Source organism: Luteimonas salinilitoris (genome assembly GCF_041300785.1).
GTDB lineage: Bacteria > Pseudomonadota > Gammaproteobacteria > Xanthomonadales > Xanthomonadaceae > Luteimonas > Luteimonas salinilitoris.
On record NZ_JBFWIB010000005.1, the window covers coordinates 169,636 to 227,306 of the forward strand.

Below are 57,671 nucleotides of genomic sequence, written 5' to 3' on the forward strand. Positions count from 1 at the left end.
ACCGGACCCGGTGTTGCTGCCGACGCAACATCTGCGGGAAACCCAATACGGCCGCCTGCAGTAATTGGTTCCGGCAAAGCCGGGGCTTTAGGAGGCGAGTCGCTCAAAGGGACGTCAAGGCGAGGCCTCTCCTTACTCCCGCTTGCGGGGTGAGCGCGTGCGGCTTACGAGCCATTGGCCCGTGCATGACCGAACGCCCACGCGCTGCGCGCGTGGGTCGGGGCGCGGAGCGAGGGCCCCAAAGGGGCGGATGAGGACACGGCGAAGCCGCGAAAAAACACAGCCGCGGCCTCGCCGCGCCCTCACCCCAACCCCTCTACCGCACGCGGGAGAAAGGCTTCAAGGCCGACTGCCGGAACGTCGAACTTTGACAGTCCCCGGCAAAGCTCGGGGCTTGCTTATTGGAATCAGTCAGGCAGACGGCGACTCCGGCCAGTGGACCCGCCGCAGGCTGCTGTCGAGCCGCTCCGCCAGTTCCTGAAAACAGTGCGCCAGCGCGGCGGGTGCGAGCGACAACTCGGCCTCCGGCAGGTCGTCGTGCGGCGAACGCGGCGCGGCCAGGCGGGCCAGCAGGCGCAGGCGGTCGCGGGTCTGCTCGAGCGTCAGGTGCGCGTCTTCGGGCAGTTGGTAGCAGCCGGGGGCGGCATCGGGCGAGCGGCGTCCTTTGCTCATGGGTGTCTTCCTTTGCGTGATCGGGATCATCGCCACGTCGGTGCGTCAGGGGCGCTTGCGAGGCAGGGCAGCGCCGGGTGCGGCATCGCCCGCCGCACCCGGTCCAGTCATGCGGGAGTGGTCAGGGTTTTTCCTTCTCCAGCCTCGAAAGCAACGGCCACTGCTCCTTGACGTACTGCTCCGTCGCCTCGCGGACGACCCAGGCGACCGACACCTTCTTCCCGCGGGCGATCTGCTCGACCGTTTCGTAGATGTCCTGCGGAAAACTGACGGAGGCCCGGGTGATCCTGGCCTCCGGCGCCTCGCGTGGCGGGCGCCCCCTGCGGTTCGCTGACATGACCCCTCCAGATGGGCAACTCAGGCGTTGCACCACTTTACACCATATTGGTGCAATAGCAAATTGCCTGGCACACCCTATCCATCGCCGGCGCCAACCGGGCAGGCAGGAGCGAAGCGCGCCTCCTCCAGCCGCGCGTGAACTGTATTCGGCCACCACATCGTCCACGAGCGTTGGCCTTCGCCATCCCGTTGACGAAGACGGTTGGAATCCCGCCCTTGAGGTCGCGGTGGCGTGGTGCATGACCGCGATCTGCTCGCGGCCGGGGCCGATGCGCTCGGCCGAGTCACTGTTGCTGCGAACATCGGAAGCCCCTGCCGCGTGAACGCCGCCATCGGCGCATCGGCACGCTGCGCAGCGTCCGACGGACGGTCGACGGGAGCGAGGTCGACACCGAAACGAAGCCGGAAGAACTGCGTTCGGCATTCGCCAACGCGCCGCCCCAAGGCGAACAACAACTCACTCCGGGCACGGCTTGAGGAAGTTCACCATCCACGGCTTGCCGAAGCGGTCGGTCAGCACGCCCCAGCGATGCGCCCAGAAGGTTTCTTCGATCGGCATCTGCACCTGCCCGCCATCGGCCAGCGCCGAGAAGATGCGCTCGGCGTCCTCGACGCTGTCGACATCGACGTTGATGCAGGTGGTCGAGCCGCCATGCGGCGGCGGGCCGTCCGCTCCCATCAGGGTGGTCCCGGCGGCTTCCAACTGGCAATGCATGATCCGGTCCTGGCTGTCCGCCGGCATCTCGTCGCAGATGGGCGATTCGCCGTAGGTCATCCTGGCGACGATGGTGCCGCCCAGGGCGGCGGCGTAGAAATCGAACGCCTCGCCGCACTTGCCGTCGAAGTTGAGGTAGGGAATCAATCGCATGACGCATGCTCTCCGTGAAAGGGCCGATGAGTGGTCCGGCGTACCGTGGACCACGGGTCCGGGGCATGCCTTCCTCCCAACGACGAACCGGCCGCGGCGGAATCGACAAGCTCCCGGCCTGTGAACGCAGCGCGACCGGAATGCCTGTCGCTTCCTCTCGCGGATCGTTCCCGGATTCCCGCCTTTGCGGGAATGACGATGCTAGAGCAAGCGCCATTCGTCCCCGGCGCCATTCTCCGTCGACACCGCTTCTCCGGCAGCCGCCGTCGGGGCCGGCCGACGCGCTTCAGGCCACCGCCGCAGCGATCGCGTCCCGGCGTGGCGGCGCGCCGAACATGCGCCGGTACTCGCGGGTGAATTGCGGGACGCTGACGTAGCCGACCTCGGCCGCGGCGCGGCTGGCGGTCCAGCCTTGCGTCATCATCAGCCGGCGCGCCTCGATCAGGCGCAGCTGCTTCTGCAACTGCAGCGGCGCCAGCGACGTGGTCGCCTTGAAGTGACGACGGAACGCGGACGGGCTCATGCTGGCGACGGCCGCCAGCCGCTCGACCGGGAGCGGTTGCCGGAACTCCTGGCGGACGAGCTCGACCGCGGCCGCGATCCGCCGGGCCTGCCCGTTCGGCAGAGAGAGCCGGCGCAGCTCGTGGCCATGACGGCTGGCCAGCAGCCAGTAGTGCAGCTCCTGCAGGACGGCGGGACGCACGATGGGCTCGGCGCCGGGATGTTCGAGCAGGCGCATCAGCCGCGCCGCGCAACTCACGATCGTATCGTCCAGGTCATCGGCGAACACGCGTGCAGTCCCCGCATGCCCCGGCGGCGGCCCGGCCGACGTGCGCAATGCCACGTCATGCAGGATCGCCATGTCGAGCTCGATCGCGACGGCAAGGTAGGGCGCGTCCCGGCCGGCCTCGACGATCTGGCCGATCACCGGCACGTCGACACCGACCATGGCCGACTGCCCGGCCCGGAACAGCCGCCGCTCGCCGCCGACCGTCATCTGCTTGGCCCCCTGCAGGATCAGGCAGACCAGCGGCCGGTACACCGACCGCATCGGGCCGGTCGGCGCACGCACGCGCATCATCCGCAGCCCCGGGACGGGCGTGCGGGCGATGCCATCGGCGTCCGCGTGCGCATCGGCATAGCGGAGCACGGCCTGCTTGAGCGCTTCCACGTTGGCTGCCTCCTGTCTGGACGCAGTCTAAGCGCCGATCCGGCCGCATCGGGGCGCTGCGGTCGGATCAGGCAAGGTTCGAAGCGGAACGGACAAGTCCACGCGGAGCGGTTCGCGTTTACTGAACTCCCCCCAGTCGACACCCACCGACATGAACCCGTCCAACAACACCATCCTCGTCACCGGCGGCGGATCCGGCATCGGCCGGCGCCTGGCCGAAGCGTTCCGGCAGCGCGGCAACACCGTCGTCATCGCCGGGCGCGACACCGCGAAACTGCAGGACACCGTGGCCGCCAACCCGGGCATGGCCTCGATCGCACTCGACGTGGCCGATCCCGAATCGATCCGCCACTGCGCCGCCGCGCTGCGCGAGCGCCACCCCGACCTCAACGTGCTGGTCAACAACGCCGGCGTCATGCTCTCCGAAGACCTGGCGGCCGACGCCGTCGACACCGCAGCCGCCGAAGCGACGGTGACGACGAACCTGCTCGGACCGATCCGCCTCACCGCCGCACTGCTGCCGCAGCTGCGCACGCAGCCAACGGCGACCGTCGTCAACGTGACATCGGGCCTGGCCTTCGTCCCGCTGGTCGGCACGCCGACCTACGGCGCCACCAAGGCGGCGCTGCATTCGTGGACCATCTCCCTGCGGCGGCAGTTGGAAGGCACCGGCGTCGAGGTCCTCGAGCTGATCCCGCCCTCCGTGCAGACCGACCTGATGCCGGGCCACGCCACCGACCCGCGTGCGATGCCGCTGGAGGACTACATCGCCGAGACCATGGCCCTGCTCGAGTCGCGCCCCACGCCCGCCGAGATCCGCGTGCAGCGCGTGGAGCCGCTGCGGCGCGCCGAGGCGGAAGGCCGCTTCGAGCAGGTGCTCGACATGCTCAACCCGCGCGCCGGCGCCTGAGCGGCAGCGGCCGCGTTTCCCCCGCAACTCCCTTCCAGATACCGGAGCTTTCGCCATGTCCAGGAACCAGGACGACCATCGTCCACGCCTCTCGCGCCGCGACCTGCTCGTGACCGCGTCTACGCTCGTCCCCGCCGTCATCGCCGGCGGCGCACTCGCACAATCCAACGGCGCGGCACCGGCCGTCCCCGCCCGCGGCGCCAACGACAAGGTGGCGCTGGTGACCGGATCGTCGCGCGGCATCGGCGCCGCCATCGCCGGGCGCCTGGCACGCGACGGCTTCCGCGTCACCGTCAACTACCTGCGCAACCGGGACCTGGCCGAGCACATGGTGCGACAGATCGAGGCCGACGGCGGACAGGCGATCGCGGTGCAGGCCGACGTGAGCGACCCGACCGCCGTGCAGCGGCTGTTCGACGCCAACGACGCCGCCTTCGGCGGGATCGACGTGGTGGTCGCCAACGCCGGCATCATGCGGCTGGCCCCCTTCGGCGAGATGGCCGACGAGGACTTCGACCGCATGCTGGCCGTCAACGCGAAAGGCGGCTTCAACACCCTGCGCGAGGCCGCGCGGCGGGTGCGCGACGGCGGCCGCATCGTCACCCTCTCGTCCAGCATCACCCGCCTGCGCACCCCCACCTACGGCCCGTACGCAGCCACCAAGGCCGCGCAGGACATCTACGCCAGCGTGCTGGCGAAGGAACTCGCGGGCCGGATGATCTCGGTCAACGCGGTGGCGCCCGGCGTGGTGAACACCCCGCTGTTCACCGACGGCAAGACGCCGCAGGTGATCGAAGGCTTCGTGCAGCGCACCCCGCACCGGCGGCTGGGCGAGCCAGAGGACATCGCCAATGTCGTCTCGGCCCTGTGCGGCCCGGACGGCGACTGGGTCAACGGCGAGGTGGTGTACGCCAACGGCGGCATAGTCTAGTCGGCGGCGGACTGCAACCGACTGTCCCGATGTGGGAGTGGTGGCGGCATGCCGCCACCGGGAAGTCGCGACGCGTGCGGCGCATCCGTGTCACGCAACGTGGCGACGAAGCCTGTCCTGCGTTGGCCACTCTCCCCCTTTGAAAAAAGGGGGGTTGGGGGGGATTTGTTGGGCACCCAACAGAGCCACGGCCAAAGCCAATCGCTGCGCGATTCCCGGCCCGCGCCAGCGGTGCGGGCGTTCAACGGCACGCGCGCCAGTGGCGCGCAAGCCGTGCCGCTTCGCCCCCCCTCAATCCCCCTTTTTCAAAGGGGAAAGACAAGCAGAGAAAGTAGGAAACCTCGGTCCCTGGCACCATTTGCCGGCAGCCATGGTCCGGGGGCGGCATCGCACCGGCCCACCGGTGTAATGGGGGACGCGCGGCCGCATGCTAGTTTTTCACCGTAACGGGCGACGACCGGAGACCATGGCTGCCAGGATCCAACTCCTCTTTCCCGCCCTCCTGCTGCTCGCCGCCTGCGGCGCACCGGAGGAGGCCAGCGAAGACACAGAAGCGGTGCGGGTCGCCGTGGCCGTGGCCGTGGCGGAGGAGGCCACGTTCGGCGAACGGTTCTCGCTGACCGGCACGCTGACGGCCGAACGCGACGCGCAGCTGTCGCCGCGCGTCGACGGCCTGGTCGCGCGCGTGCACGTGGACGCCGGCGATCGGGTCGAGGCCGGCCAGGTGCTGGTCGAGCTCGACCCCGCCGTGGGCCGGCAGGCGCTGTCGCGCGTGCGCGCGCAGGTGGCGGAAGCGGAAGCCGCGGCGCGCGAGGCCGAACGCCTGTTCGCCGAGGCGCGGCGCCTGGGCGAAGACCAGTACATCGCCGCCAGCCAGGTCGACGCGCGCGAGTCCGAGCTGCGCCTGGCGCAGGCCGCGCTGGAATCCGCCCGCGCCAGCGCGCGCGAGCAGGCCGAACTGGTCGAGCGCCACGTGCTGCCGGCGCCGTTCGACGGCGTGGTGGCCGAGAAGCTCACCGAGGCCGGCGAATGGGTGCAGCGCGGCACGCCGGTGCTGTCGCTGGTCGCCACCGACCGCGTGCGCCTGGACCTGCGCGCGCCGCAGGAACGCTTCGGCCAGCTCGACGACGACGCCGAGGTGCGCGTGTTCGCCGACGCGCTCGGCGGCGCGCCGCTGCCGGCGCGGATCGGCGCGCGCGTCCCGGTCACCGACCCCGGCGCACGCACCTTCCTGCTGCGCCTGCTGATCGACGATCCCGAAGAGCGTCTGCTGCCGGGCACCTCGGCGCGCGCCGAGATCGACCTGCCGGCGGAGGCGCCGGCGCTCGCGGTCAGCCGCGACGCACTGCTGCGCCAGCCCGACGGCGGCCATAGCCTGTTCGTGATCGAGGATGTCGTGGTCGAGGACGGCGAAGCCGGCGCGGTGGCGCGCCAGCGCAGCGTGCGGGTGCTGCGCGAGCGCGACGATCGGGTCGCGGTGTCGGGCGACCTGCAGCCCGGCCAGCGGGTAGTGGTGCGCGGCAACGAGGCGCTGACGGACGGCCAGCCGGTGGACGTGGCGGAGCGCTGACCGATGGGTTTCGAGCGGATCCTCCGCCACGGCACCCTGATCGCGGTCGCGGTGCTGATCCTGTGCGTGCTGGGGATCGCCGCCGCGCTGCGGGTGCCGGTGCAGATGATCCCCGACCTGGAGGTGCGCACCATCAGCGTCGACACGCGCTGGCCCGGCGCCACCCCGCAGGACGTCGAGAAGGAGATCCTGATCGAGCAGGAGCAGTACCTGCGTACCCTGCCCGACCTGCGCCGGATGGTCTCGACCGCCAGCACCGGGCGCGCCAGCATCGAGCTCGAGTTCCCGTTCGGCGTCGACATCAACGAGGCGCTGATCCGTACCAACAACGCGCTCAGCCAGGTCTCCGACTACCCGGAGAACGTCGACGAACCGGCGCTGACCACCAACTCGTTCTCCGAAAACGCGTTCATGTACTTCCGGATCGGCGCACGCGAGGACAGCGCGCTCGACCTCGACCTGGACATGATGCGCGACTACGTCGAGGACCAGGTGCGCCCGCGGCTGGAACGCGTGACCGGCGTGTCGCTGGTACAGGTGGGCGGCGCTGCCCAGCGCCAGGTCCGCATCGAGGTGGACCCGGACCGCCTGGCCGAACGCGGGCTGGACATGCGCGACGTGCGCGACGCGTTGCGGGCGCGCAACGTCGACAGCTCCGGCGGCGACCTCGACAGCGGCAAGCGGCGCTTCCTGGTGCGCACGGTGGGCCGCTTCCGCGAGGCCGGGGACATCGGCGGGCTGATCGTCGCCGAACGCGAGGGCGCGCTGGTGCGGCTGTCCGACCTGGCGGAGATCCGCCTCGACCACTTCGAGCGCCGCGACCTGTCATTCAACAACGGCAAGCCCACGCTCAGCCTGTCGCTGCGGCGCGAGCCGGGTTCCAACGTCATCCAGATCAAGTACGCGGTGCTGCCCGAGATCGAGGCGATCAACGCCGAGCTGCTGGCGCCGCTCGGGCTGGAGATGACGCTCACCACCGACGATGTGCGCTACGTGGAGGAATCGATCGCCAACGTCTGGCGCAACCTCATCCTGGGCGCGCTGCTCGCCACGCTGGTGATGCTCGCGTTCCTGCGCTCGGTGCGCACCACCCTGACCGGCGTGGTCGCGATCCCGATCTGCACCATCGCCGCCTTCGTCGGGCTGCTGCTGGCCGGACGCACGCTCAACGTGATCTCGATGGCCGGGGTGGCGTTCGCGATCGGCATGACGGTCGACAACACCATCGTGGTGCTGGAAAGCATCGACCAGGCGCGCCGACGCGGACTGGAGCGGTTCGAGGCGGCAGTGGCGGGCGTGGCCCGGGTGTGGCCCGCCGTGCTGGCCTCCACCCTGACCACGGTGCTGGTGTTCGCGCCGATCCTGTTCGTGCAGGAAGAAGCCGGGCAGCTGTACTCGGACATCGCGATCGCCATTTCCGCCTCGATCCTCGCCTCGATGGCGGTGGCGGTGACGGTGGTGCCCGCCCTGAGCGCACGCCTGGCGCCCGCATACGACAGCCGGCAGCACACGCCCGGCGAGGACGCATTCGGCCGCATCGGCGACCGCATCGGCTGGCTCAGCCGCGGGCCGCGGCGCCGGGCGCTGGTGCTGGGCGGCACGGTGACGGCCGCGGTGCTCGCGCTGGCGCTGCTCACGCCGCCGGCCGAGTACCTGCCCGAAGGCGAGGAGCCGAAGACGTTCTCGCGCATGATCGCGCCGCCCGGCTACAACCTCACCGAGATGGCGTCGATCGCGCGCGAGCTGACACAGGGCCTGCTTCCGCACCTGGACGACCCGCCCGAGCGCTTCGCCGACGGCGATACCGACATGCCGGCGCTGGCCTACTTCAACCTCTCGGTGGATCCGCAGGGGCTGCGGATCATCGCCGAGCCGAAGGCGCCGGGGGACATCGGCGCGCTGATGGACGCACTGGACGCGCGCTTCCTCGCCTACCCCGGCATGCGTGCGTTCTCCTCGCGCGGCTCGATCATCTCCAGCAACGACGGCGGCACCCGCAGCATCAACCTCGACATCTCCGGCGTCGAACTCGCCGAGATCTACCGGGTGGCCGAGCGCGCCTTCGCGCGGGCCGAGGCGCTCTTCGATGGCGCCCGCATCGGCTCCGACCCCACCACGCTCAGCCTCGACCAACCGCTGCTGGAACTGCAGCCGCGCTGGGAGCGCCTGGCCGAGGTGGGACTGGACGCGGAAGGGTTCGGCTATTCGGTGGCGGCGCTCAGCGACGGCGCGTTCGCCGACGAGATGATCCTCGGCGACCGCAAGGTCGACATCTTCCTGTTCAGCAGCGCCGGCAGCGAGCAGCGCCTCGACCGGCTGCGCGATCTGCCGGTCGCCACGCCCTCCGGCGCGGTGCTGCCGGTCTCGGCGCTGGCCGAACTGCGCGAATCCGCCGGCACCGACAGCATCCGCCGGCTCGACGGCCGCCGCACCGTCACCCTCAACATCATCCCGCCGCGCTCGGTCGCACTGGAAACCGGCGTGGCGCGCGTGCGCGAGGAACTGATCGCGGCGATGCGCGCCGACGGCGAGATCCCGGCGGACGTCTCGATCGACATCTCCGGCGCCAGCGACCAGCTCGACGCCACCCGCGAGGCGGTGGCGGGCAACTTCGCGATCGCGCTGCTGCTGTCGTACCTGCTGCTGGTGGCGATCTTCCGCCACTGGGGCCGGCCGCTGTTCGTCATGGCGACGGTGCCGCTGGGCATCGCCGGCGGCATCGTCGGGCTGGCGCTGCTCAACGGGCTGGGCGCGTTACTCGGCGCGTTCGGCCTGGGACGGATCGAGCAGTCGTTCGACATGATCACCCTGCTGGGCTTCCTGGTGCTGCTCGGCACCGTGGTCAACAACCCGATCCTGATCGTGCTCGAGACCTACAAGCGGCTCGAGGAAGGCGCCGCATCGACCGTGGCGGCCGTGAACGACGCCGTGCGCACCCGGCTGCGGCCGATCCTGATGTCCACCTGCACCACCATCTTCGGCCTCGCGCCGCTGGTGGTGATCCCGGGTGCCGGCACCGAGCTGTACCGCGGCCTCGGCGCGATCGTGCTGTTCGGCATCGCCACCTCCGCGGTGGTCACGCTCACCTTCCTGCCCTGCCTGCTGGTCGCCGGACTCGCGCTGCGGGACCGCGCCGGCGAACTGCTGCGCAGGCGCACCTGAGCAGCCAATGCGCGGGCCCGGCACGCTGGCTACAGCATGGCCCTTTTGGGGCAGCATTTTGCATCCAGGCAACTCTAGCCGAGCAATGGCGGGTCAAGACCCGCCCTACGTATCTTCGTAGGGCGGGTTTCAACCCGCCTTGCGCGTTGGCCGACAATCCCGCGCGGCGGAATCGACGCCGGATCCCGTCCCGCTCAGGCTTCGGGCGGATCGGCGTTGACGACCTGCAGGTCGACGCCGGTGCTGTGCTCCAGTATCGGTGCATCCGTGACCAGCAGCGTCGTCCCCGGCGCGAGCAGCGGCGTCACCGCCGCGACGAAGGCCGGCGGCACCACCACGCGATCGGCCGCCGCGGGGTCCAGCGGCGCGCCGGCGTCGACCATGTGGCCGGGGATGCCGACGGCCAGCCAGGTCGGCGCGCTGCGAGCGGCGACGGGCTGCTTGACAATGAAGGCGTGCGTGCCGAGCGGCCGCGCCGGATCGCGGATGTCGATGCGGGCACTGCCGATTTCCACGCCGTTGCGGTAGACGACAAGCCTGCGGTCGGCGGCGCTGAGCACGATCGACAGCGGACCGCTTTCGGCAAGCTCGGGCTGCCAGCGGAACGGCAGATCGGCCGTCAACCGCGGCTGGTCGCGCGCCGCGCCGCCTGCGTCGACCGGCGTTAGCAGCGCCGGATGCGCGACCGCGGCAGGCGCTTCGCCGTCACGCGCGATCACTACGGTCATGCCCATCGGCGTGACGTCGAACAGTTCGCGGGCGAATTCCGAAGGCAGATGCACGCAGCCGTGCGATTCGGGATAGCCCGGCAGTCCGCCCGCGTGCAGCGCGATGCCACCCCAGGTCAGGCGCTCCATGTAGGGCATGGGGGCGCTGTTGTAAATCGTGGAACGGTGGTCCTTGTCCTTCTGCAGGATGGTGAACACGCCGGTCGGCGTCTCGTGGCCGCGGCGGCCGGTACTGACCGTGCTCAGACCGATCAGCACGCCGTTGCGGTAGACGTAGGCGCGCTGCTCGTCGAGGCTGACCACCATGACCATCGGCCCCTGCGGCGCGGCGGCTGCATCCCAGACGAACTCGCCGGGCTTGAGCGACTCGGGAGCAGCGTCCGCGGGACTGGACTCCTTCGCACCCCAGAACGGCACATTCGCATGCGCGGCGAATGCCGTCGGCAGCAGGCCGCACAACAACACGATCAGACGGAACATGCACACCTCCGCGCCGGTTACGGTGCCGAGTATAGGGAACTTCATGAACAAGTTCAGAGGTTCCCTAGCGGGGAGCCGCGAGAAGCGGACGTCCTTCCGTGGTTTCCGAAACCGCCCGCCGTCCGGCTGCTGTCTGTGTGCCGACAGCGCCGCAATGCAGGAAGGACGACCGCCGCAGCCAATCCTCGTCCGGATAGTAGGCGAACACGAACTGGCCGCCCTTCAGCGTGTCGATCATCGGCTGCGCCACGATGTTGCGTACCGCCGGACAGCCCCAGCTGCGGCCGAGGCGGCCCATCGCGTGGCCGGCGTGCGGGTCGACATAGGACGCACCGTGCATGACGATGGCGCGCGCCTGCGCCTGGTCGTTCACGCCGGCCTCCAGCCCCTGCATGCGCAGCGAGTAACCGTTGCGTCCGGTGTAGGTGCCGCCGGTGACGAACAGGCCGAGGCTGGATTCGTGGCTGCCGCTCCGATTGGAGAAACGCCGGGCGAAATTGTGGCCGCTTCCCTGGCCGTGGGCGACGTGCTCTTCGTACAGCAGTTTGCGCTCGGTCAGATCGAAGACCCACAGGCGCGGCTCGAGCGAAGGGCGGCGATAGTCGATCACCGCCAGGCGTTCGGCGTCCATGGCGATGCCGTGATTCTGCGCACAGCGCATGGCGCCCAGCGCGAGCGCAAGCACGCCCCGGTCGGCATCGGGTGCGAGCCGTGCCAGCGTGGCTGCGTGGAGCGGCGCGCCGGCATGGCCGGCCGGCGCAAGCACGGTGAACAGCGCGGCGGCCAGGGCGGCGTGGGTCAAGGGACGCAACATCGCGCGCATGTTGGAACGTGGGTCCTGAACGACGGCTTGCGCAGCTAACGTTCGATGATGGCGCCGATCGATTCGTCGATGCGGCCATCCAGCTTTCGCCGTAATCTGCGAATGTCGGCGGCCAGGGCCTTCGAACCGGTCTTGATCGCGGTATCGAAGGCCAGCCCGACCCGTTCCATATCCTCCGCACCGAGGATATAGGTGAAGACGCGGTCGGTGGTCGTGGCACCGCGCAGAATCGGACGCAGTGCGCCGACCGCCGAGCGACGCACGTCGCCATGGGTCAACAGCATCGACAGCAGTTCGGCGCGGTGCCGATCGACGAACGCGACGATCTGACACCCGGTCTCGCTGTCACGCAGCCGTCGCTGCACGTCCCGCGCCAGGCCCCGGTGCAGGCGCAACGTGCGCCGCTTCGATTGCGGTGGTCTGGGCTCGAACAGCGAGGCGGCGAGCGCCGCCTCGAAGTCTCTGCCGTCGTCCGCCAGCGCATCGAGGAACGCGGCGAAGCCGCCGGCGCACAGGACATCCACGCCAAGCTCCGCGAAAACGTTCTGGATCTTGCACGCCACGCCGTAGCTGCCGTTGTCGGCTCCGGCGAAGTGCAGACCGACTGCGGGGTTGATCACCGAGTCCGGGTCGGGCGTGAACAGCAACGCCCCGGAATCGCCGTCCATCGACACCATCGTTCCGGGCTGGCTGGGCACGAACCGGATCAGATCGCAGTAGGCCACGGTCTGCCAGTTCCCCGGAGCGAGCGGTGTCGCAAAGGCTGCAGCGTAATCGACGTCGTCCACGACGCCCTGGACATGGCCGGTGGTCTGCCCCGATTTTTCAACCGCCATACCGCCGGTCGCGATTGCGGTCGCATAGACCGCGGGGCCGATCTCCAAAACCGTGAGATCGATCAGCGCACTGGACGTGACCGACCCGATCGCGGCGTCGACGAAATTGCACTGGTCCAGTGGCCACGGCGAAGGACCCTCGACCGGGTCGACGTCGACGGCGCGCTTGACCTCACCGATCCGGTCGGTGGCGAGCTGGCCACCGTCGGTCTTGGCCGGCTGCAGGATCGGTTCGCCAGCCGCATAGCCGAAGACGTGGGCGTTGCTCAAGATGACGATTGAGTCGTCGAGCGTGTCCCAGACCCAGCCACCGAGGGTCCCGCTGCCCATGGCCGATCCGCTGACGCCCCCGGGCACCGGCCGAATGCGGCTCTCCGGGTCGGGCATCTGCACGTGGCCCGGAAGGGACTCGATGACGTCGGTGATGATGGCGACCTGCTCTTGGCGCCCCGGCGGCGACCAGCGGAACCGGGCCGGCACCCGTCGCTCCGCCGGCAGTTCGGCCTCGGGGACCTTGCGCGCGGTGTAGACGCGCAGGGCGATCCGTCGGCTGGCTTTGCCGCCCGTGAGCTTGCGGCCGACGCCGACGGCGTGGGCCCCGTAGCGCCGGAAGGGATCGGTACGCAGGAACTCACGCAGGAACGCCCGGGTCGCCGTCAACTGTCGCTGTGTCGCGTCCGTCATCTCAACCTCCGCTTTACGCGCATTCGTCTCCCTCGATAATGCTCAACGCATTCCCGACCTCCGGGCGGTCACGTTGCCGGCATCGCGCAGCACCTCGATCAGCGCGGCCAGGCATGGATTTCTCATGGCGAACGAAGCGATTGATTATCCTCCGCTCCGATGTTACTGATACGGTCTGCATTGCCTTGGACGAAGCGCGCCTCACCGTCGAGGGCCAGCGCCAAGGCAAGTGATCCGTCCACATGCAGGAACCGCCTCCTGACGATCAGTTTTCGCTACTCCAGCAATTGAATCTGGAACCGTTCTTCTACAGCCGGGGACTGCGGTGGTCGAGCGGGATCCGTTGCTCATCGTCCTTCCTCTGCATGCTGGGGGTCGCCGCGCCGGTGGGTCACGGCACCTGCGCGGCGGGCGCGACGGTCGACGGCGCGCGAAGCATGGCCGGGACGGCCGGAAACGTCGGCGCCATCACGACGATGCGGCGTCCTACATGAGAGATCAGCCCTTGAGGCCGAGAAAGGCGCACATCCGCGCGAGTTCGACCGCCAGGCCGTTGCGGAACGCCGCATCGCGCGGCGCGTGGCCGTCGACGTAGCGGATCTCACTCCTCAGCGCACCCCCCGCGACGGCCAGGTTGCCCCAGCCGATGACCCGGTCCTGCCAGAGCAGCGGCAGCGCGTAGTAGCCCAGCTTGCGCTTCGGCGCGGGCGTGTAGGCCTCGAAGCGATAGCCCCAGCCCCAGAACAATTCGAAGCGGCGGCGGTCCCAGACGATCGGGTCGAAGGGCGTGAACAGGCGCACCGAGGCATCGGGTTTCCAGCGCCGGCCGGCGGGGCTTTCGTCGGCCGGCCAGAACCAGTCGACGCCGGCCACGCGCGCCTGCGCAAGACGCTGCCTGGCGCGCGCCAGCGCCGGTGCGCGCGCGTCGTTCCACTGCGGCGCGGCGTGGCGCAAGAGCCCCATCAGCTGCCGCAGGCTGGCGAGCGGCAGCGGTGCGTACTTGCGCACCACCAGCTCCACCAGCGCATCCATGCGCGCGTCGATGGCGGCGGCGTCCACCGGCGCGGAGTCGCCCTCGCGCACCACGTAGACCCGCGTGCCGCCGTCGCGGCGCGCAACCCGCAGCAGGCCGCGGTAGTGCATGCCGTCGAGCAGCTGCGTGCTGGCGTTGGACGAGCCGCCGAACCAGTTGGTGATCTTGCCGTGCGCGAAGTGCGCATCGACCTCGCGCGGATGCACCGCGCCGCGCGCGGCGATGAACGCGCGCACCGCATGCGCCTGTTTCCAGCGCGCCGCCGTCCACGCCTGGCGCGCGGTGCGCGGATGCATCAGCGCCTGGCGGGCACGCGGCAGGAAGCCGTAGTTGACGAAGAAGTCCTCTTCCAGCGCCAGCCGCGGATAGCGCCGCTCGAGGTCGCCGGCGCGATAGTCGCGGACGCGATGGCGCAGGGTGAGGTCCTGCGCGCGCGCCGGCGCGCGGATCGGATCGGCCTGCACGAAGCCCAGCCGCTCGATCGCGCGCATGAGCGTCGTCGGCCGGAACAGCGTGCGCGCGACGGCGTAGCGGCGCAGGTGATCGAGGGTGATGGGCATGGTGCGATGATGCCAGCCCGGCGCCCGCCGGGACCAGGTGGCACCGGCATTCCGCATCGCGGCGGTCTCGGCAGGGGACGGATTACCCGCCTATCTTCCTCGAGGTCACGTCGAAACCACCCCCAGGCCACTGCCATCGGCCCGCGAGCGTCTTGCCGTCTTCACTCAGCTTCCCCTTGAAGAAATTGGCTGCACCTTTTTCGCCGAACCATCTCCAGTGCGTGCCGTCATCATCGACCTGGTACGTGTAGGTGAAGTTGGTGCCGTCATCGGCCATCAGGTGGGAACGCAAGCTCTGCGTGTCTTCGTCCCAGGTGACGTACTCGATGCCGCTCAGCGTTCGGCCTCTCGGCGTGGTGGTCTCGAATTCCTGGATCAGGTAGTGCCCGCCAAGCCCGATCCTGTACGTCGACGTGCCCGGGGCGGCCCCTTCATTCTTCCACGTGCCGAGAAGCGGCTCGAGTCGTTCCAACTCGGGATGCGGCGTCAAGGGAAGCTCAGCCACCCGACCATTGTTGTTGTCTGCCATACCTCCTCCTTTCAATCGCCATCCGCCGCGAGCCGGGCTTCGATGGCCTCGCGCAAGGCCGGACCGGACGGCAGGCGCAGGTCGAACTCGTCGCACAGCACGTCGAGCACGGCGCCGGCGTCCGGCAGCTCGCGGCGTTCGCTGGGGGCGCCGAGGCGGTGGATGGCGAAGCTGCCGTTGCCCAGGGTCTTGCGGAACCCCGGCCCGGTGCGGGCGACGCGCAGCTGCCCGGAGAACGGCGAGTCGGGATGGGTGGAGACGTACCAGTTGCCGACCTCGAAATCGATCTCCGCCTGCGGCTGCAGGTCGAACACGTACAGGCCGCGCCACTCGCCCGCCACCTGTGCGCGCAGCAGGTACTGCCCGTCGCGTTCGATCAAGCGGTAGGACTCGTGCGGGGTGGCCTGCGGCGCGTCGGTGTCCAGCCGCAGCGGCCCGGTCGACACCATGCCGCCGAAGCCGACGTCGGCGGCGTAGCGGACGCCGTCGATCGTCACCAGCACCAGCATATGGGTGCGCGCGGTCGGCGCGTCCTCCGGGCCGCCCATCATCACCCGCGCGGTCAGCCCGCGCGCGTCGAACCCGAGCTGCTGCAGCAACGCCAGGAACAGGAGGTTGAGCTCGAAGCAGTAACCACCGCGCCCGTCGTGCAGCAGCTTGCGCTCCAGCGACGGCAGGTCGATCGGCACCGGCGCGTGCATCAGCGCGGCAATCGTCTCGAAGGTGAAGGCCGCGCTGTGCCGGCGCTGCAGCTCGCACAGCGTCTCCAGCGTCGGCGGCGGCTGTGCCCGGTAGCCCAGGCGGCTTAGATAGAGATTGATGTCCTTGAGCGGCGTCGACATCGCGGCATCCCCGGTCGTGTGGCGTTGGGGTCAAACACTACGACCTCAAGCATGATCGAGGTCAAGGGTGCGAAGGCGTTTCGGGTGGAACGCTGTGGCGCGCCGGGAGATCGGGAACCCGGCCTCAGGTCGTCTTCGGCACTTTGGGCGATGTACCCACCGGTCGGATCACCAGGACGTCGAACCCCCACCGCCGACGCCCGAACCGCTACCCGGCGATGCATCCGGGATCCGCACGTCCACCACGACGGCCGCATGGTCGGATGGGCCGGCTTCCATGACGTAGGACTGCACCACGTCGACGCCCTCGGTGAACACGTAATCGATACGCCGACCCTCGCCCTGGTCGGACGTCGGTCCGGCATCCGCGGCGGCATCGGTGTAGCCGAAGTCGTCGAAGGTGTTGATGACCGCGGCCGAGGGACGCGATGCGTCCGGTGCGACGTTGAAGTCGCCGCCGAGGATCATCGGACCGTCGCCGTCCGCGGTGGCGAAGACTTCGCCGATCTGCGCAACCTGCGGATCGTGGATCGTCGGTGCGGGCTCGGGCGGCGGCGTGTCGCCGGGCAGCGTGGTCGTGGTGGTGCCGGTCGGCGGGCCTGATTCGGGCATCACTTCCTGCGTGCCCTGGCTGGTGACGTGCGTGGTGTAGAGACGCACCGGCTGGCCGCCCACGTCGATCTCCACGCCGAGCACCGTGCGTCCTTCGTCGCCGTCGTGGGTGAGGTGCCGGTCGACGATCTCCTCCTGCGGCGCGAAGCTGATCACGGCATTGCCGAAGTCCTCGCCGACCGCGGCACGGAAGATGCTCAAGGGATTGCGCTCGTCGATGCGGTGCTTGGTGCTGGCGTCGCTGAAGGTGACATACACCTCCCGGCCGGTCGCGGCCTCGAGCTCGCGTTCGAGCGTGGTCAGGTCGTTGCGGTAGATCTCCTGCACCATCACCACGTCCGCGCCGCTGTCGGCGATGTCGCGCGCGACGGTGTCGAGCTGGTGGTGATCGACGCCGCCGCCATTGGTGAAACTGGCACCCTGGCCCAGATTCCAGGTCATCACCCGCACGTTGCCCGCACCCGGCGCCGGCAGGTCGCGCGGCGAGAGCGGCCCGTCCCGGCCGCTCCGCTCCGCGGCATCGGCCGACCCGAACTGGCGGGCGGCCTGGGCCAAGGTGGCGCCGATGCTGGAAAAGCTGGACATGGGCTCCGCCTCCTCGATGGACGCGACCAAGGCTACGCAGCACGCCTGCCGATGCCAGCTAGGGACGCCCCTACGCTACGGCGACGTACGGAGGCGCGTTCAGTCAAGGATGCGGAGGGGTTGTGGGCGGAACGCTGTGGTGCTTGGAGATGGCCACCCACCAGCGGGCTCGAACACGGCCTCCGCAATCGGCGCGGCTCCGCCACTGCGGAACCGCGCCGGGCGTGTTTCATCCGACCGGCAGGCCGATAGCCGTCAGCGAATGCCGCCGCCGGCGAACAGCTGCTCGCCGGTCAGCCAGTACGAGTCGTTCGAGGCCAGGAACACCGCGATCGAGGCGATGTCGTCGGGCTGGCCGACGCGGCCGAGCGGTGTGTGGGCCACCACGTCGGCTTCCATGTCCGAACCGACGATGCCGGCCGCCTGCGTGCCTTCGGTGACGATCATGCCCGGGTTCAGCGCGTTGACGCGGATCCTGCGCGGGCCCAGCTCCTGCGCGAGCACGCCGGTGATCGCGTCCACCGCGCCCTTGGTGCCGCTGTAGACCGCGCTGCCCGGCGGCACGATGCGGGTGACCACCGAGCCGATGTTGATGATGCTGGCGCCCTCGCCCATGTGCTTGGCCGCCGCCTGGGTGGTCAGCAGCAGGCCGAGCACGTTGATGTCGAATTGGCGGCGGAAGTCGTCCTCCGTAATCTCCTCGAGCGGCGCGAAGCCGTACACGCCCGAGTTGTTGACGAGCACGTCGAGCCGGCCGAACCGCTCGATCGCCGCGTCGACGATCGCCTGCGCATCGGCCTGCTTCGACACGTCGCCGCGCACCGCGATCGCCTGCCCGCCGGCCGCGGCGATCCGGTCGACGACCGTATCGGCGCCGTCCTTGCTCGACGCGTAGTTGACGACCACCGACGCGCCTTCCGCGGCCAGGGCCTGGGCGATGGCAGCGCCGATGCCCTTGGAGGCACCGGTGACGATGGCGACCTTGTTCTGCAGCTTGCTCATTTCGATTTCCTGGTTCGTGAGGGGGTTGGCTGCGATGCCGACGCACATGCGCGCCGTCGCCATCGACACCCACGAAGTGCGAACGCCGCGGGACCGGGAAAAGACACGATCGGGGGAATGAGCGTCCCACGGGCGGGAGGACCGCCTGCGGATGCCTGTGTTACCCGGGCGAGTCGGCGGAAACCGATCCGCTGCGCGCGACAGGGCCAAGCGTCAGCCACCCGGCGACACCGGCCAGCGCTGCGCAAGCCGCGGTCGTCAGCATCACCGCGCGGTATGCGCCAAGGAACGCCGCGCGCGCCGCGGGCTCGTCGCTGCCCTCGCCCGCCAGCATCGCCGCCAGCAGCTCCCGCCCATCATCGGCCGGAGTGGCGCCGTAGCCGGCCAGGAACACCTGTGCGAACAACAGCAACATCGCCGCCACCGCCAGCAGTCCGGCCACGCGTGCCACGGCATTGTTGATGCCCGACGCGGTGCCGGTGCGTTCGTTGCTCACCGAATCCAGCACGGTCGTGGTCAATGGCGCGACGCTGAGGGTCATGCCGATGGCCAGCACCGTGACCGCGACCAGTACGCCGGACCAGTGCGCGGTCAGCGCGGGCGGCACCGCCATCAGCACGAAGCCCGCCGCCGCCAGCAGCGGGCCGAACGTCAGCGGCAGGCGCGCGCCGTAACGGCTGGACAACCGCCCGGCAACGCCCGAGAACAGCCCCAGCACGATCGAGAACGGCAGCAGCACGGCACCCGCCGCCGTTGCCGTGTAGCCGTGGATCAGGATCAGGTAGAACGGCAGGAAGAACAGTGCGCCGCTGAGCGCGAAATACAGCAGCAGCGTGATCAGGTTGGCGCCGGAAAAGACACGCGAGCGGTACAGCGACAGCGGCATCATCGGTGCACGTCCGCGCATCTCGGCCACCAGGAACCCGGCAAGCGCGGCGACGCCTGCAAGGGCGGCCAGACCCACGGCAGGATCGGCCAGCCCGCGTTCGGCCGCAGCCGACAGGCTCCAGCACAGTGCGCCCAGGCCGAGCGCCGCCAACACCGCGCCCGCGAGATCCAGCGGTTCGGCATCGTTCCTGCGGCTTTCCGGTATCGCCTTCAGCGCCAGCACCACCGTGACCAGCGCCAACGGCAAATTGAGCAGGAAGATCGCGCGCCACGACAGCACGTCCACCAGCCAGCCGCCCAGCACCGGGCCGGCCGCGGCCGTCAGCGCGCCAAAGCCCGCCCAGGCGCCGACCGCACGCCCGCGCTCGTGTTCGGCGAACATGCTGCCGAGCAGAGCCAGGCTGTTGGGCACCAGCAAAGCGCCGCCGAGTCCCTGCAGCGCGCGTGCGGCGATCAACATGCGCGCATCCGGCGCCAATGCGCACAACAGCGAGGCGACGGTGAACACGGCCACCCCGACCAGGAACACCCTGCGCCGCCCGTAACGGTCGCCCGCGGCCCCGCCGACCAGCACCAGCGCACCGAGCAACAGCAGGTAGGCGTTGACGATCCAGCCCAGTTGCGCGGCGCTGCCGGCCAGGTCCTGCTGGATGGCGGGCAGGGCAACATTGACCGCCGAGCCGTCGATGAACGTCATGCTGGAACCGCACACCGTCGCCGCCAGCGCCAATCGCTTCCGGCGCGGCGACAGCGCCTCGCGCCCGGGACAGGCCGTGGCCGCGTGCGCGACGCCCTTGTCGCAGGGCAGCCGGTGAGTGCCGATCATGTCGCAGCCTCCGTCCGTGACCGTCGCGGGTCATGATGCCCGATCGGCTAGGGTGGAACGGTTTGGTGCCGATCTGCGGAAATCCACGGGCTCGTCGCCTTATCGGCGGCGGGCCCTTACTCGAGACAGCAAAGATGGATCGCTTGGCCCCATCGGACAATGTGGTTCTTCGTGAGGCGCTCGCCGCGCAGCTGTTGGGGCGGTCGGCAAAAGTTTTCCCTCAAGGCTCTATTGCCATCGGCACGGTCGTAAGGCCTGTCGACGAGGTCGTCCTTCCAGAACGGGGACTCGGCCACGGCGCTGCGGAAGAACGCGTGCGCCTTTTCGATGGCGGCGGGCATCGCGTGCGATTTCCCGGCGCAGGAGAACTCCCATTTCGCGTCCATGAACCCCACCAATTCTTCGCTTTACCCCCAATGGTCGCGCATGCCAAGAGCGATCGCCGGATGAACCGCTGCCGGCTCAAGGGCGCCAGTGGCGATGTCCTGCACGCGGCGCTGTGCGCGGCCGGGTACAACCTGCGCTGGTTGCTGCGCGCATCGTCCGGCGGGGCGAGGTCGTGTCACTCAGGTACCGGAAACTTGGTGCCGGGCCGAACGCTCCCCAGACAACGGAGTTTGCGTAACGCGACGGCCCCGGCTTTGCCGGAGGGTGCTTACTACAGTCCCTCGGCACAGCTCTTGCGGATGTTCAGAAGCGATCCAGTCATTCCCTCGCGTTTGCCAGTCGTCTCAGCGCCTCGCGTGCCGCAGTATTTTCCCCACATCCCAGATGGTCGAATATTTTGTGTACCCCTCGGACACACCCCCTGCACCGCTACGACGATGCGCTTCCGAATTAAAGAGCCACTTGACCACAAGCAGCCAACGTTCGAAATCATTGCTGTTATACGCATCGTCCAGCGTATCTCGTGCGAGTTGCACAGTTTCCTGTTTGTCAAGCTCGCCCGCCAACTTTGTCAACTCTTGTCTGACGTTCCCAGACGTCTGCATTTTCCTCAAGTCCGCCTCGTGCTTTCTCTCCCAGGCGTCCCAGTCGTTCTTTCGCTGCGCCCCCTCCTCCGCCCAGGGACGCCGCTGATGCCCTTTCATGCCCATGTAAAGCGCCTGCACGTAGGCGATCGAGTGATGTCCCAGCGTCTCCTTTCGGGCCCTCCTGACATCCCCCCCACCGCCGAGGCCCGCCGCAAGGCCTCCATACAGCGGAATCCCGCTGGCTCCCAGATTGGCGCCAATCTCGTCGGTGGTGCGCACGTACAGCAAGTGAAAACGCTGATTCTTCTGCGGGAGGAGCACACTTCCGTGCTTGAACTCTTCCACTTTCCCGGGTTGGTACCATACCAGCGTCACGTCGGTGCTGGCGTGGGCACCCAGGCTCGCACTCCCGATGGGCAGGTTCATCTTGCTAATGGTCCCGGACAAGGTTCCGCCGAGCGCCTCCATCATATTGCCGGCGGAGAACGTGATGTCGGACAGGGCCTCCGGCGCCGCCTGCGCAAGGGACAGAGCGGCACTAGCGGTGCCGCTCAAGGTTGCAGTGATATAGATCCCATCATTGTCCGGGTTGGCATCGTTGTGAATGACCGACAGTGTCACGCCACCTCCGATCGGCCCGGCATCGACTTTGGCTGAGGCCTCCACCACGTAGCCGTGCCTATACTCGTGCCGTTTACTGCCGAAACCTCCATGTATGTACTCCGCAGGGAGGTTTCTCTTTCTCGTAGCCCGCGTTGCGGCGAACGACGCTTCCACCCCTGCGCCAAATAGAGTCAGCGCTTTGGCCTCCACCTCGCCGCTGAGCTTCGCACCCACAACACGCGTCCGCCGCTTCTTGCCCAGCTCACGAAGCCTTCGATACGCCTCGAGATCCCACTCCTTATCCCGCTTCTTGTACTCCCTCCCGGCAAAAGGTTTGAGCCAATTGGTAACTTTGCGAAGGTAGTGAGCGACGAAATGTTCGAGACTGCTGAAGAGACCTTTGACCGACAGGCTCTGGCCTGCGCCCGCCTTGGCGCTGGCAGCAACGCCAGAGGCGACGTCAGCGCTGACGCTTTCGGTCAGCTTCAGCGTCACCGCTGCCGCGACCCCGGCTGTGTCAGTAGCATTGACCGTGCCGCTGACCTGCAGCTGGAGTCCAGGTGTCAGGCTGGCAAGCAGGCTGCTCGGCACCGGAATACCATGTGCAGCAGCGGTAAGCGCTGTCGAGATGACATCGACACCGACGTCGACGGACCCGGTGAAGGTGTACGAACTACCCGGCCTGCGCAGGACTGCCAGGGGTGAGTTCTTCCCCGTGAGCCTCTTGAACGTTGTAACGTAACGCTCCTGCCTCTTATACGCCTCGGGCCGATCCAGCTGATGCACAGCCGGGTATACGTCCACCGGACCGTGTACTTCATCCTGCACCCAATCTGGGTTCGACCCCTCCTGTTCGAATGATTCATCGAACTGTTGCTCACCTCGCCGGATGACATCTGAAGTGCCAGACAATTGAATTGGTGATCTAATCGGCATGTTGACGTGCCTCCGGAGCAGTTGCTCCCGTATCACGGAAAATCGATTCCAGCTCGTCGGCCTCGAATACACGCCCGATCTTGGTGTATTCGCGTTGGGTGGCGGCCGAGAGGTGGCGCATGCCGACGGCCGCGTCCTCGGCGGCTGCGAGGTAGGCGGCGGACAAGGCGATGTTGCGCAGGTAGCCGCCGGACAGGTCGATCCCGTCGGCCAGGCGCTCGAGGTCGATGTCGTCCGTGCGCGGGGTCTGCGGCGGCAGCAGGCGCTGCCAGATGGCCAGGCGCTGGGTGCGATCGGGCACGGTGAAGGGCACGATGAAGCGCAGGCGGCGGACGAAGGCGTCGTCCATGTTCTTGGACAGGTTGGTGGCGAGGATCACCAGGCCCTCGTACTCGTCGACGCGCTGCAGCAGGTAGCTGGTTTCCAGGTTGGCATAGCGATCGTGTGAGTCGCGGACCTCGGTGCGCTTGCCGAACAGGGCGTCGGCCTCGTCGAAGAACAGGATGGCGCTGTTGGCCTCGGCCTCGTCGAACAGGCAGCCCAGGTGCTTCTCGGTCTCGCCGATGTACTTGCTGACCACCTGCGACAGATCGACGTGGTAGAGATCCAGCCCCAACTCGGTGGCCAGGACGGCGGCGGCCATGGTCTTGCCGGTGCCGGGCGGTCCGGAGAACAGCGCGCTGACGCCGCGACCCAACAGAAGTTTGTCGCCGAAGCCCCACTGCGCCATGACCTTGTGCCGGTAGCGGACGTGATGGCCGAGGTCGCGCAGGGTCTCCTTGCGCATCTCGGGCAACACCAGATCGTCCCAGGTCGGCCGCGCCCGGATGCGCCGCGCCAGGGCGGACAGCCCGCCGCTGTGGAGCTGGCGACCGGCGGCCAGCAGCATGCGCTGGGAGACGAACGCTTCCTCGGGCTCGAACAGCTGCGACATGGCCGCGGCTGTCGCGCCAGCCGCCTCGATGGCGCCCGGCGCCAGCCGCACCGTGGCCGTGAACGCGTCCAGATCGAGGTCCGGATCGATCGGCTTGAGCGCGGCCGTGGCCTCCCGCCAGCAATGCGCCAACTGTTCGGCGCGCGGGACCGGCAGGGCGAGTTCAACGATGGGCCGGCGGCCGAGCGAACAATGGTGTTGCCAGTCGTCGCGGCCGGCCGAAAACAGCCAGCGGGCATCATTCGACAGCGCGCGTTTCATCGCCTGCTGCAGGGCCGGGGCGCGCCCGGAGAGCCAGCCGTGCAGGCCCTCCCAGTACACCACTGCCCGCTGCATCATCGCCTCCCGGAATACGATCGACGGCAGCGCCGGCGTGGCCTGCTCCAACAGGCCACGCTCGACCACCAGCAGCGGGCGATCCAGTTGCGCCGCCAAGGTCGCCGCCAGCGTTTCCTTTCCGACACCGGTGGGCCCTGTCAGATGGACGATGGCGCCCGGACCCTGCCCCGACTGCGTGCGCACGAAATCGCGCAGCGCGGCAAAGCGCTCCGGCGGAAAGAACAGCGCGCCCGGATCGCGCGCGGCGTCCGACAGCCGCACGAACGGTGCGATGCGCTCGTCCGGGGCGTCGTCGTCGAGCAGGAACGCAACGACGCGTGGATCTGGCTGCAGTTGCAGCCGCGGCGCCGGGCGCTGATCACCCGGACGCCCGGCCCACACCCGGAGCAGATCATGGCGCCGCAATGGCGCGTTCGCCGCCAGGCGCCGTCGCACGCACCAGCGTGACTCATCGCCCGGGTCCAGCAACCGCTCGGCCAGATCGAGCGTCAGCCACGCGCCGCGATAGTGGGGCTCCAGGTAGCCGAGGATGTCGATGAACCGACGATCGACGACGGGCAGCAGCGAGAGCAGCAACAGGTCGACATCGAGCGGGCCGAGCCCGCAGTACCGGCTCAGCCCGGCCAGGCGCAGGAACGCGCCGCGCGCCTCGCTCGCACGCGCCGCCGCTTCATTGTCTTCCCGCATTGCCGCCACGCGCTCGCGCATCTGCCGCAGTTCCGGCGGGTCGTCGCGCCGCAGCAGGGTCTCGGTAAGCAGCGTGTCGACGAGGTCGTCGGAGGCCGTTGCCGCACCCTGAAGGTGCAGTTGCCGCATGCGCTCGGGATCCGGCATGGCCTCCACCTCGCGAGCCGCCGCCGCCGCGCGAACGAGCTGTTCCACCCGCCACAGCTCGGCGAACAGATGGACCTCGGAGGAGGCGAAGACGGCATCGGCGATGGACGCGACGGACATGATGGCGTGCAGTCAGGGCGACACTTGCCGGAGGAGTTCCCGGCGGGCGGTGTCGTTGCCGGGCTCATCATTTCGCTCGCTCGATTCGTTGGCGAGCATTTCGCGTAGAACTGCCATCGCGCCTTCTATGCGCAACAGGGTTTCGGTGAGGCGCGCGCGTTGATTATCGAGCTCGGCGAGTGCTTCTCGGCCCTTTTGTTGTTCGGACGCGAGCGTTTCCAGACGTTGTTCCAAGATGTTTTTCATAGGGCCCTCCACAGGAAACAACTAATTATTGCCAAATGGGATCCAATACACGCTGACCACGACATCGTGTTGTGTGCAAGAGCCTTTAACGTACCACCCATCGCCCTTCCGGATAGGTGCTGTCACCGAATTGTCTTGGATTACGCACTTGTCGCTATTCTGGTGGTTGGAACACCTTCCTAACCGTATATCACCACCCGAGCCTTGGGGGCTTGTCCAAAGCTCGACCCATCCTCGAGCATCATCACCATCACCGTTCATGGATAAACGGACTACGGCAAAACCATCGCTTTCTGCTGCCGTGGTGTTGCAAATTGTAGGAGTTGTATCTTCGGAAATGGTGTAGGGACTGCCGTTTACCTCCACCCAAGAGCCCAACATCTGCACCGTGCCGGTGACTTTAAGGCCGTCGTTTGCGGTCAGCAACCCGGTAACATTCAAACTGCTTTGAGCCGTCAACGTGTCCGACACAGTCGCCGTACCGGTGACTGCGAGCCCTGCCTTTGCATTCAATGGAACCGAAGTGTTTATTACGTCGTTATGAACTTCAAGCATGGCGCTGCAGGTACTATCTGTACTGCTCGGATCCCAGACTTCCAGCCAATTACTGGCATTATTGGGGTAGTAGCTCTTGCCAATCGATACCCTGCCATTGGGATCGATGTAAAGCCGGTCATTGCATCCAGCATCATTATCAATGCCCTCGACAGAGGCATCGTTGTACGTCTGCAGACGCAAGGCAGGAGCGCGCAAGGTGATTGCATCGGGACCATACTGGTCCGTGATGTCGTTTCCAGCGAAGAGAATCAACTCGGAGCGCTCGATATCGTCACCGGTGTCATTTCCCTGGCCAGATGGCACCCTGCGAGCCTTGATCATCGGTGGCGTATCGCCCAGCGTTGCAGAATCAGGAAAGGTATATTCCGACGCCGTCAACGTATCCGACACAGTCGCCGTGCCGGTGACTGCGAGCCCTGCCTGTGCATTTAATTCTATTTTCGCGTTTATCCCGGTACTCGTAACGGCCAGAAGGTTGTTACCAGAACTATCCCAAACCTCCAAGAGGTGCGAAGAATCACTGCTGGCATGCCCGATCGACATCGTGCCGTTTTCATATATTTGCGTACTCGATACCTCGAACCCGCCGTTTGCGGTCAGTAACCCGGTCACGTTCAAACTGCTTTTGGCCGTCAACGTGTCCGACACAGTCGCCGTACCGGTGACTGCGAGCCCTGCCTGTGCATTTAATTCTATTTTCGCGTTTATCCCGGTACTCGTAACGACCAGAAGGTTGTTACCAGAGCTATCCCAAACTTCCAAGGGGTGTGAAGAATCACTGCTGGCATGCCCGATCGACATCGTGCCGTTTTCATATATTTTCGTACTCGATACCCCAAACCCGCCGTTTGCGGTCAGCAACCCGGTCACGTTCAAACTGCTATCGGCCGTCAACGTCTCCGACACAGTCGCCGTGCCGGTGACCGTAAGCCCGCCTTTCGCATTCAACGGGATTGAAGCATCTATTTTGCTCCTCCCTACAGTGAACAGCAGTGCAGTCTCGTCTTGCGTGTCGTGAACCTCCAAGATGTCAGAGGGGCCGTCCATGTTTTCCCCCTGACCAATCGTGAGCATTTTGGGTATGAGTACGTTGCCGCCGTTGCCTATCGCCAACACATGCTTGCCGCCCGTCCCAGGGGCTTGTTTATCGTTGTTGTGCGTTCCACCTTGGTAGAACGCAAACCCGTAGTTGCTGCGAAAATAGACTGTGTCAGTCTGCGTTCCGATCCCGCTGCTGGAACCATCATTAAGGCTGATCATCTGGCGGGTCGCGTTATTGAACTTCAAAACACCATTGTCGTTAACCTCGAGCCCACCGCTCGCTGTCAACAACCCGGTCACGTCCAGCGTATTCTGTATCATCAACGTGTCCGACACAGTCATCGGACCGTCGACCTCGAGCCCGCCGCTCGCCGATAGCAGCACCTTGTAGTCCGGGAGATTGAAGCCACTATCGTCCGGGTAGCCATTCGGATCGTCGGAGACGTTCTCGACCCGGAGTGTGGCCTCCTTGCCGGACGGGCCCGGCAGCTTCACGCCGGCGTACTTCTGTGTCGGCCCACTGCTTGAAAAGTAATCCGTGTCGATCGCGTCGATCACCTCACCCGTCACGCGCACCCTTGCCAGCGGCACCGCGCCGGGACGCGGCGATGTCCCGATGGCGAGCATCTCACCGGGCTCCTGAGTGAAGCGCGTGGCTCCCTCGCTTCCGGGTTGGGGATCGGTCGTCATCTCGTCGAACTTGATATCGACGATGTAATCGCCGTCCCCCGCAACCGGATCCAGGACCACCTCGGTCGGCCTGTTGATCAGTATCTGGTTCCCCTCGGTGTCGAGCGCGCTGCCGATGCCGACGGTCACCGACAAGGAACTCATCTGGTCGGCTGTTTGCCACACCCTGAGCCCTTCGAGGACGCCCGGCGCGTGGAGACGCGCCTCGTGTCGCGTCTGGCGATCGACGTGGTAGTTCTGTTCGTCGACGAAGTCCTCGGTCTTCAGGAACTCCCCATCGAAGTAACGGAGCCGGGAGGTAACGTAAACAGGACGCCGCTTGTCAGCGGGCGGCTTGCCGTCAGGTTTGTTGGTCATGGCAATCTTCCTGTCGATATATGGGAACCAGGGTCTCGTTGAAGGTCGGCGGCGCTGGGTCACCCGTTGGCGGAGCTCCTACCGGTCGTGACAGTGCCCCGGTCATGAATCCGGAACCTGGAGTTTTTCGCCGGTCTCCATATCCGCGGGAGCACTGCCCAGCACGGTGTTCATCGCCACATAGATGCCTTTGGTTGCCTGCCTCATCTCACGCCTGGTCGGATTGCTGAGATCAGGCTGGTCCAGCAGCACCAGCGACGGATACCGCAACACCAGGCTGTAGTACGTGTGCGCGGGCTTTTGCAGCTCGATGGCGCCCTCCACCTTGCGGTAGAGCTGCTGCAGCGTCGACGGATACTGGTTCTCGTCGATGGTGAGGGTGACCTCGAAGTGGTAGGGATACGTCGCGGAATCACTGTCGTCGACGCGGACGTCCGCCGTCTCGCTGACGCACAGCCTGATCGCCTGTTCGATTCCCTTGCGCGTCCCGCGCCGCATGTACAACGGCACGATGGACGCCACGACGTTGCGACGCGTCAACTCCGACCAGTCCTCGCGCAGATCGACCGCGACCCAGCGGGCCAGCCAGGGCAGGAAATCTGGCGGCGTCTCCTGCGGCTGAAAGTACGCAGTGATTTCGTCCAGGGTCCCGCCCAGGCCCTGCAGGCGTTCCAGCGTAGCGTTCTCTTGCCGTGACGCCGATCCGCCTTCGGAACGCACCACCACACCGCCCGACAGGATGGCCTCGAACGCCAGCAGGAAGCGCCCGATGAAGCGCCCGTCCTGCAGCGGCGCGGGCAGATACTGCAAATAGCGGCTGGCTGTCTCCGTATCGCGTAGATCCGTCATCATCCGTTCTCCTCCGGATTCCAGTCGACCCAATCGCTGTCCTGCTGGCCCAACGAACCCTTCAGCACCTTCGCGCTCAAGTCGATGTCGCCCATCGCCAACTGCGGCAGCTGATCGTCTTCGAGGGCGACCGAGTCGCCATCGCCGGAAGGGCTCGTCTTCACGGTCACGTCCTCCACGAAGGAGACGCCCGCAACGTTGGCGAGCCGCGCCATCAGATCGGCGCTGCGAACCGCCCGGCCGAAGGGCCAGCCGCCATGGTCGTTGCCGCCGCGGGCGGGATGCAGGTACTCGAACAGCGCACGACGCGCATCCAGCAAAACCCCCGGCGGGCGGGCGTCGCCGTCGATGTACAGGGTCGCCTTGACCTTACGTAGCGAAACGAAACGGGGACCGGCCACGCACACCGTCGTGGTGATCAGCCGGCGGTCCTCGAAGAAATCGAGCAACGCGTCGACGAGATCGCTCGACGGTTCGACCCAGGAATCGCCAGCAGTGCTCGCCCTCGGCAAAACGACCAGGCTGACGGCACCCGGCAAGTCGGCCGGGGTTCCTGAGCTGGTATCGGTCGCGTCTTTCCCGGACAGACAGGTCAAGCGATCGATCGGCTCAACCGACGCGTTCCGCTCGACCGCCAGCGTTTCAGGAAATGTGATCAATGCCAGTTGCTCGTAGTCATCGACGGTGACGGCGCGGTAGCGGCGGCGCAGCGTCAGGAGCACGTCGCGTACCGTCTGCTCCGGCTCGGCCTCGAACCGTCCGTGCAACGCCGCCTGCACGTCACCCGCTGTTTGCTCCGCGCCGCCATCGCTCAGTGCGGACTCGCCGTAACCCATCAGCAGCTGCATGAACGCCAGATAGGTGCGGGGCTGGATCCGGTCGGTGCGGTAGACCAGCATTTCCGTCAGCCAGGCCAGCATCTCCAGCACGGTGATGCCGGGGTCGGAGGCGTTGTAGTCGGTCCAGTCCGAGCCGTAGCCGGGCAGCGCGGCGATCGCGCCCGCGACCAGGTCGTCGTAGTCGATGTCGTCGAGATCGGGTAGCTCAATGGGCATGGCTATGCGCTCCCAGGCGACAGAGCCTTCACGCGGTGGTCGCCGGAGCAGACCAGCAGCACCGTCAGGCGCTTGTCGGCGGTCTTCTCGAGCATGTCGTCGTGCCCGGCGCGGTGCACCATCGGCGCCCGGGTGACGTCGAGTTTGCTCACGCTGTCGATTCCGGGCTGCGCGACCAGATAACGAATCAGATCCGAGTCATGCACGATCTGACCCAGCGCCCAGCCGGTGCGATCGAACCCGCCGGACAGCGGGTTCAGGAAACGGCGCAACGCCTGCCCGACTTCATCTTCCAGCGCTCCCGTGCGGTCCATGCGTTTGGCGATCACCGTGACGTCGACGTTCACCACCAGCCAGTCGGGGCCGGACAGGCTCAGTTGCACTGCAGGCGGCATGCGCGCCCGCAGATAGTCGCCAATCTGCTGCAACAGGCCCAACGACGGCGCCGGACGGTCGCTGTCGTCATCGGGAACGACCGCGAGGAGCACGTGTCCGGCACCCCTGGTCGACCCGGCTCCCTCGGTCGGATCGAAGCTCGGCGTGATCGCGCTCACCTTGGCGAGTTGCGGGAAGCCCTGCCTGGCGAGATCTTCATAGTCCTGCCGGGCCGTGGCGCGCCCGCGATGGCGCAGCACCCTGGGCCCCCAGTCCATGACGGCGTCGCTGTCCTCGCCGTCCGCACCGCCGGAGGAGGCGATGAAGTTGTCGACCGTGGCGACATGGGCCACCGCGGTGACGAGCTGATCGATGGCGCCGGCAGGCAGGTTGCCGGCAGCGCCGCCCCCGGACCGGTAGCACGCCATGACGACGTTGTTCTTGCCGGCGGGCGGCGCCATGCCGTTCCTGCCGTCGCCGAAGGTGACCGTGCCGTTCTCGTGATCGAGCGTGTAATGCCGATCCTGCGGCCCCGACGCAGCGAAGCTCCCCACCTGTTTCCAGCGCACCCACGCCGCGCCCAGATCGGCCGCAGTTTCCGTCCCGCCCGCATCGTCCACCCAGGAGCGCGCACTAGCCGGCGCCACTGCCAGCGGATCGAACTCCACGCCCGGCTGCGCCGATTCGTCGTCGGAAGGCGGCGTCGGCTCGCACACGACCAGTTCGGGATCGGCCAGGACCGGCGTATGCGCGAGGACGAACGTCTGGCCGGGCGTCTGATGGCTGGAGCCGAGCACCTCGTCGCGGATCGTCCGGGCGTTGCTCGCGGCCACGCTGTTGAGCAGTACGCGCCCCGCGCGTGGAGGCACTTTGTAGCCACCTGACACCAGCCGGACGCGCAACCAGTACAGGGGCGCCGATCCGAACTGTGCGCTGCGCGCGTGATCCGCCGGGGCGACGAAGCGCAGGAAACCGCCCTGGGCGAAGCCGTGCGTGCCGTCGATGACCTCCAGCAACTGCCAGTCGGCGAACGTCGCCGAGTAGTACTCCCATTGCACCTCGGCCGGCTCGCCGCCGCCTTGCAGCGCCTGCAGTTCCGATCGTGTCACCCCCTTCAAGGACAGCGGCCCCACTTCCAGATACATCGAGACCGAGGCCTGCCCGAGCGACTCCCCGAACGCCAGGTAGAACGCCGGCTCCTGATCGTCCCGGAGCTGGAAGGGCACCAACGGCTGCTCGAAGTCCTCCAACTGGCGCCCCTCGCCGTTGTCGGTCACGCAGACCGGCGTCGCACTGGGGGTGTACGAGGCTCTGGCGGTGATGCTTGTCAGGATCGGTGGGCGGTAGCCGTTGTCGACGACGCGTGTGCCGTCGCGTGTGCCGTCGGAGGCAACGACAAAGATGCCCTTGCCATAATCGCCACTCGCGAGCCGCACGCGCAACGCCGGCGAATCGGTGCCGGCGGCCGCAGCGGGTAACGAAAACGTCGCCGTTCCGGACGCCTTCAGTATGGCAACATCGTCGGCGCCAAACTCGGGATCGATCGCAGTCCACGTGTCCCCGTTGCCGATCTCCCAGGCAAGCGTCGGATCGTCATTCGTCTGCAGATCCGCATTCGCCTCCGAAACTGCCACGTGCAGGGTCACCGTGGCATCCGACGCGCTCGGCAACGCGCAGTACACGAGGGTGCAGCAGTCGTTGAAGGCCGGCTGCTGGCCCAACGGGTAGTAGTCCTTGCTGGTGTCGATGGGTACGCCGTTGAACTGGATCTGATCGGGCGCGGTGTCGGGAATCTCCACGGACTCCGCTGTACTGAGCGTCACGTCGCACCAGGCAGGGATGGCATCTGACGGCCAGGCGGTCAGGCGGGCCCGGATCCAACAGGCGCGGGTCGCCTCCGAGGCGATCGGCAGCGCACAAGAGGCCATATCCGCGGGGCGATCGAACTGGAAGCAATAGTTGCCGCTTCCATCGCTGCCTTCTGTGACGGAGCCCGGTGCAGGGTCGAGCGGCTTCCACCCAGTCTGCACTCCGTCGTCGTGGAAGTACTCCAAGAGCACGAATGGCCTTGGTTCAGTACCGGAAATCTCCTGCAATTCCTGCCAGCTCTCGGCGTCGTCTTCCGACGAGAACACGATCGATAGTTCGATCGTGGCGTCGGCAATGGTCAGTACATCGTCCGCGGCGAGATAGATTGCATGTTCGACAAAATCGCTGCCCGTGAACAGGCTGTAGTAACCGGCTTCCCTTCCGGTGGCCTTGGCGGTATCGACCGAGATGTAGTCAATGTCCGGCTGATAGGTGATCGCGCGCAACAGCCCCTGTTTACGAGAAGGCAGCAGCTCGAGCGCGTCGCTGGTGTAGAACGTGGCGCTGGTCCCGTCGTGGTGCTGCCCGCGTACCTGGGTCCCGGCCGGGACCCGCACCTGCTGTGCGCCGGCGCTCGGGGTGAAGGTCAATGGCACTTCGGCCGCGCGTGGCGGACGCGGCTGGAGGCCCAACATGCGCAGGTAAGCCAGAAAATGCCGGTTCGGCATCTGGTTGAGGCGCGTGATGACCTGCTGCGCCATGGTGGCGAAGGCACCGATCAACGCCGTGCCCGCGTCGGCCTCGTCCTCCGGAGGAGACCAGCCGGACAGCTTCCTTGCCAACGTGGACGTCTGCCGGATCACGTCGGCGGTGTCGCGGGAATCGATGTCGGGAGGATCGAGGCGTTTCATACCGACTCGGGTGACGTGAGGTAGAAGGGATAGACCATGTTGAAGCGGCTGTTGGTCGTGCGGATCACGTAGAGAACCTCGATCGTCACGGCGCCGGCCGACCCCTGCGACGGCTCGGCGCGGACGTCCAGCAGATCGATGCGTGGCTCCCACACTTCCAGGGCCTGACGCACGGCATGATCGACCTGCCCCATCGTGGCCGCGTTGATCGGAGAAAAGACCAGGTCATGGATGGCGCAGCCGAAGTCCGGACGGCTGACGCGCTCGCCGATGGCCGTGCTGAGAATGAGCCAGATCGACTGGTGGACAACCTCTTCCCCATTGGCCTCGGCGATGCGTTGGTTCTCGTCCAGACCGACGCCGGCGTCCGCGGGAACGGCCGGGTACAGGCTGTAATTCCAGCCGGTGCCGAGAAATCCTCGCTCGTGCTTGTCCGATGCCATGCTCACCGCCCCCGCACCCGCATCTGCGCGTGCAGAATGCTCGCCGGAACGCCGTTGGGCGTGGTGATGCCTTTGCTGCCGATCAGGAGGACGGGCCGACCCGTGGACCGGACGCGCAGCGCGCCCGTCAGCCACGAGGCGGAGATGCACGGCAGCGGGACCCCCGCTGGCGTGACATACGGACAACCCTCGACGAGATACGGCGGCGGCTGGGTCACGGTAGGCTCGCCGCCCGCCCGCACGCGCATGTTGGGCAGCGTCGGACTGGCCTTGCCCCCGTGGCTGCACAACACGGTATTGGCGACTGTCACCAGATAGCTCATCAGGTCACCTCCAATGCGCCCTTGTTGATCCGCACGCCCGTCATGCACTCGATGTCCAGGCCGCTCTCCGCCGACAGGCTTCCACTTCCCTTCGCCTGCACGTCGTAGGACGTTTTCGCCGACACCGAGAACTTCTCGCAGTCGATGGCAACCTCGCCGTCGCTCTTCAGATCGATACCCTGGGCCGCCGACAGGTTCATCCGGCCGGCCGATTCGATCGTGATGGTGTCCTGGCTGGCGTCGATGACGATTCTGTTTTTCTGCGTGACGTCGCTGATGGTGATGGTCTCGGCGCCCTCGGTGTCGTCGAACGTCAGGGTGTGGCCGCTGCGCGAACGAATGACCCGGCGGCTGTTCAACCCGTCGTCGTTGTTGTCGGGCGGCGCATCGACGCCGTTCCACAGCGCACCGATCACATAGGGCTGGTCGATGTTGCCGTGCGCGAACATCACCAGCACCTCGTCGCCGACCTCGGGCAGCATCCAGACACCGCGGTTGTCGCCCGCCATCGGGGTCGCGATCCGGGCCCAGCCGCTCTCGTCCTCGGTGCTGAGCCACGGGAAATGAACCTTGACCCGGCCCATGCCCTCCGGATCGACGTTGTTGGACACAATCCCCACGACCGCGCCGTAGATCCGCCCGGGAACGTGCTGTCCAGGAACGCGCGCCGCCTCCGGCCAGGCACTCGATGCCTGCATCGTCATGATGCATTCCTCCGTACCGTGATCGTTGTCTGATAGCCGTTCCCGGAGGAACAGCTATGCCGCGCTCGCGTGATGTAGTACGGCCCACTGAAGCGGTCGCCCAGACCGCTCAGGGTCACGACGCTTCCCGCCCGCAAGCAGGTGCGTCCGACGCAGACGCCCTCGCCGAAAACGAATGCCAGGCTTCGGGTGGCCAACTGCCCCTGGCTGGCGCTGTTCGCTTCGTCCTGGGAATTGATCGCCTGATCGGTACGCACTCCGCAACTGGTACCGAACACCTGCTCGGCGAGATCCGCGCCCAGCGTCCCGCCCATCGCCTGCAACTGACCGCTCCGCGCCTGGCCGATGATCGCCTGCTTGGTGCCGACATCCCAACCGCTGACTTCCAGGGTGTCCACCTGGCCCTGGCTGGTCATCCTGAACTCGAACGACTCGATGTCGCAGCTCGCGGTGAGCTCCAGGACGGGCTCGGCAGTCGTCTGGTGCGGGCGGAAATAGAGGGTCTTGTCCTCCACCATGACCTCGTAGCCGATGGCCGCGGCCCGGGTGGACAGGAAACCGAGATCGGTCTGGGCGTGCTGCCATATGTGCTCGTGGACGACGCGGCTGTCCACCACCTGGGGCGTCAAGCTGTTGTCGCGGGCGATCTGGGCGGCGATGTCGCTGTCGGACATCTGCACGAAGGTCCGCGTGTGATCGCCGCGCAGCAGACGGTGGCGACGGTCATAGCCGCGAACCAACAGCTGCGGCTGCTCCTCCGAGCCAAGGCTCAGCTCGAGACTGGTGATCTCACCGGAAATGATCGGATCGAGCCGGTCGATGTAGCCGAGCGAAACCTCGACCTCGGCGCCGATCACGAACAGATCGCTGTCCACCCAGGTATAGGCCTGCGTCGCCTGGCGCCAGGTCGCCAGACGCAAAGTGAACATCGAAGGCCCCGCGATATCGTCCAGCACCGTAACCCCGAGCACGTCGATCGTCGCCGCGGGATCGAGCGGCACGCGGTTGACCTTGACCTGGTAGTCGGCGATCAGAGGATTGGCGGGAAGGTTCATGGCGTTGTGTCAATCAATCGGCTTAAATCAGTCACTCAAGTCGGTCAGCTTCGGAGCTTGGGGATCAACAGGATTTGTCCGGGCGTCAGGCGCAGCGGGTCATCCAGGGCGTTCGCCCTGGCGATCGGTCGCCAGCGCCGCGGATCCATGTACACGGTCGAGGCGATGAGCGACAGCGTGTCGCCCGGCTGTACGGTGTATTTCTTGGCGACGTCCGCCGAATGCAGTTCCCTCTGGCGAACCTCCCGGGCGGTAAAGCGACAGCTCACCGTGGCGCGCACGGGCGTACCGTCCGGAAGGAACAGGGTGACCGTGGTGTCCGCCCCCGTGAGAACGCCGCAGAACAGGACGTTCCTTCCCCAGCGCAAGATGCACGTCGGGGGCTCGTGCCTCTCCCTGTCGACGGCCGTCAGTCGATCGATCGCCCGCGTCCTGTCGAGAACGTTGGACGGCGCATTGCGCATCACGCTGGCGAAGGGCTTCAGCGATCGGGCCCATGACATCGACCCGGTATCCGGGGCATCGTAGGTATCGAAGAACAGGTCGAGCGCCAGGGTGGGCGACTGGCGACCTTTGAACTTCAGCGCCCTGAGTCCGTCGGCCCTGGCAGCGTCGACGGTCTCCCAGTCGGCGCCGCGCCGGAAGACGAGCCTGCCGGGGTTGAACAGCGCCTCCAGACTCTCGCGCCTGCCGTCGGATTCGTAGTCGATGGTGAGCTTCTCCAGCGTCACGACCACCCTCCCCGGCGTTCGGCGTCGATGGCGAGCCGCTTCGTGATCCTTCTCTCGACCTGCCGGGACAGCTGATCGATGTCGATCAGCGCCCGCAGCGCATGACGCGAAGGCTCATCTTCACGCTGCGTGCCGGTACTCGTGGACGGTGCCGGAGCATGCGGCGAATCCGGCGCGGGCAAGCCGGCCGGATCGTTCGAATGGCCTCCAATGCCTTCTGCTCCCGGCCGCGACGCATCGGGCGACCCGGCCGGACCCGACGGTAGCAAACTCGCCTGCCCGGCATAGGGCAGCACCGTTTGCGGTGTTGCTCCCGCACCGAAAGACGCACCTTGCCGTGGGGCAGCATCGGTGAGCGGGCCATCGTGGCCAGGAGGAATCGCCGGCTGCCGGACGCCTTCGGAATACGCCGGAGTGTGCCGGATTGGCGCACGCACCCTGTCAGGCGGTGGCCTCGACGCGACCACGCCGTCACCGGCGTGCTCATTCGACCGTGCAGGCGACACAACCCTGCCCGGTGCTTCCATCAGCCGCGCCGCATCGGCCGTCGTGATCGCCGCGAAACCGACCGTCTTCGATTCGTCCAGAGGCGACAATCGCGCCGGCCCGTGAGTGGACGCCTCTCTTCCGCTGGCCGCGACCGCGTGGGGTAGCCTGTGCGGTTGCCGGGTTACGGCGGGCGACTCGGTTACTTCTGCCGGGACCGGCAATGCGTCGGGCCCGGATCCGCTTCCCGACCGAAGCGCCGCTTCGGCCGCGACAGGCCCCGATTTCGTTTCGGCCGGCAACACGCCGCCCTCCGCCGGGAGCGCAGCGATGGACGCGGGCCGCTGCCCTCGCACTTCCGGCATGGCGTCGGCGGCCTCTTCGCGAACTGTCGGGGAGGAACGACCGGTCATCGTCCGACTCGTGGGTGGCCGGTCCATGTCGACGGCCGAAGTGGAATGGACCGAGGTGCGTTGGGGCGCCGTGCGCCGCCTGCCGGGCGGCATCCTCAGCGTGACCGCGCCGTCATCTCCCGGCGTGTCCGCCGGCTGCAGTCGACGTGCAGGCGCTGCCGATTCGCGGGAGACCGACGACGCGGCCGTTGGACGACCGCCGTGCGCATCGTGGTCCTCCCCCTGTCCCGGAGCCGGAACCGTCCCGTTCCTCGAACGCGCCATCCCGGCCAGGTCCGCGGTGGAAGTCACGGCGGGGAGTTGCGGCGGCGCTTTGGCGGATGCCGGTGACGTTCCGGGCTCGATTCCCGAACGGCGCGCCGCTCCGATCACGGTCGCCACGGGCGGCGGCGCGCCGTTCCGGCCAGGTGATGCGCTCGACGCGTCCGGATCCGGCGACTGGAAAGGCTGCTGCCAGCTTACGTGCACGATGGGCATATCGTTGACCCACCGCTCGGTGGGCGATACGCGGTCGATCAGCGATTGCGCCAGCATGCGCGCACGCGCCGTGAAGTACTCGATGGATCGCCATATCCTGTCGCCCAGCGCGGGCGGGATGACCGTCGGCCGGCGCGCGAGGCGCGCCACCAGGCTGCGATCCAGATGCGACACCCAGCAGGGCCGCCCGGCCCCGTCCCGAAGCTCCATGGCTGGCGCTTCCTCGCTCATTGCGACTCGACCACCGTATTGATCCCCTCACCCAGCGCGTGGGCGGCACTCGCGCCCCGGCTGAGCAACGGCTTGACGATGCCGCGGTGGACCAACTCCACGCTCTCGACGGCCACCTGGGTCGATCGCGACGCATCGAAGTCCGGGCCGACCCACTTGACCGGCAACGCGGCCTTGACGTTCCACCACATCACCGGAACGCGCCTGCGGTCCAGCAACATCACCGTGACGTCGCGGCGTTCGAACTCGCCGCGGCATACGCGGGCGTACCAACTGTACATGGTGTCCAGCTCGGTCACCCCACGCGCCAGCACCAGCCGCGGGTAACTCACCTGCCCGGGAAACTGATGGCGGTACCCGTTGACGCCACCCTCGTCATGTTCCGTCAACTTCACATCGCTCTGCAGGCCGCGTACCGTGCTGAAGCTGCCGACAAGCAGGCCGTCGACCTCCACGAAGAAGTTGTTCCCGAGATGCGGATCGAGCCGCACGCCGAGTTGCTCCTTGGCGACCGCCAGCGCTGCATTCAACCCTATCGGCATGACATGACCCTCGCTGCTTTTCCCTCGGTCGATCTCCACCACGACGGCAACCCGACTTCAGTTGCACGCACGGTTGAGTTCTCCGTTGACGGCCGCCACTTGCATGACCCAGCGCCGCCGCTCCAGATGGTCCAGGCGCATGACCTCGTCGTACGACCAATGTAGATAACGGGACAGATACGCTACCTCCTCGAACAGACGGTCCGAGGGGTAGCTCATGCTTCCCCCGGAGGCTGCACCTCCACCTCGAACTGCTCGTGGCAATGCGGACAACTCACCGGCAGGCGTGCGTGACCCTGCTCGTTGATCCGCCGGTACAGGTCCTGCAGATAGACGAAGTCCTGCGACGGCAAACCTTCCATGACCCGGGTATTGATGTGCCTCAGCCCCCCCAGCTTGTTGATGACGCGGGACAGCAGGATGATGACGAGGTAGCCTGGGTTGTTCCGGACGCGGGCGTCGTTGAGCGGTGCGATCTCGTCGTAGGCGGTCGCAAGCCGCATGTTCCCTTCGCGGTGCACCACACCTTCATCGTCGGTGTAACCGCTGGGCAGAACGAAGGGAAACTCTATCGTCGTTACCACGTCTGGACCTCGACACCCTCGTGGGTCAGCTCCAGCGCCTCGATGGCGACGGCGTCGGAAGTCGCGTCAAAGCTGGGGCCGTTCCATCGCGCGGGCCAGGCGTTCTGCAGGTTCCAGCGGATCTGTTCCTCGCCCTTGTCGTCCATCAGGACGATCGACAGGTCGCGGCGCTGCAGATCTCCGGAAGCGACGCTCTGGCGCCAGTCCCAGAGCGAGTGATCGCTGGTGATCCCGCGGCGCAGAGTGACGTTCGAAACCGATAGAAGGCCCGACAGTTTGCGTTGGCCGAGCGTCGGATCGGTGCCCTCGCGATAGGTCACGACCCCCGTCGAGCTGTCCAGCCCGCCGCACTCCTTGAACGCGGTGCTGGTAATGCCGTCGATCTCGACCTTGAAGTTGTATCCCCGGAACGGGTCTGTCTGGGCCATGGCTGCTTATCCTCCAACGTGTTGAAAAATGGCGAGATCGTTCTCGCCTACCCGAATATCGATGGTGATGAACTCCGCCGGGGCGACCACCGCGATCCCGGCCTCGGCGACAACCTGTCCCTGTACCCGCGCCTGCGATGTATTGGTATCCGCATCGCAGCGCACGAAGTAGGCTTCCTCGGGCGTGTTCCCTGCGAGCGCACCGCTGCGGTACAGATCGTCGAGCTGGGCGCTGACGATACGATTGATCCTCATCCACAAAAGCGGTGTGTTGGGCTCGAAGACGATGGGGGTGAGGACCTGCTCCAGGCGACGTGCCACCGCCTGCAACGTCCGGCGCGCGGTCAGGTAGTCAAAGGCCGAGCCGTCGCAAAGCGTTCTCGCACCCCAGACGCGGATCCCGCGCTTGCGAAAGCTGCGCACGGCATTGAAACCCGCGGTGCTCGCAGCCGCCGGTGGTTCATCGCCGTCGAGTGCCATCGCCCCCACCACCACTTCATTCGCGGGTGCCGACCAGACACCCTTGTCGCGGTCGGTGCGGCTGTAGATCCCGGCGACGTGACCGGAGGATGGCACCGAAACCAGGCTGGCCCCGCCGCGACCGGACGAGCTTCCCGTATCCCCGGAAGAGACGCGCGCATCGGCGACCCGCAGCCACGGGTAGTATCCGGCGCCGAACGATGGCACCTCGGACGATTGTCCGCGCAGGGCGTCGTCCAGCGCACGGCGATAGGTGGCGAGATCGCTGGCAGCCTGGGGCGCGTCGAGGATGACGAAACGCCATCCGTCACGCGCGCACCAGGCCAGTATCCGGGCATGCGCCCGGGCGAGTTGTTCCGCCGGCAACGTCGCCAGGTCCGGCGCGCACACGAGATCGAAGTCGCCAACGCGCTCCAACTCGGACAGGTTGAGCTCGGCCGGGTTCGACGACAGCTGACCGCCCGCCGGAACCAGGTAGCAGCGGCGTCCTCCGTTGGCGAAGAAACCCCGGACCGCATAGGGAGCCTTGCCGGTCACCGTCTCGAGCTTGTCGACGGCGGCGCCCCAGCTGTCCAGGCAAATCACGCGGTCGATTCCCCGAACGCCCAGGAAGGCGGGCGTTCCCGTCCGGGGAGGCTCGACCGCGGAGGAGTCGCGCTGCGGCGGCAGGTAGACGCCGGGGATCGCCTCCGCCGCTTCAGCGGGGACGACGCGCGGTCGAGAAAGGGCTCCGGCAGCAACGGACACGACGGCACCCTCAGCTGGTCGGCGTGGCCGAGCCGGTGGTCAGGCCCAGGTAGAACACGACGAACTCGGCCGGCTGGGAGATCGCCACCCCCACCTCGGTAACGACCTGGCCCGATGCACGCACGTCGGGAGGATTGGTGTCTTCGTCGCACTTGACGTAGAAGGCCTCCGCCGCCGTGCTGCCGAACAGGCCGCCGGACTGCCACAGCTTGGTCAGGAACGACGTTGCGTTGCGAACGATCTGCCCCCAGAGCGCCGGAGTGTTCGGCTCGAACACCGCCCATTGCATGCCGCTCTCGAGCGATTGGCGGATGTAATTGAAGGTACGGCGGGTGCTGACGTACTTGAACGGATCGGTGTCCTGCGCCTGTACGGTGCGCGCTCCCCAGATCAGGATGCCGCCATTGAGCCTTCGAATGCAGTTGATGGCGAGTGGGTCGTTCAGCTGCTTTTGCTGGTTGCTGCTGATGTAGGTCTGGAGGTCCAACGCACCGTAGACGGACTCGTTCGCCGGGGCCTTGAACACGCCACGCTGGGCGTCCACCCGGGCATAGACGCCAGCGACGTGGCCGCTTGGAGGTGCAGCGACCTCCTTGCCACTGATCGCATCCGCGACCCTGACCCAGGGATAATAGATCGCCGCGTAGTCTGACTTCTGGGGCAGGTCGCGGGATTTTGGCGGGGTGGCGGCCCAGTCCGCGTCATTGGGCGCGTCCAGGACAGCGAAACGGTTCGGCTCGAAGGTTTCGCAGTGAGAGATCAAATCCTCCCACTGTGAAGGGTCCGTCATACCCGGCGCGGCAACGATCGAAATATCGTCATGCGGCTCCAGTGCGGCCAGGGCTTTACGGATATCGGTTTTACAGATGGTGTCAGTGATAATGGCGTCCCTGTGTGTTTGCTCCTGGGCTTGCAGCCAGACTTTCAGCAAACTCTTCAAGTCGTCGGTCAGATTGGCGGCGATGTCCTTCCAGTGTTCCTTTAGCCAGCTCTCCAGAGCCTTCTGGAGGGGAGACAAAGAAGACGGGCTGTTGACAATCGGCAGTTTCGATTGCAACTCATCCTTCAGCTTTTTCTTCTCTGCGGAAGCCAGTTCACGGCCGTGATTTTTAAGCAGATCTGTCACGGCCGCGAGGATCTTCTCGGCCAGATACTGCTTGGCTTTTTGTTGGGCTTTTTCCTTTCCGGATTCGTCTCCCTGAGAGGGTGACGCTGCTCGCGTTACGTAGCAGCGCGCGCCGCCGTTGTTGAAGAAGCCGTAGACGCTGTTCGCCAGCAGGTCGAGCCCCACATCGTGGGCGGGCAACTTGTTGTCGTGATCCTTGAACAGGTCGACGAACTGTCGATAGCTGCTCACCGCGTGGACTGTCCTGGGGACGGGTCCGCTTTGGGTCGCACCGACAAATGCGGCAACGCTGGTACTCGCCCCCTGAATCGGACCAGGAGCGGGAGTCACCTCTTCTACGTACACACCGGGAGCTTGATAGGTAGTCATGTCACGTCCTTTATCAGCTGGAACCGTGATCAAGCGGCGCTTGGCCACAACACGGTGAATCGATACCGGAAACGGGGTTCAACCAACTCATTGACGCTGTATGGTCTTCGTAACGCCACGGCGGCGCCATTCGAAGCGGCGCGGCTGGATCACGACGAGTCCTCCGCGACGGGCGAATCGTCGACCTCCGCCCGGAACGTTTGCATGTCCAACACGGCCGATTGCACGGGCGGCCCCAGATCCTTCGTCTCGCCCGGCGTGACGCCGATGGTCACCTTGTATTCCAGCGCGGCGCGCGGCTTGCCACCGAGCGCGAGCCAGAAGTCCCCGCGCGGCTCGGCCGGGCTCTGGATCGTCGCCGTCGGCAGCGACATGGACTGCATCTTCATCACGCCCTTTCGCAGGTCGTCCGGCACGTAACGCTGTTGCAGCAGGAGCTTCAGCGCCCAGCCGAGCAGGCGATGTTCGGTCTTCTCGGGAGCCTGGTCTCCGGCCGCGGCCCAGGCGGTCACCAGATAGCTGCAATCCACGCGCACCGGCGCCAGGCCTCCGGTGTAGGTGCCGTCCTGCAGCTCCGCCGTCGGCACGCGATTGCGCAACTCCTGGTTCTCGGTGATCCTGTACAGGAACAGGTTCAAGGTGGGAATCGTCGCCGCGAAGTCGGTGTCCGGCCTGGCAAAGCTGATCGCGATCTGGTCCTCCAGCCGCGGTGGTATGCCGGCCCTGATCACCGCCTCGACCGTCTCGTCCAGGCTATCGAGCATCGCTCGCCTCCGAGGGCAGCGAACCCTTGCAGCGACTCCACTCATCTGTCTCCACGGCGACGGGAGCGCGTGCGACAGGCTTGGTGTTCTTCACGACGAGCCGTCCCTATGTATGAAGTACGAGTCCCGGCGACGATGCGGACGTCGGTCCTCTCGTCCACCACCACGATCGCTACCGGCAATGCCCGGGAACCGATCTCGAGGCTAGAAGGCGCCTCGGTTGCAGGACAGGAACAGAACGGACACGCACATGCAGAAATCGGCCAACCACGCAGAACCGCGATTGCAGTCACATTTTTTCTGGCGACAACGACTCGTCGATGCACGATTGCCCGTCAATCGCAGAGGCAGCGCGACGCTTCGCGACTCGATCTAGTCTTCCGCTACCCCGAAGCGGGCGCGATAGATGCGGTACAGGTAGCCGGGGTTGTCCAGGCCGACCTTGGCCCCCGCCTCCGACAAGGCCCGGCAGGTCCCGTCGCTGATCAGCTTTCTGACCCGCAACAGCCGCTGCTCGCGCAGCCACGCCACCGGCGACTGCCCTGTCAACTCGATCACCCTGCGACGCAGTTGCCGTTCGGACAGGTAAGACTGTCGAGCCCAACTCCCGACGCTGAAATCGGGGTCGGAAAGCGCGTTCAGCGCCGGCGACAACAACGGCGACATCCCCGCTTCGGAAACAATCCTGTCATCACTTCTGAAATAAAGGCTGGCATCAGGCCACGCACGGGAGATCGCGTTGAGAAGCGCCTCGAAACTGAACGGCTTGACCAGATACGCCTCTGCTCCAGCATTCAGCCCCTCTTCGCTGCGGGCCGACTCCGCCCGCGCCGACATCAGCAACACTGGCAAGTCGGCAAGGCGCTGGTCGGCCTTGATGTCCCTGCACAGGGCAATCCCGCTCATGCCGGGCAGCACGACATCGGCGACCACCATCCCGAACGCTTCCTGCGCCAGCCATCCAAGCGCCTGTTCGGCATCGGCCACCACCTGCACCGGACAATATTCCCCCAGGCGATGCCCGAGATAATTGGCAAGCTCGGAATGATCCTCGACGATCAACACCTTTCTTGCCCTGGCCGATCCGCCATTGGCTGCCCGCATCGGAACCGCCACCTGCGTCGGCCCCGGATCCAACTCATCCAGGGAGACGTGGGCGCTGCCCAGCGGCAGGGTAATCCAGAAGCTCGCACCTTCCCCCGGTCTGCTGGATGCGCCGATTTCGCCACCATGCAGCTCGACCAGTTCCCTCGCCGTGGCCAGGCCGATTCCGAGGCCGTCGCGGCCGGCGCGCGGGCTGGCCTCGCCCTTGAAGAAACGTCGAAACAGGTTCTTGGCAAGCGCCGGAGAAAATCCGGGGCCCGAGTCGCTGACGACGATCCGGACCATTTCGGCCGCCGCGTCGACGCTCAGGCGCGCATCGACGACACTGCCGGGGGGCGCGTATTGGCTGGCGTTGTCTAGCAGATTGTCGAGCACCGTCGTGAGGCGATCGCGGTCGGCGAATATCGGCAGAAAGACTGCATCGTCGTGAATCTCGTAGCGGAGAGCCGATTTCTCATTCAACACCCTGAATCCGTCGACGATCTCCTTCAGCAACTGGCAGACATCGAAGGAAGTGATGCTCAGTTTGAGCTGGCCGGCTTCGGCTTGCGCCAGGCACAACATCTGCTGCACCAACAGCGTCAGCCGATCCATCTGCGAAATGGACAGAGCCAGCCGTCGATGATCGGCCTGGGGCAGATTGAGCGCTTTCCGCCCGATCTCCTTGAGGGGCATGCTGGCCAGCATCAGCGGCGTGCGCAACTCGTGGCTGACGTCGGCGAACAGGCGCGCACGGAAGTTGTTGATCTTCTCCAGCCGCGAAGCCTGATCCGCCAGGCGAAGGTTCTTCTCCTCGATGACACGGTGACTTTCGGACAGCTTCATCAGCGCGTCCTCGACCTGGCGTTTTCCAATACGCAACTCCCTGGTCCTGGCCTCGACTTGCCGGCCGAGGTCCTCGGCACGCCTGCGAGCGCCACGGACGCGTTGTTGAGCCATCAGAAAGATCAGCCCGACCAGGCAAGCTGCAATCGACAGCCTGAAATATGCTGTCTCGTACCATCGCGCGGGGACGGTGAACGCCAAAGTCGCCGGGGCAGTCGACCAGGCCCCATCGCCGTTGGCGGCGATCAGCTCGAAAAGATAGTCTCCCGGCGGCATCGAAGCCAGGGATACGGCCCGCTGGCCGCCGACGTCCACCCAACGCCCGTCATCAGGAAAAATGCGATATCGGAATCGAACGGCTCTCCCGTCGTGGAGGTCCGATGCGCTGTAATGAATACTCACCGAACGGGTCCCGACCGGCAAGGAAACCGTACCCGCGGCGAACGTGGTTCCGCCGGCCTCGAGGCCATCGATCACGGGCACGGGCGCCTTCCTTGTCCAGGAGAATCTGTCCGGATCGATCCGGATGACACCACGCTGATACGGAAACCACATCCGCCCCTGCACATCGAATGCAGCGGCAGGCTGCAGTCCGCCATTCCCTTCCAGCTCCGTCACCCCGTCGGAAAGTCCCAATATCAACGGTGTAATCGTTGGGGCCGAACCGGAGATCCAGTCCTGCAGATTCTCCTTCGCAACCCTGAAAACTCCTTGATTACTATTGACCCATAGATTTCCATCGTCATCCTCGAGCACGGAATGTGGACTGTCCGACGGCAGGCCTTCCGCGCGCCCCAATCTCGCGACTGTCATGTCGGCGGATGCCGAGGTGTTGATACGAACCAGTCCGTACCCTTCCGTGCTCGCCCAGATTGCACCACCGCGATCCTGCAGCAAACCACGCACCGCCACGCCCTCGATGACATCGGCGGCGACCGCTTCGACAACGCCGTTCCGCCGTCGCCACAAACCGCTCACCGCTCCAAACCAGACACCTCCATCGACATCGTGCAATATGGCGTGGACTCCGACATCTTCATTTTCCGGCCAAACCCTGCGCCAGGACGCGCCTTCACGACGCCAGACTCCTTTTGTCGTGCCTAGCCAGAACCGCCCCGCACGGTCGAAGCTCAGCGCCAATATCCGCGCGCGCGACAAGGGCCCGGGCAAGCGAACCTTTTCAAACCGGTTTCCTCCCTCCTCCTTTCGGAACAGTCCCGGGCTATACGTCCCGACATATATCGCATCGTCCGGCGCCACCGTTACCGCCCAAGGATTCAGCCCCGGAAGTCCACTCTCAAGCCCGTAACGCCTGATATCTCCGCCGGCACCAACCGCCTGCACCGGACCGTTGAGACTGCCGAGCCACATCGTCCCCTTCGTGTCACGTGCCACGGTATACACGTTGTCGGCAAACAATCCATCCGCAACGCCAAACGTCTCCACTCGCGGGCGCGATAACGCATAAACACCATCTCGTAAGGTACTGACCCATGCGGTCCCTGCAGCATCGAAGCTGACGTCATTGACCATCCCATCGCTATCCAGGACAAGGACCCCCTCCCTGAAAAGACGTCCCCCGAGACACTCCCAAAGCGCGCCGTCCGGCGCACGCCAGCTCTGCGATGGCACCGGGTCGCGTTCGTCGTTCAATCCCCTGAACAGACGAAGCACCTGATGATCAACATGATAAATCCCCCTATCTGTTCCAACCCACAGGGTTCCATCGCGATCCTGACGAAGTTGGACGACATGGATCGGCTCCTCCGCATTGCTCATGACCCAACGCGACTCTCCGTCACGCTCAATTTGTAAAAGGCCTCCTTTCCAGGTGACAGTCAGACGTCCATCACGCCCCACTTTCGCCTTGGGCAGCAAGACGGGCGTCGTATAGGCATGCGCATCGTCGAACAGCAAGCGGCGTTCCCGCCCCGTCTGTAACACGATCCCCTTGTCCGGAATGAGCAGCCAGAATTGGTCTTCGGCGACTGGAAAGGCCGCCGCCGCCTCGAGACCGGTTTCAAAAGGCAGGCGCAGGCTGAAATCTCCGTTCTCCTCTTCACAGAACAGGCCCTGCGCGGTGGTGACGCAGAACGGCTCCTCGTAGACAGCACGGACGATTGAAGCCGGTGCACCTGTTCCCAGCCCGATACGTCGCACTCCACCGACGTCCAGGTGCAACAGGTCTCCGTCGGCTGTCAGTGCATACGAGCGCCCTGTCTTCCCCCGGTAGATGTCGACGATCCTGTTGTTTCGTATCGCCGGGGAATTGAAGGTGTTGTAGACCTTGAACGCCTTGCCATCGAAACGCACCAGACCATCGTGCGTTGCGAGCCATAAAAATCCGTTGCTGTCTACATGGCCGCTTGTGGCACTGCTCACTGGCAGTCCGTCCGCCGACTGATAGTGGCGGACCACAAGCTGCTCAGTGGCGTGCGCAGCGTGAGACGGAGTCACTGCAAGTGCGACCAGCACACCTGTCCGCGCCACTGCCTTCATGGCGAGATCGTAAATCCGAACCAATTTCATTCCCCAACACAGAGTGCATCCGTTGTTCACGCGACTCGCCGCCTCGAAATACCGGAGACGGTTCCTCTCACTCCTGAGCACAGACGAATCATCCAACCACCGCGGAGCATCCCCGCCAGTGCGTTGCCACGAACTCCCTATACCGGCACCCATCGACGGTTCGTTACTCGCTTCAAATAGCACGTTCTCGTGGCAGACCGATGCGTGCCGTGATCTGCATCGTCGCGGCGGGCGAGCGACTCACCGTCCCGCGACATCGGGCATGCGCTGCCCATCCCGGCACATCGAACACGAAAAGCCCCACATCGCCCCAAGATGTTTTCCCATCTTGTCGGCTTGTCCCGCGGCTCCGCCTCTTCTCCAATCCGCATTTGGCCGATCCGATTGCACTGTATCCCACCCTGTCGGGCGCAGTCCGGGCACGGTTCGCGATTCTCGTGTTCCTGTGACTTGAATGCTTGTGCATCGGTCGTGCAACCCGGGCGTCTGTCGGCGGCACATGCCGGTCCATCACCTTGCGGGCATGAGGCTGGCCTACTCGATTCAGGGCTGTACCCGATGTCGGAAGCAGCGCTGGGATAGGCGAACACCGTGACCTCGAGCTGACGCGCGGTGAGGCCGTACCGTATCGCCAGGGCGAACGGATTGATCACCTCGTCGGCGTGCGGTCCCACCAGATGCGCGCCGCATCGAGGCCGCACTTCTCGAAGCGAGCAACCTCGCCGATCCACGTCATCTACCGGCCCAGCGGGGACACCGCGATGGTCGGGCTGCAGCCCGACATTCCGCTGCCGCACGATCCGCTGGCACCGGAACGGATGATCGAAGCGGCCCTTCGATTAATCGCTGTGAACGAGTAGAGGTATCGGATTCTCCACCTGCTGATCGGCCGGGGTCCATCCGCGGCAGGCGCCGATCGGGAACTCAGCGCTTTGCCCGCGCCGCCGTCCTTCTGGCCGGCGCCCTGGACGCCACACGCGGCCCGATGCGCTCGCCCTTCGTCACCGGCCCGCCTTTCCTGCCGGCCTGCCCGCCCTTCCGCACCAGCGCGAACCGGTAGCCCATCGCGCCGGCGGCTTTCATCACGTGCCGAAGCTGGGGCTCCCATCGCTCGAGAGCGCCTTGTACAGGCCCTCGTGGGTAAGGCCGCTGTCGCGCGCAAGCCGGCTCATGTTGCGGGCACGCGCAACCGTGCCCAGCGCGTGCAGCAGGAACGCCGGATCATCGGGCGCCTCGTCGAAACACGCATCCAGATACGCCGTGATGTCGGCATCGGTCTTCAGGTATTCGGCCAGCCCCGCCGATATGGCTTCACCGATGGCGCAGATGACACTGGCCGTCGCGACGTTGAATTCGCGTTGCATGGAATAGTCCCGCTCTGTCTGTCATCCCGTCACCCGCTGACGCCGAGGGTATCGATCGTGCACGCTACAACGAAAGCGCCGCCGCAACGCCGCCCGACGTTCGCCGCAAAGGTGCTGGCATTCGGCGTACTGCTCGCTGTGGGCGTGGGCGCCTACCTGTTCTGGAGCGCGGTCGAACCGCTTCTCGAGCGCGACCGGCAAGGCGACTCGCTGCGGATCACCGGCGCCGATGGCGACGACCTCCTGTTCACCCTGGTGCTGGCCGAGCGCCTGCCGCCATGGCGCAATCGATTGATGGAGGAGCGGCGGCAGCACGGGCTGGACCTCGTCGTCCACGACGCCGCCGGCGCGCGGCCGATCTGGTCGCACACGCTCGTCGGGCGCGCCGACGGCTTTACGCTGCGCAACGAGAGCCGCCTGCTGGGCTACGACGGCCGCCGCCTGTGGCTGTTCACCACGCGGCTGGCGGTGGTGGACCTGGCATCGCGCGAGGCGCCGGACGCGGTCGCCGCCCTGGAAGACGCCAACCCGGCGCTGGCCGGGCTGCTGCCTACGGAACCGAAGTATGTGCACTTCGACGATGCGCAGGGCCGGCTCGGCTTCGTCGCCGCCGACGGCCGCGAGTACCGGGTCGATCCCGACACCCTGCACGCCGAGCCCTACGCGCCGCCGCCTGCGCCGCAGGCGATCGGCGCCAGCGAATTGCTCAGGTGGAAGCCGCCGGCACCGATAACCATTGGCCGACCCGGCCTTGGCCGACCCGGTGACTTCTGGTATCGCGGCCTGGCGCTGGACGAGCGCCGCTGGCTGGGCCTGTTCACCGAACACGAAGCGCGCAGGGAGACGCCGGGCACATGGTGGAGCCCGCTGAAACAGGTTCATGGCGAAACCGAGCGGCGCCGCTTCTTCCTGGTCAGCCTGCACGAGCACCGCAACGGCGATGACGATGACGACTACAAGCTCGCCGCCATCGAGCCGCTGCCCGGGCAGGCCCGCGACTGGCTGCAGGGCGGCCTGCTGCGCGAGGCCGTCGCGGCACGGGTGCTGCGCCTGCACGACCCCGACGGCATGCTGATCCTGCATCGCGAGCGCATCGGCCACGAAGGCACGCTGCATCTCACCCGCGCCGGGTTCGACGGCGTCCCGCTGTGGACGGCAGACACCGGTCTGGTCCGCATCACCCAGATCTTCCCCGACGTCGAGCGCGTGCTGTTCACCGGCGCGCCACCGGAGCCGCCGGGCCGCCAGCTCGCCCCGGAACAGCTCGTCACGGTGGCCACCGCCGATGGCGCGGTCACGCGGGACGCGACGCTGACCACCGACTGAGGCCTCCCGGAAAAGGTTCCGATGGCGCTGCGCCCTCGACTATGTGCCAGCGCTTTCAACATCGAGCGCTTATTATGGAGTACCTGCTCGCCTGGCGCCTTGGCAAAGAACCTGCTGCGGCGGAAAGAAGGTGGCTATGCGCGAGAGCAGGCCAGCGCCGCATAGCCCTAACCAGGTTCGGACGCCATCCGCTCCACCAGGCGCAGTATCGTGGAACGGTCCTCTTCTGCGCGGGTGACGATCCAGTGACTGGCCGGGTTGTGGATGACATGGTCGCCCAATGGCAACAACCTCCCGGACGCGAGCGCGGACTGTGCCAGCGGCACACGCAGGAGGGCGACGCCCAGACCGGCCTCGGCTGCAGCCAGCACCAGGTCGTAGTCCTCGAAGCGCCGGTCGCGCGCGTGCGGACGATAGCGCTGGCCACAACTCGTCAACCATGCACGCCACTGCGTCGTGTCGGAGTCGTGTAGCAAGGGCTCGTTGGCGATTCGCTCGGTGGACACCTGCCGGCCGAGGCGTTTGGCAAGGTCGGGAGCGGCGACCGGGAAGAGGGTCTCGCGCATCAACAGATGGGTGCGCAGCCCGGGCCAGGCGCCCGCGCCGTAGCGGATCGCCAGGTCGACCTCGCGACCCTCCAGGCTGGCCAGGCGATGTTCGACCGACAGTTCGATACGCAGCTCGGGCGGCGTGCCCTGCAGTGCGCGCAGCCGCGGCAGCAGCCACAGCTTGGCGATCGAAGGCACCACGCTGATGCGCACCGTTTCCAGCTCGCGTCGTGGTCGCCAGTGCTCGGCCGACTGGCTGATCGTCGCCAATGCCTGCTCGACTTCCCGCGCGAAACGTTGACCGGCCGGCGTCGCCCGCACCCCGCGTGCGTGGCGTTCGAACAGCGGCGTGCCCAACCAACGCTCTATCCACTGTATGCGGCGGCTGACCGCACCATGGGTCAGGCCCAGTGCGTCGGCGGCGGCGGTGAAGGAACCGGTGCGGATCGCGGCCAGCACCGCGGTCAGGCCTTCGAGCGGCGGGAGGGTCGTCATGCTGTGAGTCTATCGCACAGCTGCCCAGCGAACGGTGCTCTGGCTGGACGGCTTCATCCTGCGCAGGATAGATGTCCGCACCCCCTCGGACCCCGTTTCCATGCGTCTATCCGCGACCGCCCCGGCGCTGTGCGCACTCGCCCTGGTCTGCCTGCCCGCCATGGCGCAGCGCGCCAACGAGAACCCGGTCACCGCCGCCGAGGACGCCTTCGGCAGCAGCATCGGCGGGCAGGACATCGGCCTGTACAGCGCCACCGACGTGCGCGGTTTCAGCCCGATCGACGCCGGCAACGTGCGCCTGGAGGGCCTCACGATCGACCGCCAGGCCGAGTTCACCAGCCGCCTGGTCGCGGGCAACAGCGTCCGCGTCGGCTTGAGCGCGCAGAGCTACCCCTTCCCTGCTCCGACGGGCATCGTCGACTACCGGCTGCGCAAGCCCGGCGAAGCGCGCGTGCTGAGCCTGGTGACGAAAGCCGACTCGTACGGCGCGTCCCTGGTCGAAGCCGACGCATTGTTGCCGCTTGGCGAGCGTATCGGCATGGCCGCGGGCATCGGACTCTATCGCAATGCCTATTTCGATGGCGGCGATGCGGACGTGGCGTCGGTGGCGCTTGCACCGCGTTGGCGGCCCAGCGAGCGCATCGAGATCCTGCCGTTCTGGAGTCGTATCGAGATCCGCGACGAAACCGCCTCCCCGGTCATCGTTCCGGCGGGCGCGGGCTTGCCCCCGGATATCGAACGCCGGCGTTTCTTCGGGCAGCCGTGGGCAGCCGACGACATCACCCGGAGCAATGCCGGCGTCATCGGTACCGCCGCGGGCGAGCATTGGACGCTGCTTGCGGGCGCCTTTCGCTCGATCGCGGCGCCCCGGCGCAGTTTCTCGAGCCTGCTGCTGGAAGCGACTCCCCAGGGCGATGCGCAGCTGGTCGTCATCGCCAATCCCGCGCAACGCTTTGCATCCGACTCCGGTGAACTGCGGCTGTCGCGAATCAAGGCCAGCGGCCCGCGCCGACATCGGCTGCACCTGTCGCTGCGTGCCCGCGACCAGACGCGACGTTACGGCGGTGCCGACCAGCTCGAGTTCGGTACGGTCCGCATTGGCGTCCCGGCTTTCGTTCCGGCACCGCAATTGACATTCGGGGAGCAGACGCACGAACGCATCCGTCAGCGGACCGCCGGCGCGGCCTACGAGTTGCTATGGCGCAATCGGTTCGAAGTCGGATTCGGCGTGCAGAAGACGGATTACGAAAAGACCCGGCGAACGCCCCAGGGCACCGCGCCAGCCTCGCGCGATGCGCCGTGGCTGTACAACGCGAATGCGGCCTGGCATCTCTCGCCGCGGCTGGCGCTGTACGGCGGCCATACACGCGGGCTCGAAGAGAGCGCGGTTGCGCCCGAAACCGCCGTCAATCGCGACGAGGCGCCGCCTGCCATCCGCACCCGGCAATCCGACCTCGGCGCGCGCCTGCTGCTCGGCAGGGTGCGTCTCAACGTCGCCGCATTCGCGGTGGAGAAGCCCTACTACGGCATCGACGAAACACGGCTGTTCCGCGAGCTTGGGCGGGTCCGGCACCGCGGGTGGGAGTTCTCGCTCGCCGGGGAAGTCGCACCCGGACTCAACCTCGTGGCAGGCGCCGTGTTGCTGGATGCGCGCGTCCGTGGCGAGCAGGTCGTGTCCGATGCGATCGGCTCCCGGCCGATCGGCATCGCCGAACGTACGGCATTCGCGATCCTCGATTACCGCTTGCCGAATCGCCCCGCGCTCTCCTTCGATGCAGGCGTCGAGTACGCCGGCCGCGCAGCCGCGAACGCCGCCAACTCGCTGTCCGTCCCGGCGCAGACCGTGTTCAACGTCGGCACGCGCTATCGCTTCCGGACAGACCGGGTGCCTGTCGTGCTGCGCCTGGAGGCAACGAACGTGTTCGACCACTACGCCTGGGAGGTCGACAGCGGCGGAGGCCTCACCTACAACGCGCCGCGCCAATTGAGCGCCAAGCTCACGGTGGACCTATGACCAAGCGCCTCTATCATCGGACGTCTGCTTCAAGGCAATGGCTCCGGGTATTGTTGCCGCTGTGCGTGTTCGCAAGCTTTGCCGCGCCTGCCGCCGACACGCGTCTGCTGCGCTTTCCCGACATCTGCCGCGACCAGGTGGCCTTCGTGCAGGCCGGGGACCTGCATGTCGTCGCAGCGTCCGGCGGCGTGGCCACGCGGCTGACGTCGCATCCGGGCCAGGAGCTTTATCCGAAGTTCTCCCCAGACTGCCGCCGGATCGCCTTCTCCGCGGAGTACGACGGCACGCGGCAGGTCTTCGTGATCGCGGCCGACGGTGGCGAGCCGCGGCAACTGACCTGGTACAACGACGCCGGGCTGCTGCCGCCGCGCGGCGGCAGCGACTACCGCGTGCTCGATTGGACGCCGGATGCGCAGCATGTCCTGGTGCTGGCCAACCGCACTCCGCACGGAAACCGCAGCGGCCGGCCCTATCTCGTGCCGGTCGAGGGCGGCATGGAGCGGCCGCTGCCGCCGCCCGAATCCGGCGGCGGCATGCTGTCGCCCGACGGCCGTCAGTACGTCTACACGCCGATCGACCGCGACTTCCGCAGCTGGAAGCGCTATCGCGGCGGGCGGGCGCCGGATGTCTGGGTGTACGACCTGGCGCACGACAGCGCACGGCGGCTCACCGACCACCGGGCCAGCGATGCGCAGCCGATGTGGCTGCACGACACCGTGTACTTCGCCTCCGATCGCGATGGGACGGTGAATCTCCATGCGCTGGCCGCCGGCGGCGGCGAGCCGGAGCGGGTCACCCATTTCGACACCATGGACGTGCTCTGGCCGAGTGCCGGCCGCGATGCGATCGTGTTCGAGCGCGACGGCTGGCTCTGGCGATTCGACCCGGCGAGCCGGCAGGCGGCGCGCATCCCGATCCAGGTCCCCGATGCATTCCGCCACGCTGCCCGGGCATCCAGGCCGGTCGCGAAGTACGTCGAATCCTTCGTCCTGGACCACGGCGGCGACCGTGCCGTCTTCGGTGCGCGTGGAGAGGTTCTCGACCTGCAGACCCGAAGCGGTGCGGTGGAGAACCTGACCGCCACCGCGGCGGCGCGTGAGCACGGCGTGGCACTGTCACCGGACGGGCAACAGGTCGCTTACCTGTCCGATGCAAGCGGCGAGTACGAACTCTACGTGCGCTCGCTGGCCGACGGCGCCGTGAGGCAACTGACCCGGGATGGCCGCGTTTGGCGCTTCACGCCGGCCTGGTCGCCGGATGGGAGATGGCTTGCCTACGCCGACCACTCGCGTCGCCTGTTCATCGTCGACGTCGCCACCGGCCTGGTGCGCGAGGTGGATCGCGACGACTTCGCCGATATCACCGATCACGCCTGGTCGCCCGACGGCCGCTGGCTGGCCTACACGCGGCGCAATGCCGCGCGGCTCGATCAAGTGTGGCTCTACTCGATCGAAGACGGCTCGCGACACGCCGTCACCGAACCGGCCTCCAGCGCGTTCAGCCCGGCCTTCGACCCGACGGGACGGTGGCTGTACGTGCTTTCGAAGCGCGACTTCCGGCTGACGATGAGCGCTTACGAGGAGAACTTCGTGCCGACCGCGGCTACCCGCGTCTACGCGATCGGACTGACGGACGACGCGCCAGCCTGGACGGGCGCAAAGACAGCGACCGCGTCACGTATTCCAGTCGACCGGAGCTTGCGCATCGATCCCGCGGGGATGGTCGATCGCGTCCATGCGCTCCCCGTGGCACCTGGCGACTATCGAATGTTGCATGCAACCGGCGACGCCGTGTTCTTTCTCTCGGGAAGCGAAGACGATGCCGAGGCCGATGGTGCGACGCTGCGCATGATCGCGATCGGCGCGAAGCAGGACGCGAGCGTCGTCGAAGGCATCCGCAGCTACGCGCTCTCCGGCGACGGCCGCAGCGCGCTGGTCCGGCGTGGCGAGGCATTCGCGCTGGTGCCGGCGCGCCCGCAGCAAGATTTCGCGGCGGGCGCACTCGATGTCTCCGCGCTCACGATCCAATTGCAGCCCCGCAGCGAGTGGCGGCAGTCATTCGACGATGCCTGGCGCATCATGCGCGATTGGTTCTACGACCCCGACATGCACGGCGGGATGGCGCGCTGGCGCGCGCTGCGGACGCGCTATGGGGGGTGGGCGGCGCAGGTCGCGCATCGGGCGGACCTGGACCATGTGCTGCAGGAACTCACCGGCGAACTCGAAGCCAGCCATCTCTATGTCGACCGGGGCGACCAGCCGACGGTTCCGCGGCGCGACGGCGGCCTGCTCGGTGCGGAGATCGAGGCAGACCCCTCGGGCTACTTCCGTATCGCCAGCATCTTCCCCGGCGAGTCCTGGCACGAGAACACGCGGTCGCCGTTGGCGGGACTGGCGAACGATGGAGACTATATCCTCGCCGTCGACGGGGTCGACACCCGCGAAGCCTCGAACATCTACCAGCTGCTGCAGGGCAAGGGCAACCAGCGTATCCGCCTGCGTCTCAATGCGACGCCGGGTGAGACCGGTGCGCGCGACGTCACGTTGCAGACCATCGTCTCGGAACACGGCCTGCGCAAGCTCGCATGGGTGCGCGAGCGACGCGCGCTTGTCGACGGATTGTCGGGCGGACGCATCGGCTACATCCACGTCCCCAACACCGGGGAGACCGGTTACGGCGCATTGCTGCAGGGACTGCTGGCCTATCACGGCAAGGAAGCACTGATCATCGATAACCGCTACAACGGCGGCGGCCTGGTGCCGGATCGTATGATCGAACTGCTGGCGCGGCGGCCGATGAAGCACTGGAGACGCCGCGATCAGCCGCTGCAGTCCACGCCACAGCTCTCGCACGACGGACCCAAGGCGATGCTGGTCAATGGCTCCTCGGCGTCCGGCGGCGATACGTTCGCCTACTACTTCCGGCAGCTCGGGCTCGGCCCGCTGGTCGGCACCCGCACCTGGGGCGGCACCATCGCGATCGACGGCAATCCGAAGCTCAGCGACGGCGGCCGGGTGCAGGTGGCAAGCGCCCGCAGTCTTGGCCTGGATGGCCGCTGGGTGATCGAGAACGAGGGCGTGGTGCCGGACATCGAAGCGATCGACCGGCCGGACATGCAAGTGGCCGGCCGCGATCCGAGCGTCGAAACGGCCGTATCCCTACTGCTGGATGCGCTGGAAAATCCCGACGGACGCCAAGAGAGCCGTTGATAGGGGTGCTTCGCCCGATTGCGGGATACCACAGCCGTGCGCCGCTGCTTCGTAGGAGCGCGCCATGCGCGCGATGCCGCGGGCATTGTGCCGCCATGCGATTCCGTCTACCGGCGCACTTTCCGGTTCGCGGCGGGACCGCCGATGACCGGGACCGGAGATGCCGCCGGCATCGCGCGCATGGCGCGCTCCTACGGATCTCCGGCCGTGTGCCCGGGCCGCCCGGCTGATGCCTTGCATATCCACGTAAACAGGCAAAAGAACCTTAGGTAAGCGCCATTCGTCCCTCGCACTATTTCCCTCTCCAGCGAATCCGGCGCTCCCCCTTATCCCGGATCCATGCCGTCGTAGGGCAACAGCACAAGCGGCCCACACTCCGTCACCCGGCAACCCCATTCCATCGTCTCCCCGTCCCGGTGCCAGGTGGCGGTTGCCCCACCTCCGATGACGAATTGCCAGGTCTTGCCGTCGGCCTCGATCTCGCCGGAGATCGAACATGGCACCTGGTAGAACTCACCGTACGGGTTGTCGTCGTACCGATCGCTCAACCGGAAGAACCGTTCGACCTGCCCGTTTGTCAGCTTCCAGCCTCTGCAGGCATCTTCCAGCGGATCGCCGGCTTCGCCCTGGTACTCGCTGGGATCGACTCGAACCACCCGCATCGCGGCACCGTCCCCGGACTGGACAGCGCTCAACTGCGAACCACACGCCGATGCGAGCAGGCTAGCCGCCGCGAACACCAGCAATGACCGGCGGCGGGAAGCGGCCCCGAACGACCGTACCGCGTTCATCATTCGATATCCGTTCCCGTGTATTCCCACAGCACCAGCGGCCGACAGGCCGGTGCGCTGCAGCCGAAGTAACGCACCTCGTCGCCGTCTTCCCAGATTGCCTTGGCGGCGCCGTTGATCGTGAACCGCCAGGGCCGCCCTTCCGCATCGACGCTGCCGGTGATCTTGCACGGTGCCGTGTCGTACTCGTGATGAAATTCACGCTGGTCAATAGATTCGCTCAGGGAAAAGAATTCTTCCGCCTGCACACGGGTGAGCGCCCAACCCTCACAAGCAGCCGTCGCACCTTCCTGGGAAGATGCAGACGTATCGAGCGCAGTCTCCGAGATATCGGACACCTGCAAGCTACCGGGGCGGGAACCTTGGCCAGAGCAGCCAGACGCCAGTGAGATCATCACCGCCAGAGCAAAGACGCTCGCTTCCATGACCAATCAGTAACGGGATGCGGACTGGTCGGAGGACCACTGCCAGATCGTGTCTCCCCATGCGCTGCCTTCGACCTTCGGCATGATCTCGCCGCGCTCGAAGTAGCGCAGTGAATCGGCCTTGGCGGGAGTGAACCACCAACCGGCCTGCGGGCACGCCTGACCGCCTGGCGTGCGTGGTGCCGGCGCAATGGGTGCTTTCCTGAGTGGTGGAGGCGGGAAAGTCTGCTCTTCCTGGACAGGGGCAGCAGGCGGCGGCGCGGCAGCCGACGCCGGTGGCGGCGCAATGAAACGTTCTTCCTGGCCGGGCCAGTCGCTGTCTTCGTCGAAGCGGCCGAGCCAGCGCCTGGCATCTATCTTGGTGAAGCGTTCGTTCGGATCGCCATCCCACTGGCCGGTGCCGACCAGGTCCAGGTTATCGTTGCGGATCGGCCGCAGCAACTTGTTGAGCAGCAT

Annotated in this window: 50 protein-coding genes (1 of these 50 running past the window's edge); 9 read left to right on the forward strand and 41 right to left on the reverse strand. The window is 66.7% G+C overall.

What is annotated here, in order from left to right; all coding sequences use genetic code 11:
- Window positions 1-411: 411 nt before the first annotated feature.
- From AB5T46_RS10560 to AB5T46_RS10575, 4 genes are all read right to left on the reverse strand, one after another.
- Window positions 412-672 (reverse strand): XAC0095 family protein, encoded by a 261-nt coding sequence (locus AB5T46_RS10560; protein ID WP_370563890.1) that lies wholly within the window; start codon window positions 670-672, stop codon window positions 412-414.
- A gap of 121 nt (window positions 673-793) precedes the next feature.
- Window positions 794-1,009, reverse strand: a complete 216-nt coding sequence (locus AB5T46_RS10565) for a ribbon-helix-helix domain-containing protein (RefSeq protein ID WP_370563891.1) — start codon at window positions 1,007-1,009, stop codon at window positions 794-796.
- Window positions 1,010-1,468: 459 nt separating this feature from the next.
- Window positions 1,469-1,879 carry a VOC family protein gene (locus AB5T46_RS10570; protein WP_370563892.1) on the reverse strand — a complete coding sequence of 137 codons (411 nt, stop codon included), beginning with the start codon at window positions 1,877-1,879 and terminating at the stop codon, window positions 1,469-1,471.
- 286 nt (window positions 1,880-2,165) lie between these two features.
- Window positions 2,166-3,050 carry an AraC family transcriptional regulator gene (locus tag AB5T46_RS10575; RefSeq protein ID WP_370563893.1) on the reverse strand — a complete coding sequence of 295 codons (885 nt, stop codon included), beginning with the start codon at window positions 3,048-3,050 and terminating at the stop codon, window positions 2,166-2,168.
- A 151-nt stretch (window positions 3,051-3,201) separates the two neighbouring features.
- Here AB5T46_RS10575 and AB5T46_RS10580 point away from each other — a divergent pair, with 151 nt between their 5' ends.
- The 4 genes from AB5T46_RS10580 to AB5T46_RS10595 all read left to right on the forward strand — a co-directional run bounded on the left by AB5T46_RS10580 (window position 3,202) and on the right by AB5T46_RS10595 (window position 9,623).
- Window positions 3,202-3,960 carry an SDR family oxidoreductase gene (locus tag AB5T46_RS10580; protein WP_370563894.1) on the forward strand — a complete coding sequence of 253 codons (759 nt, stop codon included), beginning with the start codon at window positions 3,202-3,204 and terminating at the stop codon, window positions 3,958-3,960.
- A 55-nt stretch (window positions 3,961-4,015) separates the two neighbouring features.
- Window positions 4,016-4,891 (forward strand): SDR family oxidoreductase, encoded by an 876-nt coding sequence (locus AB5T46_RS10585; RefSeq protein WP_370563895.1) that lies wholly within the window; start codon window positions 4,016-4,018, stop codon window positions 4,889-4,891.
- A 466-nt stretch (window positions 4,892-5,357) separates the two neighbouring features.
- Window positions 5,358-6,461, forward strand: coding sequence for an efflux RND transporter periplasmic adaptor subunit (locus AB5T46_RS10590; RefSeq protein WP_370563896.1), 1,104 nt, complete (start codon window positions 5,358-5,360; stop codon window positions 6,459-6,461).
- A 3-nt stretch (window positions 6,462-6,464) separates the two neighbouring features.
- On the forward strand, window positions 6,465-9,623 hold the full coding sequence (locus AB5T46_RS10595) for an efflux RND transporter permease subunit (RefSeq protein WP_370563897.1): 3,159 nt from the start codon (window positions 6,465-6,467) through the stop codon (window positions 9,621-9,623).
- A gap of 194 nt (window positions 9,624-9,817) precedes the next feature.
- On the opposite strand, the gene AB5T46_RS10600 is transcribed toward AB5T46_RS10595, so the two are convergent.
- The 3 genes from AB5T46_RS10600 to AB5T46_RS10610 form a co-directional block, all read right to left on the reverse strand.
- Window positions 9,818-10,831: a L,D-transpeptidase gene (locus AB5T46_RS10600; RefSeq protein WP_370563898.1), complete on the reverse strand. Its 1,014-nt coding sequence runs from the start codon at window positions 10,829-10,831 to the stop codon at window positions 9,818-9,820.
- A gap of 64 nt (window positions 10,832-10,895) precedes the next feature.
- The gene (locus AB5T46_RS10605) at window positions 10,896-11,654 is read right to left on the reverse strand and encodes a murein L,D-transpeptidase catalytic domain family protein (protein ID WP_370563899.1); all 759 of its coding nucleotides are present in this window, start codon (window positions 11,652-11,654) and stop codon (window positions 10,896-10,898) included.
- A 35-nt stretch (window positions 11,655-11,689) separates the two neighbouring features.
- Complete coding sequence (locus AB5T46_RS10610; RefSeq protein ID WP_370563900.1) at window positions 11,690-13,174, reverse strand: chymotrypsin family serine protease; 1,485 nt, start codon at window positions 13,172-13,174, stop codon at window positions 11,690-11,692.
- Between the two features lie 242 nt (window positions 13,175-13,416).
- Here AB5T46_RS10610 and AB5T46_RS10615 point away from each other — a divergent pair, with 242 nt between their 5' ends.
- On the forward strand, window positions 13,417-13,668 hold the full coding sequence (locus tag AB5T46_RS10615; RefSeq protein WP_370563901.1) for a hypothetical protein: 252 nt from the start codon (window positions 13,417-13,419) through the stop codon (window positions 13,666-13,668).
- A gap of 4 nt (window positions 13,669-13,672) precedes the next feature.
- Here AB5T46_RS10615 and AB5T46_RS10620 read toward each other — a convergent pair whose 3' ends face one another.
- From AB5T46_RS10620 to AB5T46_RS10760, 29 genes are all read right to left on the reverse strand, one after another.
- Window positions 13,673-14,767, reverse strand: a complete 1,095-nt coding sequence (locus tag AB5T46_RS10620; RefSeq protein ID WP_370563902.1) for a DNA glycosylase AlkZ-like family protein — start codon at window positions 14,765-14,767, stop codon at window positions 13,673-13,675.
- A gap of 82 nt (window positions 14,768-14,849) precedes the next feature.
- Window positions 14,850-15,296 (reverse strand): hypothetical protein, encoded by a 447-nt coding sequence (locus tag AB5T46_RS10625; protein WP_370563903.1) that lies wholly within the window; start codon window positions 15,294-15,296, stop codon window positions 14,850-14,852.
- A gap of 11 nt (window positions 15,297-15,307) precedes the next feature.
- Window positions 15,308-16,138 carry an arylamine N-acetyltransferase family protein gene (locus AB5T46_RS10630; protein ID WP_370563904.1) on the reverse strand — a complete coding sequence of 277 codons (831 nt, stop codon included), beginning with the start codon at window positions 16,136-16,138 and terminating at the stop codon, window positions 15,308-15,310.
- A 168-nt stretch (window positions 16,139-16,306) separates the two neighbouring features.
- A complete protein-coding gene (locus tag AB5T46_RS10635; RefSeq protein WP_370563905.1) occupies window positions 16,307-17,335 on the reverse strand; it encodes an endonuclease/exonuclease/phosphatase family protein in 1,029 nt (342 codons plus the stop codon).
- 255 nt (window positions 17,336-17,590) lie between these two features.
- A complete protein-coding gene (locus tag AB5T46_RS10640) occupies window positions 17,591-18,337 on the reverse strand; it encodes a glucose 1-dehydrogenase (RefSeq protein WP_370563906.1) in 747 nt (248 codons plus the stop codon).
- A 160-nt stretch (window positions 18,338-18,497) separates the two neighbouring features.
- Window positions 18,498-20,051, reverse strand: a complete 1,554-nt coding sequence (locus AB5T46_RS10645; protein ID WP_370563907.1) for a DHA2 family efflux MFS transporter permease subunit — start codon at window positions 20,049-20,051, stop codon at window positions 18,498-18,500.
- A 116-nt stretch (window positions 20,052-20,167) separates the two neighbouring features.
- Entirely contained in the window at window positions 20,168-20,437 is a 270-nt protein-coding gene (locus tag AB5T46_RS10650) for a hypothetical protein (RefSeq protein ID WP_370563971.1), read from the reverse strand.
- A 345-nt stretch (window positions 20,438-20,782) separates the two neighbouring features.
- The gene (locus AB5T46_RS10655) at window positions 20,783-22,564 is read right to left on the reverse strand and encodes a hypothetical protein (protein WP_370563972.1); all 1,782 of its coding nucleotides are present in this window, start codon (window positions 22,562-22,564) and stop codon (window positions 20,783-20,785) included.
- Window positions 22,554-24,791 (reverse strand): AAA family ATPase, encoded by a 2,238-nt coding sequence (locus AB5T46_RS10660; RefSeq protein ID WP_370563908.1) that lies wholly within the window; start codon window positions 24,789-24,791, stop codon window positions 22,554-22,556. The genes AB5T46_RS10655 and AB5T46_RS10660 overlap by 11 nt, the downstream gene beginning before the upstream one ends.
- Before the next feature lie 12 nt (window positions 24,792-24,803).
- Entirely contained in the window at window positions 24,804-25,037 is a 234-nt protein-coding gene (locus AB5T46_RS10665) for a hypothetical protein (protein WP_370563909.1), read from the reverse strand.
- A 21-nt stretch (window positions 25,038-25,058) separates the two neighbouring features.
- Window positions 25,059-27,683 (reverse strand): autotransporter outer membrane beta-barrel domain-containing protein, encoded by a 2,625-nt coding sequence (locus AB5T46_RS10670; RefSeq protein WP_370563910.1) that lies wholly within the window; start codon window positions 27,681-27,683, stop codon window positions 25,059-25,061.
- Between the two features lie 102 nt (window positions 27,684-27,785).
- Window positions 27,786-28,532, reverse strand: coding sequence for a phage tail protein I (locus AB5T46_RS10675; protein WP_370563912.1), 747 nt, complete (start codon window positions 28,530-28,532; stop codon window positions 27,786-27,788).
- Window positions 28,532-29,587 carry a baseplate J/gp47 family protein gene (locus AB5T46_RS10680; protein WP_370563913.1) on the reverse strand — a complete coding sequence of 352 codons (1,056 nt, stop codon included), beginning with the start codon at window positions 29,585-29,587 and terminating at the stop codon, window positions 28,532-28,534. The genes AB5T46_RS10675 and AB5T46_RS10680 overlap by 1 nt, the downstream gene beginning before the upstream one ends.
- 2 nt (window positions 29,588-29,589) lie before the next feature.
- The gene (locus tag AB5T46_RS10685) at window positions 29,590-32,682 is read right to left on the reverse strand and encodes a putative baseplate assembly protein (protein ID WP_370563914.1); all 3,093 of its coding nucleotides are present in this window, start codon (window positions 32,680-32,682) and stop codon (window positions 29,590-29,592) included.
- The gene (locus AB5T46_RS10690; protein ID WP_370563915.1) at window positions 32,679-33,125 is read right to left on the reverse strand and encodes a GPW/gp25 family protein; all 447 of its coding nucleotides are present in this window, start codon (window positions 33,123-33,125) and stop codon (window positions 32,679-32,681) included. The genes AB5T46_RS10685 and AB5T46_RS10690 overlap by 4 nt, the downstream gene beginning before the upstream one ends.
- A gap of 2 nt (window positions 33,126-33,127) precedes the next feature.
- Window positions 33,128-33,448 (reverse strand): hypothetical protein, encoded by a 321-nt coding sequence (locus AB5T46_RS10695; RefSeq protein ID WP_370563916.1) that lies wholly within the window; start codon window positions 33,446-33,448, stop codon window positions 33,128-33,130.
- Window positions 33,448-34,152, reverse strand: a complete 705-nt coding sequence (locus AB5T46_RS10700; protein WP_370563917.1) for a phage baseplate assembly protein V — start codon at window positions 34,150-34,152, stop codon at window positions 33,448-33,450. The genes AB5T46_RS10695 and AB5T46_RS10700 overlap by 1 nt, the downstream gene beginning before the upstream one ends.
- Window positions 34,149-35,207, reverse strand: coding sequence for a phage late control D family protein (locus tag AB5T46_RS10705; protein WP_370563918.1), 1,059 nt, complete (start codon window positions 35,205-35,207; stop codon window positions 34,149-34,151). Before AB5T46_RS10705 ends, AB5T46_RS10700 begins: the two co-directional genes overlap by 4 nt.
- 44 nt (window positions 35,208-35,251) lie before the next feature.
- Window positions 35,252-35,938 (reverse strand): CIS tube protein, encoded by a 687-nt coding sequence (locus tag AB5T46_RS10710; RefSeq protein ID WP_370563919.1) that lies wholly within the window; start codon window positions 35,936-35,938, stop codon window positions 35,252-35,254.
- Window positions 35,935-37,545: a hypothetical protein gene (locus tag AB5T46_RS10715; RefSeq protein WP_370563920.1), complete on the reverse strand. Its 1,611-nt coding sequence runs from the start codon at window positions 37,543-37,545 to the stop codon at window positions 35,935-35,937. Before AB5T46_RS10715 ends, AB5T46_RS10710 begins: the two co-directional genes overlap by 4 nt.
- Window positions 37,542-38,087, reverse strand: a complete 546-nt coding sequence (locus AB5T46_RS10720; RefSeq protein WP_370563921.1) for a phage tail protein — start codon at window positions 38,085-38,087, stop codon at window positions 37,542-37,544. Before AB5T46_RS10720 ends, AB5T46_RS10715 begins: the two co-directional genes overlap by 4 nt.
- A gap of 57 nt (window positions 38,088-38,144) precedes the next feature.
- Entirely contained in the window at window positions 38,145-38,306 is a 162-nt protein-coding gene (locus tag AB5T46_RS10725; RefSeq protein ID WP_370563922.1) for a DUF6760 family protein, read from the reverse strand.
- The gene (locus AB5T46_RS10730) at window positions 38,303-38,671 is read right to left on the reverse strand and encodes a hypothetical protein (protein WP_370563923.1); all 369 of its coding nucleotides are present in this window, start codon (window positions 38,669-38,671) and stop codon (window positions 38,303-38,305) included. Before AB5T46_RS10730 ends, AB5T46_RS10725 begins: the two co-directional genes overlap by 4 nt.
- Window positions 38,665-39,099 carry a phage tail protein gene (locus AB5T46_RS10735; protein WP_370563924.1) on the reverse strand — a complete coding sequence of 145 codons (435 nt, stop codon included), beginning with the start codon at window positions 39,097-39,099 and terminating at the stop codon, window positions 38,665-38,667. Before AB5T46_RS10735 ends, AB5T46_RS10730 begins: the two co-directional genes overlap by 7 nt.
- A gap of 6 nt (window positions 39,100-39,105) precedes the next feature.
- Window positions 39,106-40,326 carry a phage tail sheath family protein gene (locus AB5T46_RS10740; protein WP_370563925.1) on the reverse strand — a complete coding sequence of 407 codons (1,221 nt, stop codon included), beginning with the start codon at window positions 40,324-40,326 and terminating at the stop codon, window positions 39,106-39,108.
- A 10-nt stretch (window positions 40,327-40,336) separates the two neighbouring features.
- Window positions 40,337-41,683, reverse strand: a complete 1,347-nt coding sequence (locus AB5T46_RS10745; protein ID WP_370563926.1) for a phage tail sheath family protein — start codon at window positions 41,681-41,683, stop codon at window positions 40,337-40,339.
- Between the two features lie 287 nt (window positions 41,684-41,970).
- On the reverse strand, window positions 41,971-42,585 hold the full coding sequence (locus AB5T46_RS10750; RefSeq protein WP_370563927.1) for a Pvc16 family protein: 615 nt from the start codon (window positions 42,583-42,585) through the stop codon (window positions 41,971-41,973).
- Between the two features lie 372 nt (window positions 42,586-42,957).
- A complete protein-coding gene (locus AB5T46_RS10755) occupies window positions 42,958-47,073 on the reverse strand; it encodes an ATP-binding protein (RefSeq protein WP_370563928.1) in 4,116 nt (1,371 codons plus the stop codon).
- A 107-nt stretch (window positions 47,074-47,180) separates the two neighbouring features.
- Window positions 47,181-47,774, reverse strand: a complete 594-nt coding sequence (locus AB5T46_RS10760) for a hypothetical protein (RefSeq protein ID WP_370563929.1) — start codon at window positions 47,772-47,774, stop codon at window positions 47,181-47,183.
- Between AB5T46_RS10760 and AB5T46_RS10765 the strand changes: the two genes are divergently transcribed.
- On the forward strand, window positions 47,721-47,903 hold the full coding sequence (locus AB5T46_RS10765) for a hypothetical protein (RefSeq protein WP_370563974.1): 183 nt from the start codon (window positions 47,721-47,723) through the stop codon (window positions 47,901-47,903). The two genes, AB5T46_RS10760 and AB5T46_RS10765, sit on opposite strands and share 54 nt — an antisense overlap.
- Window positions 47,904-48,125: 222 nt before the next feature.
- On the opposite strand, the gene AB5T46_RS10770 is transcribed toward AB5T46_RS10765, so the two are convergent.
- Window positions 48,126-48,407: an addiction module antidote protein gene (locus AB5T46_RS10770; protein ID WP_370563930.1), complete on the reverse strand. Its 282-nt coding sequence runs from the start codon at window positions 48,405-48,407 to the stop codon at window positions 48,126-48,128.
- A gap of 57 nt (window positions 48,408-48,464) precedes the next feature.
- On the opposite strand from AB5T46_RS10770, the gene AB5T46_RS10775 reads away from it, so the two are divergent.
- A complete protein-coding gene (locus tag AB5T46_RS10775; RefSeq protein ID WP_370563931.1) occupies window positions 48,465-49,733 on the forward strand; it encodes a PA2928 family protein in 1,269 nt (422 codons plus the stop codon).
- 167 nt (window positions 49,734-49,900) lie between these two features.
- On the opposite strand, the gene AB5T46_RS10780 is transcribed toward AB5T46_RS10775, so the two are convergent.
- Window positions 49,901-50,776 carry a LysR substrate-binding domain-containing protein gene (locus AB5T46_RS10780; RefSeq protein WP_370563932.1) on the reverse strand — a complete coding sequence of 292 codons (876 nt, stop codon included), beginning with the start codon at window positions 50,774-50,776 and terminating at the stop codon, window positions 49,901-49,903.
- Window positions 50,777-50,810: 34 nt separating this feature from the next.
- On the opposite strand from AB5T46_RS10780, the gene AB5T46_RS10785 reads away from it, so the two are divergent.
- Window positions 50,811-52,790, forward strand: a complete 1,980-nt coding sequence (locus AB5T46_RS10785) for a TonB-dependent receptor domain-containing protein (RefSeq protein ID WP_370563933.1) — start codon at window positions 50,811-50,813, stop codon at window positions 52,788-52,790.
- 65 nt (window positions 52,791-52,855) lie between these two features.
- Entirely contained in the window at window positions 52,856-55,999 is a 3,144-nt protein-coding gene (locus tag AB5T46_RS10790; protein ID WP_370563934.1) for a S41 family peptidase, read from the forward strand.
- Between the two features lie 326 nt (window positions 56,000-56,325).
- Here AB5T46_RS10790 and AB5T46_RS10795 read toward each other — a convergent pair whose 3' ends face one another.
- The 3 genes in view from AB5T46_RS10795 to AB5T46_RS10805 are tightly spaced (at most 6 nt apart) and all read right to left on the reverse strand, a layout consistent with a single transcriptional unit that may run on beyond the window.
- The gene (locus tag AB5T46_RS10795; RefSeq protein ID WP_370563935.1) at window positions 56,326-56,793 is read right to left on the reverse strand and encodes a hypothetical protein; all 468 of its coding nucleotides are present in this window, start codon (window positions 56,791-56,793) and stop codon (window positions 56,326-56,328) included.
- Complete coding sequence (locus AB5T46_RS10800; protein WP_370563936.1) at window positions 56,790-57,215, reverse strand: hypothetical protein; 426 nt, start codon at window positions 57,213-57,215, stop codon at window positions 56,790-56,792. The genes AB5T46_RS10795 and AB5T46_RS10800 overlap by 4 nt, the downstream gene beginning before the upstream one ends.
- 6 nt (window positions 57,216-57,221) lie before the next feature.
- Window positions 57,222-57,671, reverse strand: partial view of a type VI immunity family protein gene (locus tag AB5T46_RS10805; protein WP_370563937.1) — the final stretch only. It continues 894 nt past the right edge of the window; the window shows 450 of its 1,344 coding nt (coding positions 895-1,344); its start codon lies beyond the right edge, outside the window; its stop codon occupies window positions 57,222-57,224.

Bases quoted from the DNA above. Each gene is read 5' to 3' on its own strand.
- AB5T46_RS10680 (WP_370563913.1), bottom strand. From the start codon at position 29,587: ATGCCCATTGAGCTACCCGATCTCGACGACATCGACTACGACGACCTG.
- AB5T46_RS10725 (WP_370563922.1), bottom strand. From the start codon at position 38,306: ATGAGCTACCCCTCGGACCGTCTGTTCGAGGAGGTAGCGTATCTGTCC.
- AB5T46_RS10695 (WP_370563916.1), bottom strand. From the start codon at position 33,448: ATGAGCTATCTGGTGACAGTCGCCAATACCGTGTTGTGCAGCCACGGG.
- AB5T46_RS10620 (WP_370563902.1), bottom strand. From the start codon at position 14,767: ATGCCCATCACCCTCGATCACCTGCGCCGCTACGCCGTCGCGCGCACG.
- AB5T46_RS10560 (WP_370563890.1), bottom strand. From the start codon at position 672: ATGAGCAAAGGACGCCGCTCGCCCGATGCCGCCCCCGGCTGCTACCAA.
- AB5T46_RS10675 (WP_370563912.1), bottom strand. From the start codon at position 28,532: ATGACGGATCTACGCGATACGGAGACAGCCAGCCGCTATTTGCAGTAT.
- AB5T46_RS10615 (WP_370563901.1), top strand. From the start codon at position 13,417: ATGCAGGAACCGCCTCCTGACGATCAGTTTTCGCTACTCCAGCAATTG.
- AB5T46_RS10780 (WP_370563932.1), bottom strand. From the start codon at position 50,776: ATGACGACCCTCCCGCCGCTCGAAGGCCTGACCGCGGTGCTGGCCGCG.
- AB5T46_RS10585 (WP_370563895.1), top strand. From the start codon at position 4,016: ATGTCCAGGAACCAGGACGACCATCGTCCACGCCTCTCGCGCCGCGAC.
- AB5T46_RS10705 (WP_370563918.1), bottom strand. From the start codon at position 35,207: ATGAACCTTCCCGCCAATCCTCTGATCGCCGACTACCAGGTCAAGGTC.
- AB5T46_RS10590 (WP_370563896.1), top strand. From the start codon at position 5,358: ATGGCTGCCAGGATCCAACTCCTCTTTCCCGCCCTCCTGCTGCTCGCC.
- AB5T46_RS10610 (WP_370563900.1), bottom strand. From the start codon at position 13,174: ATGACGGACGCGACACAGCGACAGTTGACGGCGACCCGGGCGTTCCTG.
- AB5T46_RS10770 (WP_370563930.1), bottom strand. From the start codon at position 48,407: ATGCAACGCGAATTCAACGTCGCGACGGCCAGTGTCATCTGCGCCATC.
- AB5T46_RS10715 (WP_370563920.1), bottom strand. From the start codon at position 37,545: ATGAGCGAGGAAGCGCCAGCCATGGAGCTTCGGGACGGGGCCGGGCGG.
- AB5T46_RS10795 (WP_370563935.1), bottom strand. From the start codon at position 56,793: ATGATGAACGCGGTACGGTCGTTCGGGGCCGCTTCCCGCCGCCGGTCA.
- AB5T46_RS10765 (WP_370563974.1), top strand. From the start codon at position 47,721: ATGCGCGCCGCATCGAGGCCGCACTTCTCGAAGCGAGCAACCTCGCCG.
- AB5T46_RS10640 (WP_370563906.1), bottom strand. From the start codon at position 18,337: ATGAGCAAGCTGCAGAACAAGGTCGCCATCGTCACCGGTGCCTCCAAG.
- AB5T46_RS10645 (WP_370563907.1), bottom strand. From the start codon at position 20,051: ATGATCGGCACTCACCGGCTGCCCTGCGACAAGGGCGTCGCGCACGCG.
- AB5T46_RS10735 (WP_370563924.1), bottom strand. From the start codon at position 39,099: ATGGCCCAGACAGACCCGTTCCGGGGATACAACTTCAAGGTCGAGATC.
- AB5T46_RS10625 (WP_370563903.1), bottom strand. From the start codon at position 15,296: ATGGCAGACAACAACAATGGTCGGGTGGCTGAGCTTCCCTTGACGCCG.
- AB5T46_RS10570 (WP_370563892.1), bottom strand. From the start codon at position 1,879: ATGCGATTGATTCCCTACCTCAACTTCGACGGCAAGTGCGGCGAGGCG.
- AB5T46_RS10670 (WP_370563910.1), bottom strand. From the start codon at position 27,683: ATGACCAACAAACCTGACGGCAAGCCGCCCGCTGACAAGCGGCGTCCT.
- AB5T46_RS10650 (WP_370563971.1), bottom strand. From the start codon at position 20,437: ATGGACGCGAAATGGGAGTTCTCCTGCGCCGGGAAATCGCACGCGATG.
- AB5T46_RS10690 (WP_370563915.1), bottom strand. From the start codon at position 33,125: ATGGCATCGGACAAGCACGAGCGAGGATTTCTCGGCACCGGCTGGAAT.
- AB5T46_RS10800 (WP_370563936.1), bottom strand. From the start codon at position 57,215: ATGGAAGCGAGCGTCTTTGCTCTGGCGGTGATGATCTCACTGGCGTCT.
- AB5T46_RS10595 (WP_370563897.1), top strand. From the start codon at position 6,465: ATGGGTTTCGAGCGGATCCTCCGCCACGGCACCCTGATCGCGGTCGCG.
- AB5T46_RS10660 (WP_370563908.1), bottom strand. From the start codon at position 24,791: ATGTCCGTCGCGTCCATCGCCGATGCCGTCTTCGCCTCCTCCGAGGTC.
- AB5T46_RS10655 (WP_370563972.1), bottom strand. From the start codon at position 22,564: ATGCCGATTAGATCACCAATTCAATTGTCTGGCACTTCAGATGTCATC.
- AB5T46_RS10665 (WP_370563909.1), bottom strand. From the start codon at position 25,037: ATGAAAAACATCTTGGAACAACGTCTGGAAACGCTCGCGTCCGAACAA.
- AB5T46_RS10720 (WP_370563921.1), bottom strand. From the start codon at position 38,087: ATGCCGATAGGGTTGAATGCAGCGCTGGCGGTCGCCAAGGAGCAACTC.
- AB5T46_RS10630 (WP_370563904.1), bottom strand. From the start codon at position 16,138: ATGTCGACGCCGCTCAAGGACATCAATCTCTATCTAAGCCGCCTGGGC.
- AB5T46_RS10700 (WP_370563917.1), bottom strand. From the start codon at position 34,152: ATGACGATGCAGGCATCGAGTGCCTGGCCGGAGGCGGCGCGCGTTCCT.
- AB5T46_RS10600 (WP_370563898.1), bottom strand. From the start codon at position 10,831: ATGTTCCGTCTGATCGTGTTGTTGTGCGGCCTGCTGCCGACGGCATTC.
- AB5T46_RS10580 (WP_370563894.1), top strand. From the start codon at position 3,202: ATGAACCCGTCCAACAACACCATCCTCGTCACCGGCGGCGGATCCGGC.
- AB5T46_RS10605 (WP_370563899.1), bottom strand. From the start codon at position 11,654: ATGCGCGCGATGTTGCGTCCCTTGACCCACGCCGCCCTGGCCGCCGCG.
- AB5T46_RS10565 (WP_370563891.1), bottom strand. From the start codon at position 1,009: ATGTCAGCGAACCGCAGGGGGCGCCCGCCACGCGAGGCGCCGGAGGCC.
- AB5T46_RS10685 (WP_370563914.1), bottom strand. From the start codon at position 32,682: ATGAAACGCCTCGATCCTCCCGACATCGATTCCCGCGACACCGCCGAC.
- AB5T46_RS10635 (WP_370563905.1), bottom strand. From the start codon at position 17,335: ATGTCCAGCTTTTCCAGCATCGGCGCCACCTTGGCCCAGGCCGCCCGC.
- AB5T46_RS10750 (WP_370563927.1), bottom strand. From the start codon at position 42,585: ATGCTCGATAGCCTGGACGAGACGGTCGAGGCGGTGATCAGGGCCGGC.